A 57,671-nucleotide genomic window follows, 5' to 3' on the forward strand; every position below is an offset into this window, starting at 1 on the left:
CTTAGTATTGTAGCATAAATGGAATGTGTTAGCACTATTCAAATAAACTTTAGTGTGATAAAAAGTTCTTTATGGTAGTATTTGGGATTAATTTGCTTGGCTAAACATTAAAGATAACTTAAGGTTTATGAGACTTATGTTAAAAATGGTGATTTCAAAGAGGGAAGGGGAATAATGAATTTTAGACCAAAATTGCATAAAAAATTACGATTTAAAACGCATTTTCAAATCTTATCGGGCTTGAGTTTGGCGGTATTTTTTGCCTTTGTTATGGGATTTTTAAGTTTTTATTATTTTCAGTCCTCCTTTGAGGTAGCGGCTTTTATTGGAATCTTGTCTTTGCTGATTATCTTATGGATTAATGAAGCCTTGCCTTTAGGGATTGTTTCATTATTACCCATTATTTTGTTCCCTGCTTTTGGGATACTAGATGTCAAAAGTGCAACTAGTAATTATGCAAATCCTATTATATTTCTCTTTTTGGGTGGTTTTATGCTAGCAATTGGTGTAGAAAAAACAGGACTGCATAAGATTATCGCTAAGAAATTCTTAGGTTATTTCCCCGCTACTCCAAAGGGGGTAATCACAGCACTTGGGGTTGCAAGTGTAGCCTTAGGGAGTGTGCTTTCTAATTCTACGGTTGCGCTTTTGTTGATTCCTATTGCTTGTTCTATCACGCAAGATCCCCTACTTAAAACGCGTTTTTTATTAGCAGTAGCCTTTGGGGCTAGTATTAGTGGGATTACTACACCCATAGGAACGCCCCCTAATTTGATCTTTTTAGGGTTTTTAGAAACGATGAAGTTTGAAAGCATTAGCTTTGCGACTTGGATTTTTATGATGTTGCCCCTAACGCTTAGTATGCTTTATGTAATGATTAAAATACTCTCTTATAAGATCACAGAAGTAGATCTTAAAATTGATGCTTTTGATAACATTCAAGTAACTTTCGATCATAAAAAGCTTATGATACTTGTAGGGATTTTGCTTCTTTTGTTGTTACTTAATTCTCCTATAAAGCCTATTTATAATGGGCTTGGCTTTAATGAGAATATTTTATTATTGAGCTTTGGGTTATTAATGTTTGTGCCTAAGATTGGTTGTTTGCGTTGGGAAGATTCTAAGGCTATTCCTACCGAAGTTATGTTTTTGTTTGGAGCAGGGTTTTGTATCGCTATGGCAATAGCTAGAATGCAATTAGGGGATGCTTTTAAACCTATTTTTGAATATTTTGGGACTTTGCCTATTTTAATCTTTTTGCTTTGTGTTTGTTTGCTGGTTTTATGCTTAACGATGTTTATTAGTTCCACAGCTTTGATTGCTATTTTGCTTTCTGCTATTTTTGCTTCTACCAAAGACTTTTTGGACATTCCTATGCAAAGCTTAGTAATGCTTATTGCAACGATTTGTGTAGGGTTTTCGTTTATGTTCCCAATCTCTACTCCTCCTAATGCGATAGTTTTTAGCAAAGGTGGGGTGAAAATTTGGGATATGTTTCGGTTTGGATTCTTATTAAGTATGGCAGGAATTGTTTTAATCATTATCTTTGGTATGTTGTATTGGCGTTGGTTTTTTGTTGATTTTTAACATCAATGCTAACTTGGCTCGTGGAAGATGTTATTAAAGTAAGCCCGATAAAGGCTTAGGATTTATAATTAACCTTGAAATACTTGCAAGGAGGTATTTAAAAGCCTCCTTAAAACTTCTAAAACCTAAGTGGTAATTTTACCCTAACCAAAACAAATCGCTAAATTCGTTAAAATTCATTGATTCTAAGTTTTGTTGGTTAGTGCAAATCTCTTCGATAATCGCTGCTTTTTTGGGGTCAAACTTAATGGCTAGATTTTCTCTAAATTTGCTTAAGAGTAGGGGGATTCCCTCATTTCTTCGTCTTTTGTGTCCTACTGGGTATTCTACCTCTATCTTTTGGGTTTTAGAACCATCTTTAAAAAAGACTTGCACTGCGTTTGCGATACTTCTTTTGTCTGCCTCTAAGTATTCTTTGGTGTATCGCTCATCTACTTCGACAACCATTTTTTCTCTTAGTGCATCTATTCTCGCATCTTTTGCCACATTATCTTCATAATCATCAGCCACTAAACGCCCAAAGATTAAAGGCACTGCAACCATATATTGTATGCAATGATCCCTATCGGCTGGATTAGCAAGTTCTCCTACTTTATTTATAATGCGATGTCCTGATTCTTGGGTTGTAATGATGATTTTTTCTATTGTCTCAAGGCGGTCTTTCACTTCATTGTGCAGTTTTAAGGCTGCTTCTACAGCAGTTTGTGCGTGAAATTCAGCTGGGAAGGAGATTTTAAATAAGATATTTTCCATTACATAAGAGCCAAACTCTTGAGGAATGGTAAGTTTTGCGCCTCTCATTTTCACATCTTCATAACCCCAAAAACTAGCACTTAGGGCAGAGGGGTAGCCCATTTCACCGCTTTTTGCCTTTAGGGCTAAATCTACACCTCTACTTGAGGCATCTCCTGCAGCCCAACTTTTTCTGCTTCCTGTGTTTGGAGCGTGGCGATAAGTTCGTAAAGCTCCTCCATCAATAAAAGCGTGAGAAACTGCGTTTCTGATTTCTTCAAAATTGCAGCCCAAGAGTTTCGCACTCACTGCACTTGAAGCGATACGAACTAGTAAAACATGGTCCATTCCTACTTTATTAAAGCAGTTTTCAAGTGCTAAAATGCCTTGAATCTCGTGAGCTTTTATCATTGCTTTTAAAACACAGGCTACTTTTAGAGGTTCTTTACCCTCGCTAATGTTTTTACGACTTATATAATCCGCAACTGCCCAAATAGCCCCTAGATTATCGCTTGGATGTCCCCATTCTGCGGCTAACCAAGTATCGTTAAAATCTAGCCATCTAACCATAGCACCTACATTAAAAGCCCCTCTTATGGGTTCAAGCTGATAAGAAGTTCCGGGGATTTTGCTCCCTAAGGGTCTAAACTCTGCACCTTCAACGCTTGGTCCTAAAAGCTTCGTGCAAGCAGGGTATTTTAGAGCTAAAAGCCCACAACCTAAAGTGTCCATCAAACAATATCTAGCAGTCTCTAAGGCTAACTCACTAGTGATTTCATATTCCATTACATATTTAGCTATTTTGGTTAGCAACTCATCAAATTCTGGTCTTTTTGCTTCTAAGATTCCCATATTACTCATTGGTTGTCCTTTATCTCTTTTTAATATTTATAAATTCTCTAGGTTCTACGCCTATGTATTCACTACTTGGGCGGATAATTTTGTTGTTTGCTCTTTGTTCTTTAATATGTGCGCTCCATCCACTTACTCTACTCATAATAAAAATAGGGGTGAAATACTCTGTTTTTATCCCCATAAAGTGATAGGCTGATGCGCTATAAAAATCCGCATTGGGAGGGAGATTTGGCTTTTTTTCTTTCATTAGGCTTTCGATAGCTTCACTGACTTTAAAGAGTAGGGTATCGCCCCCTAAATGTTTGCTCCATTCTTTAATCAAAGCATTTCTAGGGTCTCCTCCGGCTCCGTAGATTCTATGCCCAAACCCCATTAGAAGCTCTTTATTGGCAAGTTTTTCATTGACACCTTTAAGGGCTTCTTCTACACTGCTAAAACTTTGTATTAAATACATCGCTGCTTCGTTTGCCCCTCCGTGTAAAGGTCCTCTTAAAGCACCAATGGCTGCGGATATAGCAGAGAATATGTCGCTTTTGGTAGAGGCACAAACTCTAGCGGTAAAAGTAGAGGCGTTAAATTCGTGTTCTGCATAAAGTATTAGGGAGCAGTGCATAGCTTTGATGAAATTCTCTTTGGGTTCTTTTTCTAAAAGTTTTTCTAAAAAATAGCCTCCTATACTATCTTGCTTAGAATCAAAGTCAATCTCTTTACCAAAATTTGCGTAATGATGCCAAAATACAAGGATTGAAGGTAGGATTCCTAAAAGTCTAATGATTTTTTCATCTTGATTGCTGAAATCTTCTTTTTCTCCCTCTAGCGCACCTAAGGCTGCTACTGCTGTTTGCATAAGATTCATAGGATGAGCATTTTTAGGGATTGCCCTTAAAACTGCCTTTAATTCATCGCTTAGGGGTCTTTTGGAGATAATTTTTTGTTTATATTCTTTTAGCTGTGATAGGGTAGGTAGCTCTCCAAATTGCAAGAGGTAGGCAACTTCTTCAAACTCCGCATTTCTTGCTAAGTCTTCAATCGCATAACCATAATAGTTTAGTCCATTACCTAATCCACAAGTGCAAATCGCACTTTCTCCGGCTATAATTCCCGCTAAGCCGCCTTGTTTTTTCTTGGCTTCACTTAAGCTCATTTTTTTCTCCTTTAAAAAGTTTATCAAGTTTGTTTTCATAAGCGTAATAATCTAGCATTTCATAGAGTTCTTCTCTTGTTTGCATAAGCTCTAACACTTCTTTTTGGTGTCCGTTTTTAAGTATGCTCTCATAGACTAAGAGGGCAGCTTTATTCATCGCTCTATTGGCAGATAGTGGATAAAGCACCATAGAGATTCCTACTTCTTTAAGCTCTTTGGCACTGAAGTAGGGGGTTTTGCCAAATTCTGTAATATTTGCTAAAACAGGCACTTTAATGGTGCTAGTGAATTCTTTGTATTCTTCTAAAGTATGAATGGCTTCGGCAAAAATCATTTCCGCACCAGCTTCTACATAGGCTAAAGCTCTTTGAATCGCTCTTTGTTGCCCTTCTATGGCGTGTGCGTCTGTTCTTGCCATTACTACAAAATCATTATCGGTTTTTGCATCCATTGCTGCTTTAATCCTATCACACATTTCTTCGGTGCTAACAAGCTCTTTATTGGGTCTATGCCCACATCGTTTTTGTGCGACTTGGTCTTCTATATGGGCTGCTGCTGCACCTGCTTTTATTAGCTCTTTAATAGTTCTTGCGATATTAAAAGCACCTCCAAAGCCTGTATCTGCATCAACAAGCAAAGGAGTATCTACGCTTGATGTAATGCGTCTAACATCAATGCATACATCTTCTAGCCCTACTATGCCTAAGTCGGGCAATCCATAACTCGCACTTGCAACACCGCTTCCTGAAAGATACAAAGCTTTATGTCCTAGTTTGGTAGCTTGTAATGCACTATAAGCATTGATAGTTCCGACTATAAGTAGTGGTGAATTTTCTTTGAGGGATTCTTTAAATCTTTTTCCTGCACTCATTTTTTTCTCTGCACTCATTTGCTTTCCTTTGGTGGGTTTCATAAGCTAAATTTAGTAATGTCTTTATATAATTCGTTTAGAAGTATTATAAAATCAATTTTTATAAAAATAAATGCTAGTTCTTTTGGCAAAATGAAATATAAATAAACTTTTTTGAAAGAATTTATAGAGTTTTTATGCAAAATGTAGGTTTTTTATACAATTTTTTTGGGCGTTAGGTCGCTAAAAATAATAGAATCCATTACTAAAGGTAACACGACTAAATAGGGGAGCTAGGATATGTTGAGTTCAATGGAGAGGCTCGTAGAGATTTTTAAAAAATCAAGACTAAGCGTTAATAAGTTTGCAGAGATTCTTCATAAAGATAGGAGAACGCTTGTAAGCTGGATTAACCTTAAAACAAAAAAAGAGCTTAATGAGGAGATTAAAAAGAAAATTTGTGAGCTTTTTTATTATCCTAAAGAAATTTGGTCTTGCGAAGATGCAGATTTTTTTAATTTATTGCATAAAATCCCTACAAAAGAAATCAAAATTATTGATGATGGGTATTATGGAGGATTAAAATATATTTTCGAAAACGAAAATGAAGGATCTTTAATTATTCATCCGACTTTCCCAAATCCTGCTTATCGTGATTTTATTTGTCCTGCTGTTTATAAAGAGAGTAAAAATGAGGATATAGAGTTTTATAGGGCTAAAAGAGGGGAGAAGATGAGGAATTATTCTTTTGCTGTTAGTGAATGGTATTCGGTTAAATCTTTACTAGAGTTTTGCTTTGCTAATATAGGGAATTTCTATACGCGTTTCCAAAAAATAGCGATTCTTCAGTTGATTATTGAAACCTTCAAAGATAATCTCAATAAAAATCTCTATTTTTTTGATTCTTATGATAAAAAAATTTATGGATTAGATCTTATTTATACCTCTATTAACATCAAAGAGGAGAAAATGTTTTTTAAAGCACCTATGGAATCTCTGATTATCGAAATTTGCAATGGAGAATTTGTTAAAAAGCTTCATAGGCATTATACCAACGCTAAAGAATGTCCTGCACATATTACCTCTAATGTAGCCATTGAGGCACTTTATCTTTTATTGGATTGTATTGAGCGGAATTTGAGCTTTGAGCAAAGCTGTAAATCTCTGATAGAAAAAAGTTTGTTTAAAGAATTATTCCTTAAACATTTGAGCTTGGATTATAGAATAGGGTAGGCTGAACACAAGGAACAAGAAAAAATCAGGAAGTAGGGCAGGTAGATAAAAAAACGAGGAATCCACACAATCCATACAAACATCTCTTGCAATAGGAGAATTAGGAAGAGGAATTACATTAATGCTACCTTATGGGACAAACTGCTTCAAAGTTATATGACAAGCTTTAAAAAGAGTGGTAGTGGCATAAGTAATGGAAAAACAAGTGCTATTTCTGATTTTTTTAAATAAACCACCGCTAAAGTGGCAAGTTTTAGCAGGATTCCTCCCCATACCCAACTTAATAGCCTAAAGACACTTTAAGCGGGAGTGGTTTTAGTATAGATTTGAACTTACCTTTACCTCATTTAAGAATAGGGAGATAGAGAAATTAACAAAAAAGTTTGAAAATTATAGTTTTCAATACAAAATAATATTATTTTGCTATAATTGCGCCTATGAATACTTAAATACTTAAGTTCGCTTAAGATTTGAAAAAACCTTTAAAAGGATTCAGTTATGCGTTATCCCATAGATTTTAAAGATGATTTTGCAGAGAATTTGTTGTTTTGGATTGAGAGGTTTATTTATAGCAAACTCAATAGCCTCTCTAATCATCAAGTCAATAACAAAAAAGAAATTATTGCAAGTCTTCATACATTGCGTAAAGGTGTTAAAAATATCGAAGCTTTACAAGAGATTTGCAAACAATGTAGAAATGCTGGATTGATTGGGATTAATACCTATGTAAATCCGCTTTTAAAACTCTATGAATATCTAACTTATTTGGGACTTGCTTCCTTAAAAGAAGTTGATGAAGAAATGTTAAAGGAGTTTTTAACTATCCACACAAGCGCATTATCAGATGCTACTAAAAAGAATTATCGAATCGCATTGATTAATTTTTTTGGCTTTATGGATAAGCAAAATGAGGAGGAAGACAGCTCTTCTTATATTTTTCGCATTGAATTAAAAAATTGGGGAGGATTGCGCGGCAAAAGCGGACAAAAACTCCCCTCTTATATGAATGAAGATGAAGTTAAAAGATTTTTAGATGGGGTTGATACTTTTCCTTTTAAGCATATTGATTTGGGTGCTAGAAACAGGCTTTTATTAAAAATTATTATCTACACAGGGATACGCGTTGGAGAAGCTTTAAGCCTCAAAATTAAGGATATTATGCTTGATAAAGAGCTTTATATTATACAAGTTCGCGGTAAAGGTAATAAACCGCGCATTGTTATGATTAAGGCAAAAAATATAGCTTCAGATTTTTCAATTTGGGTAGAATCTCGACCGCTTGAAATCGAAGATGATTTGCTTTTTTGCAACCAAAAAGGTAGGAAACTTACCCAAGCTTATGTCAGTAGAATCGTAGAACAAGTCTTAATAACTAATGGGATTCGCAAAGAAAAAAATGGCGCACATATGTTAAGGCATTCCTTTGCTACCCTACTCTATCAAAAGTCTCAAGATTTAGTGCTGGTGCAAGAAGCTTTGGGACACGCTAGTTTGGATACTTCAAGGATTTATACGCATTTTGATAAACAAAAATTAAAAGCCACAACAGAGATTATGGAGTAAGCTAGTCAATTTCTATTAAATCAAATTCCTTGAAAATCGTTGGTTTTTTGACAAGTGGAGCTGCGAATTCATTGGCTCTTTGGTAGATTGGCAAAGAAAAATTTTCTTTCTTGACTTCTTGATTGGACTTTTCTTTAAGAGCATAGAAAGGTTGGCTATTCTTCTTGGAGTTTTTATAAAAATTTAAAGTAATGCCCTGCATTTGCGGTGTTTGGAAATAGCCTTGAAGTTGCTTAACTTTATTGGCAACATCCTTATAATAAAATTCTGCTTGTGTATTTGACTGGGAATTTTTTTGCCAACTATAACCTTTATTGTAAGATTTGATAATATTTTTCCAATCTCCTTTGTGTTCTTTATACCAAAATTTTAGTTCTATAATCGCAATTTTCGCAGCAAAGTCATCATCATCAACTAACATTGCTCCAACCATATTTTGAGTAAATCCATTTTGTTTAAGCTCGGGATAACGTTTAATCACTCCTGGAATATAAGCGTGAAAATTCCCTGCACTTGGGTCTTGAAAATTCATTTTATAGACTCCAGCACAGGATTCTTTCCAAGCTATGGCTGCTAAAGTATAACCAAATCCTTCTGCCTCTCCTGCTAAGTAGGCGTGAAGTAGGACCTCCTTTTGGGAAGAAGAGAATTGTTCTAAAGGCACACAAGAATTCTTAAAATCTACCTTTGGGAGTGCGTAAGAAAAAACACTATATAACGCAATGAGCAATCCTTGCAGGGCTAATTTAGGCATAAAATTTCCTTATTTTATAAATATGAAAGAAAATTAGCAATTATTGTTCCACTTTGGAATCTTTAATTCAAAAGTAGCAATCGCACCTTTTTTATCTACACGATTTTGCAAAGAAATAAATCCACCAAGATTTGTAGCGGCACTTTTGGCTAAAAATAATCCTAGCCCTGCCCCGCTTTTGTTGCCTGCTCTTTTAAAGGGTGCGTAAATGTCCTCTAGTTCTGAATCTACACCACAACCCTCATCAATGACAACAACTTTTAAAATCTCATTATTGAGAATTGATCCTTGAAGAAATATATTTTTGCCCTCTGGAGTGAATTTAAAAGCATTTTGTAAAAAATTTTGTATAACTTGCGTTAAAAGTGTTGGCTTAATCATCAAAAAAAGCCCTTGAGTTTCGAGTTTGTAGCTAAAATTCTTATTTTCTTTTTGGCTTAAAATTTTAAAATTTTCTGCGATGTTTCTTAGGGCTTTTGTTATATCAAGGTGGATAGATTTTTCAAATTGCGCACTTTCTTGACGACCTAATTCCAAAAAAGTTTTGACGATGGCATTAATTTCATTAATGCTTTGGATATTTTCTTTTAAGGCATTAATATAAACTTCTTTTTCACGTTCTTTAATAAGTGTTACTTCGCATTTGGTTTTAATGACAGCTAGAGGTGTTTTTAGCTCGTGGGCTATACCAATAAATAGCTGCTTTTGCGTATCAAAGTAGTTTTTGATTCTCTGTAAAAGATTGTTGATAGAAGATACAAGAGGCTTAAACTCTAAGGGCAATACTTTATCATCTAGTAGCTCTAAATCATATTCTTTTAGCTTACTTAAGATTGTCGATAGTTTTTGGATAGGCTTATAGAGGATATTAGAAAAGGCTAGAGCAAAAAGCTGGATTAGGATTAAAGCAAAGAAAAATACAATAATAATCCCCTCTAATAGAGTGTTTAAAAATATAGATTCTTTAGTGATGTTTTGAGTAATTTTCAAGGTTTTATTTTGCAGGTAAGGAGTAGAGATAGAGTAATAATAGTTTTGGTGAATCTGCACATTTTGATAAAGTTTTTTTGAGATTCCCTCATCTAAGATTTCTATTTTTAGTTTCTCATTAGTTAGTGGGTTTAAATCTTGAATGTAAAAAACCCGCCCTGTTTCATAATCAATATTATTTTGTAAAATATGATCTAGGGTTTTGTAGATATTATGTCTGATACTTGTATAGGTTGTATAATAAAGATAAGAATAAAGTAATAAAGAAAATATCGCTAAAAAAGCAGCAAAAGAGATTATAATTTGCTTAGTATAGTCTCCTCTTATACTCCTTTTGGATAACAAAATCTATAACCCCTACGTCTTACAGTTTCTATGGTAGAAATATCTAAAGGTTTATCCATTTTTTGGCGAATCTGATTGATAGCAACTTCTATAACATTAGGAGTTACAAGCTCTGGTTCTTCCCAAATAGCGTCTAATAATTGTTCTTTGGAAACAATCTGTTCTCTATGCCTTGCAAGATGTGTTAAAACCTCAAAAGGCTTTCCTTTAAGCTCTATTTCTTGACCTCTATAAGTGATTTTTTCTTCATCTGGATTAATGATTAAATCTTCAATTTCGATTAAATTTGTTCCTCCAAAGCGCAATCTTGCTTCAATCCTTGCAACTAAGACTCCAAAATCAAAAGGCTTTGCCAAGAAATCATCTGCCCCACCCTTTAAGGCTTCTATTTCACTCTCTGCATCATCTCGTGCGGAAATTATTATAACAGGGGTTCTAGGGGATTTACTTTTAATTTGCTGAATAATTTCTAACCCACTTCCATCTGGCAACATCCAATCAACCAACACTAAATCATAATTGCGAATACTGATATAATACTCACCATCTTTGAGATTTTCTGCTACATCTGTTTGATAATTAAATTCATTTAGTCCTTCAGTAATTGTTTTATTAAGACTAATTTCATCTTCAATAATTAAGATACGCATTAAATATCCTTGCTCTACAAATTTAATACTGTTGCGATTATAGCATAAATTTAGCTATTTTTAAAAAAGTTTTATAAAAATTTAAATTTAAGACAAAATACATCTAAAAATTAGTTTTTTAAAGCTTTATTTTGAAATTTTTATTATTTTTTATATTCGGCGATTTTTTAAAATATCGGCAATTAAAAAAGATAATTCAACAGCTTGATTAGCATTCAATCGAGGATCACATTGTGTGTTGTAGTTACAACCTAAATTTTCTTCTGTAATGGCTTGCATACCACCTACACATTCTGTTACATCTTCTCCAGTCATTTCTAAATGCACACCACCTGCATAAGTTCCAATGCTTTTATGAATTTCAAAAAAGCTCTTAACTTCTTCTAAAATGCTGTCAAAATTACGTGTTTTATACCCACTCCCTGCTTTAATAGTGTTTCCGTGCATAGGATCAATACTCCAAAGTATCTCCCTACCCTCATTTTTAATAGATTCTAAAAGTTTAGGTAGTTTTTCTTTGATAGTTGTGGATCCCATACGAATAATAAAGTTTAATCTTCCTGCTTCATTATTAGGATTTAAAATCTCACAAATTCCTAAAATATCATCTTTTGTAGCATTAGGTCCTATTTTTACCCCTAAGGGATTATCTACACCTCGTAAAAATTCTAAATGAGCACCCTCTAAATTACGGGTTCGCTCACCAATCCAAAGCATATGAGCAGAACAATCATACCATTTCTCTGTAAGATGATCCTGCCTTGTAAGGGATTCTTCATAATTTAACAATAAAGCCTCGTGCGAAGTATAAAATTCTGTTTCGTGCAAAGTTGGTGTATTATTGATATTAATACCACAGGCTTCCATAAAAGCCAAAGCTTGATTGATTTTATCTGTCATTTCTAAATATCTATCAGTAGAAGCTCCGTGAGCAAAATTAAGATTCCATTTTTGAACTTTGTTTAAATCTGCTAATCCACCTTGTGCGAATGCGCGAATGAGATTTAAAGTAGCTGCGCATTGATGATAGGCTTGTAATATTCTTTTGGGGTCAGCCTCTCTAGCTTTAGCCTCAAAGGCAATCCCATTAATAATATCTCCACGATAGCTAGGCAATGTGATGCCATCAATGGTTTCTGTATCACTACTCCTTGGTTTAGCGAATTGTCCTGCAAGTCGTCCAACTTTTACAACAGGGCAAGCACCAGCATAAGTTAAAACTACTGCCATTTGCAAAATAACCTTAAATAAATCACGAATCTTGATAGTGTTAAAATTTGTAAAGCTTTCTGCGCAATCTCCACCTTGTAATAAAAAGGCTTCACCTCTAGAGACTTTAGCTAAATGCTCTTTTAAAGCTCTTGCTTCACCTGCAAATACCAAAGGAGGGAATTTGCTTAATTCTTCTTCAACCTCTTGTAATAGTTTTATATCATTATAAGTTGGTTGCTGTAAAGCGACTTTGTCTCTCCAACTTTTTGGATTCCACTCTTGCATAAAAATTCCTGTATTTTAATTGTAAATGTAATTGTAGTTAAAAAAGATTAAAAAGCACTAAGTTAGGAGGTTTTCTAACTTAGTTTATTAAAAGATAATTATTTGCCTAAATAAACCTGTCTTGGGCGAGTAATTCTGATATTTGGTGTTTTAATATGTTCCATAACCTGCGCACACCAGCCAGGCATCCTCCCAATAACAAAAATAGGGGTAAAGAGCGATACAGGGATTCTTAGAGCTGTTAGAATAATTCCGCTATAAAAATCCACATTGGGATAAAGATTTCTTTCTTTAAAATAATCATCATTTAAGGCTACTTCTTCAAGTTTTTCTGCAATTTCACTTAAGCGAATATTCATTGTAATGCCTTTTTTGGCTAATTCATCTTTTAAGCCTTTAATGGCTTTAGCTCTAGGATCATAACTTTTATAAACACGATGTCCAAATCCCATTAGTCTGAAAGGATCGCTTTTATCTTTCACTCTTGCGATGAACTTATCAACATTTTTAACATCCCCTATTTCTCTTAATTGATCCAATACCTTTTCGTTAGCACCTCCGTGTGATGGTCCCCATAAAGCACTAATTCCTGCTGAAATAGCCGCATAAGGATGCACTCCTGTTGAAGCCACATTTCTAACCGTTGTCGTAGAAGCATTTTGTCCGTGATCTGCGTGCAATGTAAAAATTTTATCCAATGCTTCTACCTCAAGAGGTAAAATTTCCTCCTCTCCAGCTAAAGAATGTTTTAGCCTTCCATTAGGATATGCCCTTAGCATATAAAGGAAGTTTTCTACATAGCTACGACTAACATCTGGATAGACAAAAGGAATGCCGACAGAATTGCGATAAGAAGAAGCAACCAAAGTAGTGATTTTAGCAATGATTCTTCTTGCCATAGTCTGATAGTCATCTTCATCGTCCATATCTTTATGGTTAAAGTAAAAAGTAGATAATGCGGCTACTGCTGAACTAAGATTTGCCATAGGATGCCCACCATCTGGAAAAGCACTAAAAATATTGATTAATCCCTCGTGTAAAAAAGAACGATGCCTAAGCTCTAAATCAAACTCCTGGGATTGAATATCATCTTTTGGTAACTCTCCTGTGATTAATAATTTAGCAACATCAGTAAATTTGTATTTTTCGACTAATTCCTCAATGGGTAATCCCCTATAAAGTAATTTACCATTCTTGCCATCTATATAGCTAATAGTTGATTCACAACCTGCAGTAGAGCTATAACCCGGATCATAAGAAAAAATATTAGTTTTTTCAAATAATTTACTGAAATTCACAGCTTTAGGTCCTCTTGTGCATTCAATAAGCTCAAAGTCAAATTTTTCACCGGTTTCGTTGTTAATTAGTGTTATTGTTCCCATAGTAATTCCTTAAAGTTATTTGTATTTGACTAAGTTTAGGGCTTATAGGCTAATTTTAGTCTTTCTTTCTCCTAAATCCTAATCTATGTATGCTCAAGATTTTACGGAATTTTAAAAAAAAAGTCAAATAAAATTTATCTTTACTTTAATACAGCAAAAGAAGAATTTGTCATTTCTACACATTAATGATAAAGAATATCTACCTCGCTACTAGGATTAAAATCAAAGATATTTTCATTTTTTAAAGCATTGAGTTTTATATTTTTAAAAACAATATGAATCTTATTTTCTAAAGCATCAATAAAAGTAACTTCCATAGGGATTCCCTCTTGGGTTAAAATTGTATAAACTACCCCTGCAATCTTTGCTTCATAAGTATTTTTGTCGATTTTTTTTGCTTTTTGTAGGAGAGATAGAATATTAAGATTTTCTTGAATATTAGTGATAATAGCTTGTTGGAGTTTTGGTTCATAAATAATACTTGTAGTATCTTGGATATAAACATCTTTAGGGATTGGTTTAGTGTATTTCCATAAGACATTATTTGGAGTTTGAATATAAATTTCTCCTTCATAAAGGATCTGTTCATTTTGGGAAGTCAATGTTTGAGTAAATTGTGCTTCAAAGCTTTGAATCTCATTAAGTGTTATTCCAAATGATAAAGCTTTTAAGAAGCATAGGAATAAAAAAAACTTTTTCATAGAATTGTCCTTGATTTGGATTATTTTTAGCATTTTAGCTAACTAATATGGCAATTATGATAAAATCCCCCCTTTATTATTCTGTAATTTTTAAAGAAGAAAGAAGGTTATTCATAATGATAGTAAATCTTGCAAAGAAAATTTTTAGTAGCAGAAATGAACGTCTTATTAGGCATTATCAAAAACAAGTTAAAAAGATTAATGAATTAGAATCTCACTATGAATCCTTAAGTGATAGGGAATTGCAAGAAGCCTTTAAAGCATTAAAAAATCAAGTTAAGCAATCAACAAACCCTCAAGAAGAATTACAGAAAATACTTTTTCAATCTTTTGCTATCACAAGAGAAGCAAGTAAGAGGATTCTTAATATGCGCCATTTTGATGTGCAGCTTATTGGAGGTATGGTATTGCACGAGGGTAAAATTGCAGAAATGAAAACAGGGGAAGGAAAAACACTTGTAGCAACCTTGCCAGTGTGCCTTAATGCAATGACAGGAAAAAGTGTGCATATTGTTACGGTTAATGATTATTTGGCTAAAAGAGACGCAGAGACTATGCGCCCATTATATGAGTTTTTAGGGTTTAATGTCGGGGTTATTGTTAGTGGATATTATGATGATGAAGATAGATTAAAACAATATGCTTGTAATATTGTTTATGGCACTAATAATGAATTTGGATTTGATTATTTACGGGATAATATGAAATATGATTTTCAACAAAAAGTGCAAAAATACCATTATTTCGCCATTATTGATGAAGTGGATTCAATCCTTATTGATGAAGCAAGAACCCCCCTTATTATCTCTGGTCCTGCAAATAGGACTTTAGATAATTATAAAATCGCTAATGAAGTTGCTTTACGATTAAAAGAAGAAGAGCATTATAGCGTTGATGAAAAAAATCGTGTTATTTTATTAACAGAATCTGGGATTAGCGAAGCAGAAAGGCTCTTTAAGATTGACAACCTTTATAGCATAGAAAATGCTATTTTAGCTCATCATTTAGATCAAGCTCTAAAAGCTAATAATCTTTTTAAAAAAGATAAAGATTATGTATTACGCAATGGAGAAGTCGTGATTGTTGATGAATTTACAGGACGATTAAGTGAGGGAAGAAGATTTAGTGAAGGATTGCATCAAGCCCTAGAAGCCAAAGAAAATGTAAAAATAAAAGAAGAATCCCAAACCCTTGCGGATATTACCTACCAAAATTACTTTAGACTTTATGAGAAACTATCAGGTATGACAGGGACAGCACAGACAGAAGCAAGTGAGTTTTTGCAAATTTATAACCTTGAAGTGATTTCTATCCCGACTAATATCCCTATAAAAAGAAAAGATTTAAACGATTTGATTTACAAAACAGAAAAAGAGAAATTCAAAGCCCTTACACAAAAGATTATAGAACTTCACAAAAAAGGGCAACCCATATTGGTGGGGACTGCTTCGATTGAAAAAAGTGAGAAAATCCACGAGCTTTTAAAGGCACGAAGAATTCCGCATTCTGTTTTGAATGCCAAACAACACGTGCAAGAAGCAGAGATTATCAAAGATGCTGGAAAAAAGGGGGCTGTAACTATTGCTACAAATATGGCAGGAAGAGGAGTGGATATAAAGATTGATGATGAAGTAAGAGAGCTTGGAGGACTTTATATACTAGGCACAGAGCGGCACGAATCTAGAAGAATTGATAACCAATTACGCGGTAGGAGTGGAAGACAAGGAGACCCCGGAACAAGCCAATTTTATTTAAGTTTAGAAGATTCTTTATTAAGGATTTTTGGTAGTGATAGGATTAAAAATATTATGGATAAATTGGGGCTTGATGAGGGAGAGCATATAGAATCTAAGCTCGTAACGCGCTCTGTTGAGAGTGCGCAAAAAAAGGTCGAAAGTATGCATTTTGAAGCAAGAAAACATCTTTTAGAATATGATGATGTAGCCAATGAGCAAAGAAAGGCTATTTATCGTTTAAGAAATGAACTCTTAGATCCTAACCAAAATATCACGGAACGTATTATTGAAAACAGGCAGGAATGTATCACTTTACTTTTGCAAAAAGCTGAAGTTTTTAGTAATGAAGATGATTTAAATGCCCTTTGCGGATTGGCTTTAGAAGATTTTAATATTACTTTAGAAGTAGAGGCATTAAAAAACTATTATCAAGCACATAATAATTTTGAAACTTACTTGGATAAGGTTTTAACACAAGCCTATGAAGAAAAAATGTCTTCTTTAGATGAAAAAATGCGTAACGAAATAGAAAAGCTTATTTATTTACAAACATTAGATAATCTATGGAGAGAGCATCTTTATACAATGGATAACCTAAAAACAGGAATTGGTTTAAGGGGATATAACCAAAAAGATCCTTTAGTAGAATACAAAAAAGAGAGTTTTAATCTTTTTTTAGAGCTTGTTCATCAGATTAAATACACAAGTATCAAAATGCTTCATAAAGTTCAATTAAAGCCTTTTGGTGAAGATATGCAAGAAGAGGCAAAGCATACGAAATTAAAGCTTGAACAAAATAACACCCATTTGCAAACTAATATTCACTCATCTATACCCAAAAAACCTATTAGAAATGAACCTTGCCCTTGTGGAAGTGGAAAAAAATATAAAAATTGTTGTGGAAAAAGTGGTCCAAAAAAAGGGATTTTGGCTCAATGAATTCCCCAATAATCCCTTTTTTAATAAAAGGTTATTTGCGTTTTAACAAACAGCAACCTTTTATTTCTGTATCCGCCATTCTCGCTTTTTTAGGGGTTTGTGTAGGGGTTATGGTTTTAATTGTTGCAATGGCATTAATGAATGGCTTTGATAAAGAGTTTGAACGCAAACTTTTTGTGATGAATTATCCCCTTACAATGTTTCCTAGTTATTTAGAAAAAATAGATAAACAAACTTTAGAATCTTTAGAGATAAATTTTCCTGATTTGAAGTTTAGCCCTTTTATCCAAACTCAAGCATTTTCTAAAATGGGGCAAAGGTTAGAGGGTGCTATTGTTTTTGGCGTAGATTTTCAAAAAGAGGCTTTGATTAATTCGGTATTTGCTAAAGCCTATGAAGATGCACAGATTTCTTATCAACAAATCCAACAAATGCCTTATATTCCAAACACTTTTGATGTCATTGTTGGTGAGGGATTAAAAGAATATTATGGATTACAATACCAATCAAATTTACTCTTAATTTTTACTAATGCGATACCTAATGCAATGAGTATTGCTCCAACCATCAAACGTTTTAATGTTAATGGATTTTTTGATTCTGGATTAATAGCTTATGATAGAGGTTATATTTACACTACTTTGGAATCTTTAGCAATTATTAAAAATATGGATAAAGATACCTATGATGGGATTCATATCTACTCTAGTAATCCTCAAAAAGATATTTTATTGCTTCAAGAGCAATACCCACAAATGAAAATTATTGGTTGGTGGGAACAAAATGGGAATTTTTTTGCAGCCCTAGCTTTAGAAAAAAGAGCGCTTTTTATTGTTTTAATGCTTATTATATTGGTGGCATCTTTAAATATTATCACTTCTTTATTAATGACTATAATGAATAGGAGAAAAGAAATCGCCCTTTTGCTGACTATGGGGGCAAGTATTCAAGAGATTAAAAAAACTTTTCTTTACTTAGGGAATCTTATTGGAATTAGTGGAATGCTTTGTGGTTGCATATTTGCGGCTATCATTCTTTTTGTTTTATCGAATTTTTCTGTAATTTCCCTTCCTGCTGATGTTTATGGAAGTTCAAAACTTCCTTTAGAACTTTCTTTAATAGACTTAGTCTCTATCATAGGTGGCTCCCTTATTATTATTTTCCTCTCTTCTTATTATCCTGCTAAAAAAGCTGTGCAAATGGATCCTTTGCAAGTTTTGCGCAATGAATGAAAAATTTGAAAAAATCTTTATAGAAATTACAAACTTCTGTGGGCTTGATTGTTCCTTTTGCACACCTAAAAAACAAGCAAAAGAAATAATGTCCCTTGAAAATTTCGACAAAATTATCCAAAAAATCTCTCCTTATACATCGCTTTGTGCTTTGCATATTTTAGGTGATCCTCTTAGTATAAAAAACCTATCGCCATATCTAAAAATCGCACAATCTCATAATCTAAAACTAGAAATAACAAGTAGTGGGTTTTATCTTGAAGATAAAATTGACTTGCTTTTAAATTCTCCTTGCATTCATCAAATCAATATCTCTTTAATGAGTGCCTTATATCAGAGTAAAACCATTAATCTTGAAGAATACTTTCAACCCATCTTAAAACTCTGTAACACTCACCAACAGCTAAAAAGCGAAAAATTTATTAATTTAAGACTTTGGAATTTAGATACAAACTTCAACCCCCCTGCCCTTAATACAAAAATTTATAATCTTTTAAAACAGAATTTTTTATTTCAAGAAATCTCTCCTTTGAAGATTCGCCTCAATTATAAAATCTTTCTTCATCAAGCAAGAATGTTTGAATGGGCAAATGTAGATTCTCAAAACTTACATAAAAAAGGATTTTGTTATGGGGGTATAAAACAGCTTGGAATCCTTTGTAATGGGATAGTTGTTCCTTGTTGCTTTGATGCTAAGGGTGCTATTAATTTAGGCAATATTTTAGAAGAATCTTTAAAAGAGATTTTATTAAAGCAAAGAGCAAAGGCTTTAGTGCAAGGATTTAAAAACAATAATCTTGTGGAATTACTTTGTCAGTCTTGTAATTATCCTCAATATTTGGCTTCTAAGCCCTCTTGTAAAAATTGATGTAGTTTATTATATTCCCCTCTTGTTAAAAATCTGACTTTTCCACTAGGGAGATTGTTTAAGGAAACAAATCCATAAGCAAGTCGTTTTAAATCTAATATTTCTAATCCAAAATGGCTAAAAAATCTCCTTAATTCCCTATTCTTACCCTCATTTATAATAACTTTAAGTTTAGAGAAATTTTTTGTATTTTTAATCACCTCATATCCTAAAAAAGGTGAAAACTCCATAGATTGGATAGAGCTTTTTAAATGCCCACCTTTAGTAGCATCTTCTAAGCTTAACCCACTCTCCATAGCATCAAAAACCCTCTCTTTGATAAAACCAGAAAATTTCAATAAATAAACTCTCTCTAATCTGCTCTCCATAAGTTTAGTAGCAACACTTATATTATCACTCAATAAAAGTAAGCCTTCACTAGAAAAATCAAGTCTGCCAATGGTAGTAAAATGCATAAATCTCTTAGGCAAAGAATCAAAAATGGTTTTTCGCCCCCTGTCATCTTTTTTGCTTACTAACTCACCCTTTGGTTTGTTATAAACAATAACAGTGTATTCTTCCTTTTCTTTTAATAATCTATCATTAACATAGACTTTTTGGTTTTTGACCTGATAAGAAAAATCTTGAATGATTCTTTTATTAATAGAGACTTTGCCTTCTTGGATGAGCTTATCCGCTTCTCTTCTTGAATATTTTGAATGATGGGCAATATATTGATTAAGACGCATTATTTTTTAAAACAAAAAGATTCTTTTTTTAAAAGTTTTTTAAGAATCTCTAAATGTTCCCCTTGAAATTCCAATAAATAACCTTTTTCATCTACTTTTAAACTTCCTCCACACGCAAGAATTTTCTTGATTTTTTTAAGAATCTCTTGCAGAGTAGATTTTTCTTCATAGAATACTCCGCAAAGGGTAATGTCCTTCCCTTTACACTTTTGAGTGTTTATCCATAAAGTGTAAGAATCCCTGCTTTTGATAGTCAAAGGAGGATTGCAAACGCAATGGCTTTGAAGTTTTTTACATCGCTTACAAATTGTATCAATTTCATCACAAAAATTTGCTTCTAACTTTAAACTTGTTAAGTTTAACCCACCCATTGCAACTCTTTTAATACTTCTTTAATCTGGCTATGCACATAAAAAGAACTTACCATTTCTAATTCTTGTGTTTTAGTGTGATAGCGAATCCTAAGTTCCCTCTTACCTTTGTGCTTAAGAGCGGCTTCTCGCAAAAGAAAAATAGTATTCTCATTACTTTGCGTATCTAAAAGAAGAATTAATGGGTCGCTAATGTCGGTTTTTTGCATAGCAAATTCAACCTTTTCCTTATGCGCATCCTCTAAATGCAAGATTTTGTCAGCTTTAAGCTTTTTGGTTTCTTCTTGCTCTTGAACCGTGCATTTAACAACAACAGGTTCTTCTCTATCCCACCCCTCAAGTTTGCTTAAAGTTTGTTCAAAAATGGTAAGTTCCACACTTCCATAAAGATCTTGGAGTTTTAAGATTCCATAACGTTTACCACTTTTTGAAAATTTACTAATAATATCTTCAATCTTGCCAACCAATAAAATACTGCTATTATCTGCAATATCTTGGATTTGGTTAGTAAAGGCGCAGTTTAGATTCTTAATGGCTTCTTTGTATTCATCAAGAGGATGTCCTGAAGCATAAAACCCTAAACTTTCTTTTTCAAGTTCTAAAATTTCCTTAAGGGGATATTCCTCTTTAGCCACTAAATTAATATTAACTGCCACCAACTCTTCACTATCTCCAAAAAGAGAATTTTCAGCAGCTTTTTTAGCTATTTGTGCAGATTTTGAAGCTTCTGTTATAGTCTCTATTTGCTCTAAGAGTGTTTTCCTTGTGTATCCAAAACAATCCATAGCTCCACTTTTAATAAAAGATTCTAAAGCTTTTTTATTGACTTTTTGGGAATCAATCCTGCCTAAAAAATCTTTTAAATCTTTAAACCCTCCATTCTTTTTTCTTTCCTCTAAGATGATATTAATAGCAACCTCACCTGCTCCTTTAATAGCACCTAAACCAAATAAAATATTACTTTCACCATTAATATCTGCAACACTAAATTCTAATTCGGATTTTTGTAAATTTGGTGCAAGCACTTTAATATTCATTTTTTTGGCTTCTTCAATATATTCTACGACTTTATCTGTATCATTCTTTTCTGAAGTTAGTAAAGCCGCCATAAACTCTTTGGGATAATAAGTTTTTAAATAAGCCGTTTGAAAGGTAATCATTGCATAAGCTGCAGAATGCGATTTGTTAAATCCATAACCGGCAAATTTAACAATTAACTCCCAAAGTTCTTCTGCCTTTACTCTATCAAATCCCTGTTTTTGTGCTCCCTCTGCAAATTTAGTTTTATTATCTTCCATAATTTGAGCGTCTTTTTTCCCCATTGCTCTTCGTATCAAATCCGCCTCACCTAAACTAAAGCCACCAATTTTTTGCACAATTTGCATTACCTGCTCTTGATAGACAATAGTCCCATAGGTAGGTTTTAAAATGGGTTCTAGTTCGCTAAACATATAGGTGATAGGCTCTCTTCCGTGCTTCCTATCGATAAAATCATCCACCATTCCAGATTCCATAGGACCGGGACGCCCTAAAGCGATAATGGCTATAATGTCTTCAAAAGTATTAGGCTTTAATCGCTTATTAATACCTTGAAACATACTGGATTCTATTTGAAAAACCCCTAGAGTATTACCACTTTGTAAAGTCTCATAAACGCTTTGATCATCGACATTTACTCTTAAAAAATCAATTTCTTTTTGGAATCTATTTTTAATCAACTTTAAAGCATCATCAATAAGTGTTAGAGTTTTTAAACCCAAGAAGTCAAACTTGATTAAATCTACATCTTCTAAGTATTTCATAGAATATTGCGTTGCAATAATTCCATCTCGAGTAGAACAATACAAAGGGGCTTTATGCCAAAGTTCTTGTTCAGAATCTATGACAACAGCAGCAGCGTGAGTTCCGGGATTGCGTTTAGTATTTTCTAAGATTAAAGCAAACTCCCATACTTTTTTTGCTAAAGGATTCTTTTGGATTAATTCGTCAATTTTTGGCTCTTTTTCGTAAGCTTTTTGTAAAGTAATGTCTAATTCTTTAGGGATAAGTTTTGCCATAGAATCCGCTTCACCATAGGGCATACCCATAACCCTTGCTACATCTCTAATAACTGCCTTTGCTTTCATCATACCAAAAGTAATAACTTGAGCTACATTATGCCGTCCGTATTTTTCTGTTACATAATCTAAAATTTCTCCGCGTCTATTTTGACAAAAATCCATATCAATATCAGGCATACTTACACGTTCTGGATTTAGAAATCTCTCAAAAAGTAAATCATATTTTAAAGGATCAATGTTTGTAATCTCTAAGCAAAAGGCGACTAAACTTCCTGCTGCACTCCCCCTACCCGGTCCCACAGGGATTCCCCTTTCTTTAGCGGCTCGCACAAAATCCCAGACAATTAACATATATCCGGGAAACTTCATAGCATTAATAACATTAATTTCGTGCTCTAAACGTTCTTCATAGATTGGGTGTTTTTCTTTAGGAATCGTTTCTAATCTTTTCTTTAAACCCTCCTTGCATTTATGAGTAAAATATTCACTATCTTCTACATAATCTAATCCCTCTTGCTTAGAATATTCTTTAGTGAATTTAAAAGTAGGCGGAGTTGGATTCCCTAAATTTAGTTCCAAATTACATTTATCAGCAATTTCTTGAGTATTTTTAAGGGCTTCTGGCACATCTGCATAAAGGGCTGCCATTTGCGCTGGGCTTTTAACATAAAATTCTTGCACCGTATGCCGCATACGATTAGGATCGTTAAAATCTTTGCCAAAGCCAATACAAAAAGCAACTTCCTGGGCAGTGGAATCACTTTGTTTGGTATAGTGTGTATCATTTGTAGCGATAATTTTAATTCCTGTTTCTTGAGAAATACGAATAATTTGCGCATCAATGAGTTGTTGTTCTTCAATACCGTGTCTCATAAGTTCTAAATAAAAATCTTCCCCAAAAATATCTTGATACTCTAAGGCTACCTCTTTAGCTCTTTCATAGCCCTTTCTTCCTTTGTTATCATCTTTTTTGAGATTTAAATGCCATTGCACTTCTCCATTTAAACAAGCAGAGGAGCAGATTAAACCCTTGCTATACTCTCTTAGCATTTTTTTACTAATGCGTGGCTTCATATGAAAACCATACAAACAAGCTTGAGAACTTAAATACATAAGATTCTTATAACCCTCTAAATCTTTTGCATAAAGGCATAAATGAAAACGTTGATTGCTTTTATCGCCTATCTCTTCTGCATTATGCAAATAAGCTTCTATTCCCAAAATGGGTTTAATACCCTCGCTTTTCATTGTTTTATAAAATTCAATAGCACCAAACATATTGCCGTGGTCCGTAACAGCAACACTATCCATTCCTAATTCTTTGATACGTTTTGCTAAAACTTTAATTTTATTTAACCCATCTAATAGAGAATATTCTGTATGTAAATGTAGATGAGTAAAGCCTTCTAAAGTTGTGATATTAGAATTTTGTATTTCTGTTTTGCTCATTAATACTCCTTTAGAGACTTTAGGAATAGCCTCAAAAATTCTTTTTAATCCTCAATATAATTTTTAAGCTTTCTTCCTACTTTTGGGTGCTTAAGTTTTTTTATGGCGCTAGATTCTATTTGTCTTACCCTCTCCCTTGTTACATTGAGTTCTTTCCCAATTTCTTCTAAGGTTCTATCAGACTCATCTTCTAAAAGTCCAAATCGCATACGAATAACAGCCTTTTCTCTCTCATTAAGTTGGTCTAAGACATCATCAATCTGAGACTTTAAATCTTCTTTTAAAATCTGCTCCATAGGTCCTGCTAAAGTCTTATCCTCAACAAAATCTCCAAATTTTCCATCTTCTCCATTACCAATAGGGGATTCAAGACTAATGGGTTCTTTAGTGATTTTAATAACATTTTTAACCTTATCCACAGGAAGCCCAACTTCTTCTGCTATTTTTTCAATATCTGGCTCTTTGCCCTCTTCTTGTAAGAATTTACGCATAATTTTATTGATGCGATTAATGGTTTCAATCATATGGATAGGTATCCTGATAGTTCGAGCTTGATCGGCGATTGCTCTTGAGATAGCTTGTCTAATCCACCAAGTGGCATAGGTAGAAAATTTATAACCCTTTTTATATTCAAACTTATCAACAGCTTTCATAAGTCCTATGTTCCCCTCTTGAATCAAATCCAAAAAAGGTAATCCACGATTGGTGTAACGTTTAGCAATACTTACCACTAATCGCAAATTAGACTTTGCCATTTTCGTTTTTGCTTTATCGGCAATATCTTTTCCTCGTTTAATCTGTTCTAAAATCTGCTTAAGTTTTTCTGGCTCTAAATCAAAACTCCCCTCACTTGCTACTTTAGTTTGAAAGAGTTTTTTTATCTCCATATAAGTAGAAACCATTGTGGTTTCAGGCACAGATGCTGTAATTTCTGCTTTACTCATTTGTATAATATTATCTAAGATTTTTTTATGATTATTGAGTAATAAGTCATTAAAAAGTGGCAGACGATATTCTAAACGTTTCAACTCTCTCTCAAACCCTTCATCGCTTTTGATAGTATTTTCCATTGCTTTTACAAGCTCATTGATTAATTTACTAGTAGGTCCTAAATCTAATAATTTTTCTTTTAAAAATTGTTTTTTATGGGCTAAAATCAGAAGAAAAAGCATATCATTATTGCTGGTTTCTTCATTGCTTTGTTCCCAAGTTTTTAACCAATCTTTTTTGGCTTTTTCTAAAGCTTTAAAACTCACTAGAACATTTTCAATTCTTTTTTGATCTTTTTTGCTAATAGGCTTTTTTATCTCTCCCCCTTCCTCATCTTCTTCTATTTCTTCCTCCTCTTCATCACCCTCTTCTGATTCCTCATCATCAAAGCTTTTAAAAAGCTCTTTAACTCTTCTTTCTCGATTGATTAGGGCTTCTTTATAATCTAAAATAAAATCAATTAAATAAGGCACGGAACAAATCGCATCTAAAATAATATTTTCGCCTAATTCTATGTTTTTACTAAGCTCCACTTCATCTTCTCGTGTTAAAAGCTGAATCTGCCCCATTTCCCTTAAATACATCCTTACAGGGCTATCACTGCGACTCCACTCTAATAGCTCTCGCTCTTTCATAAAATCAAATTCTTCTTCTAATTCTTCATCTAAAAGTCGTTTTTTTTCTTCTTTGATCTTTTTTGCTTCATCTTGATTAAGGAGTTTTGCAACCTCTGAAGCAGACATTAATTGCTTATTGTATTTTTTAGCTAATTCCACTACCCTTTTGGCTTGAGCAGCTGTTGGTAATTTACCTAAAACTTGTGCAACTTTTTCATAAGAAATATATTTTGTTGCATTTTTAAATAACTCATCAAGTTGTTGATTAACATTTTTTGCAGACATAGCAAACTCCAAAAGCAGTATATATGATTTCTGAAAAGTGCTGGATTATACATAAATTTATTTAAAACTTTATTAAGAATATTTTTCCCAATTTTTAACGAAATTGCCAACATTCTTTAATTTGTTTCAAATATTTTTTATCCAAACTAACGATTAATAATTCCTCTCTATCTCCTAAGCAATCTATAACCTCGCCATTAGGATTTACCAATAAAGAATCCCCATAAAAATTCCATAGAGTTTGTGTTATTTCATCTTGATATTGTCCTATACGATTAGCTCTTAAAATATAACAATTATTTAAAAAAGCACGCATTTTAATAATACTCCTCCAACGCAAAGAGGAATCAAAAGTAGAAGCACTAGGAAGTAAAACACAATCGACTTGATGAATCTTAAATTGCAACCAAAATTCATCAAAATGCAACTCATAACCAAATAAAATAGAAAATTTTAATCCACCCATACTAAAGACGGGAGGAATTTTGATATTTTTAGGAAGAGTATTGGCAAAAAATTTTGCTTCATTCCAATGTTCATAGGGCATCAATCTCTGCGCCCTATAAAAGAGTGTCTTTCCTTTATTGATAATGGCTATAGATTTATAGATTTTATTTCCCACCACTTCAAACATTGGCGTTACTATGGTAAGGGCATAAAAGTTAGAAATTTTTATCAATTGCTCATTATTTGATTGTATAGTATCAATAAGTAAGCTTTTCTTTGCATTTTCAAATTTTTTAAAAAATGGGCTTAATAAATATTCCCCCAATAAAATCACTTTTGCTTTTTGTTCTAAAGCAGTCTGCAGATAAGATTTTATTTCACTTTCACCTTTAAAGGTTGAGAGTTGAAGTGCAGCAACTTTCATTATTATTCCTTTTTATCAATTTGCTTATCAAATTGCGCTTTTAACTCTTGACATTGTATCTTTGCATCTTCAAGCATTTTTTGTGCTTTTTTTAAAGTTTGCATTCCTTCTTTATAAAACTCCATACTCTGATGCAAGGTTATATCTTCATCACTTAGCTTTTCAATATATTGTTGAACAATCGTCAAATAATTTTCAAAGCTATCTTTTTTAATATCGTCATTTTTTATTTTTTTATTCATTTTGTTTCTCTGCTGTTTCATTTTCTAAAAGCTTTTTTGCATCAATGCAAAGATTCTTCCAAGGGGATTGAATATCAATAGATTCACATTCTCCATAAGCTTGTATGGCTTCTGGAATCTTATTTAATTTGTGATTTAAATAACCTTGCAAATAATGGATTTGTATTTTTTCTTGTGGCTTTGAAGTATATTTTAAAGCCGATACAAGCAACTGCAAAGATTCTTCAAACTTCTCTTCCCGATTAAGTGCTTCTGCTAAACTTAATTCAACCCAAGGCGAATATTCATAATGTTGGTATTTATTTTGTAAATCAATGATTTTTTGAGCATAGATTTTAATAGCTGTATCATCTTTTCTTTCAAGTGCATCAAGTAAAACAATACGATAGACTTCAATCATTTTATTACTATCTTTTAATTTTTCTTCTAAAATTGGCAAGAGATTAAAAGCCTCCTCTTTGCGTTTTTCTTGATTTAAAGCCATAAATAACACCCATACAATATCATTATATTCTTCTTGAGTTAGGAGATTAAGAGCATCTCTTGAAGCAAGGGCTGCTTTGGGATAGTTTTGTAGCTGATACTCCACCCATCCTAAATAATAAAGCCATTTTTCTTTATCTTCTGTTTTAGTAATTTTTTGCAATTCTTCTTGTGCAATTCTTCGAGCAGGGATATATTGTTGATTTTGATAAAGGCATTGCAATAAATTAAATTTCTCACCTTCTTGAAGTGGAATCTTTTCTGCATACAAATTACCATAATAAGCAGCACTTTTACAATCACTATGGGATAAAGCATCCTGAGTTAAAGCACCAACAGCCGCTAATAACAATGGATTATTTTCTTCTAAGTCATTGCGCAGGGCAAAAATTTCTTCATACCTCTTTTCGCCTAATAAAGTTTCTATCTTTTTTTCTAATGCCCTCGTAGCTTCTTCCTTACCTTGATAGTTTTGAAGGACATATTCATAATGTTCTAAACGTTTTTGTGCATCATCTTCATCATATTTTAAAAGTAAAATATCATCTAATTTCTGAATTTCTTTCTCTTCACTGGGGTCTTTGAGAGTTTGTAATAAAAGTTGATAATAGTGATGCGCTTTAGGAAAATTCTCTGATTTATCATACCACATAGCCACATCTTTAAGCATTTCTTGATATTCTGGAGAATCTTCATCAAGTGTTAGGAGCATTGTTTCTGTTACTTCTGCCGTAGTCTTATAAATACCATTCTCTGCCCATTGCTTCATCATATTGTAATAGGTTGGAATATCCTTTTGGAAAAAGGTTGGATTAGCTTGTAAAACATTTTGAAGATATTTTTGGGCTTCTTCTTTATCCATATCCCTATAATATTCTCCTAAAGCAATAGAAGCTAAAGAGGCAATATCTAAATTTTGCGTTTGATTAAGCACTGATTGATAAAGTTCTAATACTAGCTTCCTCTCCCCCCTTAGATAAAGATTCTTTCCATAATCCAATCGTCCTAAAAGCTCAAATTGATCGCCTTTGTATTCATCAAATAATCGTTTATAGTAATAACTAGCCTCCTCAAAAAAATTCATCTTCGCATAAGTCTTAGCGATAATATATAAAATCTCTGAAATATGAATATCTGTTGGGTAAGCATTCTGCCAAGCCTTAGCAAGTGTAATAATATCTTCATAATTTTCTTCACTTGCTAAGCCATCTAAGGCTAAAATCTTTAAATACGAAATATCGCGTTTAAAGATTGTATTGGGAAATAAAGAGGACATTTCATCAATAACTACCAAAGCTTCCTTATAGGATTTATTAGCCACTAAAGAGCGGATTTTTAAAAAGGAATCTCTATCAGCACCCCTTACATTATCATTCATAGGAGACATTCTAATATCTAAAACACCGATACTTGGATAGCCGATAATATCATTAAAAGTAATAGGAAAATTTAAGCCTTCACTTGGTTTATCATCCAAAAACGGCAAAGTATCTTCATAGCCAATAATCTGCCATCTCTTAGACTTTACATTATCCTCTAAAGGAATAGGATAAGGCGCATTAATACTAAAAGCTGTGTTAAAAAGCTTGATTTTTCTTACAGGAGTGATGCGTAGATAAAAAGTTTTTTCTTGCACTTCAGGTTCGATTTTAAAAAATAAAGTATTGCTATTTGAAACCCTTGATATTAATTTTTCATCAATTTCACATACAATGCTTTCTATTTCAGATTTTCTATTTAAAGTCTCTTGACATAAAAAAGGCTTATCATTCACAATATTTAAAACCGCAAAATTTTTGTTATTTTCTCTGCCACTATTGATATAAATTTCTAATCCAAATGCTAATTTTAAACCACAAAAATACAAAAAAATAAGGATAATTTTTCGCTTCATATACTTCCAAATTTTTTAAATTCTAAACATTATACTTTTTTTGCTCTAAAATTCTTATCAAACTTCCCTAAGCTGTTAAAAATTTAAAATAAGTAATTTCAGCCCTTGCTAAGATTCTCATAGGAGGACCCCAAAAGCCTGTTCCACGATTTACATAGATTTGTGTTCTTGTATTATGTTGATAAAGTCCAGCTAAATAAGGTTGGTCTAAAGTTACTAAAAAGGCAAAGGGGAAAATTTGACCGCCGTGTGTATGTCCGCTTAAAACTAAATCTACTTGATTTTTCTCTTCTATTTCAAGGATAAACTTAGGTTGATGCGCCAGGAGAATAGTTGGCAAAGATTCTTCTCTATCTTTTAGGGCATCTTCTAAATTAGGCTCTAAAACCCCTACTCTTCTACCAAATAAATCATAGACACCTGCGAGATTAATCAAGTTTTCTCCATTTTTTTCTAAAAGAATATTTTCGTTTTCTAAAATTTTTATCCCCATTGAACGAATAGCACCTAATAACTCCCCAATATTATGAAAATATTCGTGATTACCAGGGACAAAATAAATACCAAGTGGAGCTTGTAAATTGGATAATTCTTGAAGTGCTTCTGAAACCCTAGAAATTTCAGCATCTATAATATCTCCTGTAAGGAATATAACATCTGGCTTCAATGTATTAGTTTGTTGAACAATCTCCCTTACAGCATTTTTTTCTATCAATCCTCCAATGTGTAAATCACTAATTTGCACAGCACTAAAAGGTGCAGGCAACTTCAATAATGGAAGTTCTATAACTTCCACCTTAGGCTTTAACCCTCCCTCAATAATACCCCAGCTTAAATATCCACCCGCAAAGATTCCACTTCCTGCATTGATAATATTTTTAAAAAATCCTCTTCGCTTCTTATTAAAATAAGGAATTAGAGATAAGGGTTGATAAATAAGGGTAACAACAAATAAAACAAAGGCTACACCAATAGATAAAGAAGCTAGAAAATAGAGAGTTAGAGGCATATTGAAATAATAACGACCCCAAAAATAACACAAAATTCCTAAAAAATTGAAAATTAAAAAATATTTTAAAAGCAAGAGGGGGAATCTTGTCTTTATCATTCTTTTAAAGAACAAAAAATAAATGCTAAGGTGCATTATTAAAAAAACTATTAAGGCTAAGAAAGGGAATAGATTTTTCATAAATTTTTATCCTTTATTTGGCGATAAACAACTCTAATTTGCTAAATGAGTTTAAAAATTCCAAGATACTACCCAATCTATAAGGAATGCTTTGCTTCTCTTGTAAGGCTATTGCATAGTCTTGATAAGTTTTTAAAGTAGGAAGGCTTAAGTGCTTGTGGGCTTTTACTTTGGCTTTATATTCTCTTAAGGCTTGTTTGTGTTGTTTAATGATATTGACTACCACAAAAATAAATTTCAAATACCCTTGGAGGTTTTTAGAACACTCTATCATCGCATAACCTAATTTATATTCTAAATGAAGCCTAATCCTCTCATAACCATAAGTTGTTTTAGTTGTAATTCCTCCTTGGTATTTACCACCTCCATTATCTAGCCATATTCGGTAATATTCATTCCATTCTTTCCAAATCCTATTACACAGTTCATTATTCCAAAAACGATTATTTTTGCCATAAGCGTGAATCATAGAGGGATTATCATTTTTAATCCAACACACACTTCCTGTATATTTATTTTTTAAATCAAAAACTAATAACTTTTCTTTAAAACACAACAAAGAAAAAACACCTTGATCATTGATATTCAAGGGATTTTCTGTGCTAAAAGAATAAATAAAATGATAATATTTCAAAGGATTTTTCAAGGTATCATTAAAGACAATAATAGGTGTTTGATACACGCATTCTTGTGCAAATTCTCCTTTATAAGCCTTTAAGGTATGCTTTATACTTGTTTTTCCTTTTCTAGCTGCTAGCACATAGCCTTTATTCCTTAAGTTTGCGAATTCCTCAAAAGGCTTCAAAACTAAAATATCAAAATCCAAATAAACAATGCACTCGCATTCCTCTAAATATTTAAACGCTTCAAAACAAGCATAAGCCATATAAGTCCAACGATTCAAAAAGGAATTATTAGAGTGTAATTTTATCGGTGTTTGGCTAGAGTTCTTAAGATTATTTATAAAATCTTCATAAGTAAATTTTAAAAAGACTACTGCACTATTCCCTGCTACTTTGCAAATACTTTGTTTGTATTCTAAAGAAAGCTCATTAGAAATCACATAAAACACTTCAATATAATCTTGCATTTTGTCTTTTAAATTAACAATCATTGTGCCTAAAGTAAAATGAGAATCACTCGTTGCAGCAAGCAAGATTCCAAACTTATATTTTTTCATTAATAAGCCTCTTAAAATTTAAATTTATGCTTTCATAAACTAAGCCAAAAATACTTCTAAATTATAACACAACCCATTCTTCTCAATAATTTTGTTATAATTTGCGAAACTTTAATATCTAAGAGATTGAGAAATATGTTCTTTAAAAGCTTCTTGCAAACACTACCTGTTTTAATAGCTTATTTACCTCTTGGTATTGCCTTTGGCATTCTTTTTTCTACACTAGAAATAAAATGGTATTTTGGAATCTTAATTGCTATTTTTGTTTTTACAGGCGCAGGACAATTTTTACTAACTTCACTCCTTTCTATTAATGCTGGATTGTTAGAGATTGGAATAGCTTCTTTTTTGTTAAATATTCGCCATATGTTTTACTCCCTTGCCATTACTCAAGAAATTAAGAATTTTGGTTTAGGTAAGTATTACATTCTCTTTGGGCTAACCGATGAGACTTTTGCTCTCTTAAAAACTCACCAACAAGAACAAAACTTCTCCCTTAGAGAATTGCAAAAAAATTACATATATATCACTTTTTTAAACCATATTTATTGGGTTATAGGTTGTGGGTTAGGAATATTTATAGGTAAGCAATTAGAATTTACCCCAAAGGGCATAGAATTCTCTCTTACAGCACTCTTTAGCGTATTAACATTATCACTTTTACAAAATTCTCCTAACAAAATACCTTTCATTATTGCCTTAGTTATTGGGATAATAGGCTTATTTGTATTTCCAAGTGAGCAGTTTTTACTTTTTAGTTTGCTCTGCGGTATCTTTTGCTTACTTTTTGGTAAAAAATGGATTGATCGTGGATAATCAGACACTTTATATTCTTGGAGCTATCTTTTTTGCTTCTTTAGGAACAGCCATAACAAGATTTTTACCCTTTTTTCTCTTAAAAGATAAAGTCAATAGTCCGCTTTTGAAATATTTACAAGATACTATGCCTTTATTAATTATGACACTTTTGGTCTTTTTTACCCTTAAAGATATTGCGTGGGAGCAAACTTATGGAATCTATGAAATTAGTGGAATTTTGTGCGCAATTTTTTGTTTTTTATTGTTTAAAAATTCTGTTTTGAGTATATTTTCAGGAATTATTTTTTACCTTTTGATAATAAGGATTTTCTAATGGTTAAAATTTATGGAATTAAAAATTGTGGCAGTGTTAAAAAAGCAATAGATTTCTTTATTCAGCATAAAATAGATTATGAATTTATTGACTTTAAAAAGACACCACCAAACTTAAAGCAAATACGAGAATGGGCAGAAAAAAATTCCCTAGAATCACTCTTAAACAAAAGGGGAATGACTTACAAAAAATTAAAGCTAAAAGATGAAATTTTAACCCTACAATCTATTGAAAACTATCTCTTAAAAGAGCCTATGCTTATTAAAAGACCCATAGTAGAAACAAAAAATAAAATACTCATAGGTTTTGATAGCCAACAATACAAGGAGACACAATGGTAAAAACCATACAACTTAGCAGTTTTATTTTTCTTTTATTTATCTTGCTAGGTTGTGCGCAAATAACTCCTACTCCAGCAGAAATAGATTTATCGCTTCCTAAACAAGATTTAACACTTTATGCAAAAGATACTCGAGTTTTTAAAGATAGCGCAAAACTTAAAAAGCATTATTTAAAAAATTTTTTCCTACCTTTTAATCAAGAGCCACAACTCAATGTTTTAGATATACAATGGGGTTTAACAGCTGCTTATGCTAATAGGGGATTTGGCGAAAATCTCCTTCCTTATACCACGGATTTTCTTGATAATATCAAACAAGAGATGAATCTAGAAAACTTTCCTAACGCAAAAAAACCTGCAATTATCACGCGTTCTACAAATTTAAGGGTTATCCCAACACATAAACCACGTTTTTTAGACCCCAAATTACCCGGAGAAGGATTCCCTTTTGATACTTGGCAGAATTCCTCCATTTATGCAGGAACACCTATTCTAATCACGCATTATTCACAATCAAAAGAATGGGCTTTTGTAGAGAGCGGATTTGTGAGTGGCTGGGTGAGTATTTTGGATATTGCTTTATTAAAGCCCGACCAAATACGGCTTTTAGAAAGCACTAAAGATTTTCTTGTAACCAAAAAAGATTATGCCCCCATAAGAAGTTCTAATAATGTTTTCTTAGAATCTGCTAGAATTGGAATGCTTTTGCCCCTTATTGGAAGCACAAAAAAAACTTATGAAAGTCTCTTTTTTATCCGCACCTCCAGTGGTTACGCAAAAGCTGTTAAAACTCACCTACCTGTAAAAAATTTTACAAAATTCCCTATGCCCTTTTCTTCAGTCAATTATGCGTATCTTACACAAGATATTGTTGGTGAAAAATATGGTTGGGGAGGAATGTTTGGCAATCGGGATTGTTCGATGTTTTTGCACGATACTTTAGGAAACTTTGGCTTTTATTTATCAAGAAACTCTCAAGCACAAATTAAACAAAAAGACTTTCAAGATCGCTACTTATATGTAGATTTATCACAAAAAACACCTCAAGAGAAAGTAGATTTTTTAAAAGAGAATGGCATTCCCTTTGCGACCTTGCTTGGTATGAAAGGACATATTATGCTTTATCTTGGAGTTTTTAATGATGAAATTTTAGCAATTCACGATATTTGGGGATTAAGAACATTACAAAATGAGAAAGAAGGGAGAAAAATATTAGGAAAAATTATTATCACTCCCCTTGATATTGGTAAGGGTGTAGAAACTATTTCACAAAATTCCTTACTCATAAATCGTATCAGTGGAATGCGAAACCTTTTTGATGAAAATGAATTAAAAAATGCAAAATAGTAACTCCAAAAAAATAATTGAATGTAAAAATGTTAAATTTTATTTTACCAAAGAACGAATTTTGTATAATGTGGATTGGGTAATTAAAGAAGGTGATTTTTGGGCTATCATTGGACCAAATGGTGGTGGAAAAAGCACTTTAGCGCGTCTTTTGGTGGGATTATTGAATCCAACAGAAGGTAGTATCGTTAAAGATTCTAGCTTAAAAATTGGTTATGTCCCACAAAATACTTTCTTCAATCGCCACTTTCCAATCACTGCTTTAGAGGTTGTGATGATGGGATTTTTAAAATCTAATTTTTTTGGAGGATTCTTGCCTAAAAATGCTAAAGAGACAGCCTTAAATCTTTTGGAGCAGTTTCACTTGCAATCTTATGCTAATAAAAAAATTGGAGAACTCTCTGGTGGGCAAAGGCAACGGATTCTTATTGCAAGAGCATTATGTGGAAATCCTAATCTTTTAATTTTAGATGAACCAACAGCAAGTATTGATCCAAAAAATCAAAAAGAGATTTATGATTTATTGCAAAAAATTAATCAAGAAAAGACTGTAATCATAATTAGTCACGATGTTTCTGTTTTGTTAGGTTATGCTAGAGAAGTTTTATATGTTAATCAAAGTATCAAATCTCACGATATTAACCATTTAAAACAAATTCATCAAAATGAACATTTTTGTGAAGTAGAAATGTTAATGGAATTACAACATTCAAAAAATTTAGGAGGTAATTAATGAATAATTCATATGATGTAGCAATCATAGGAGCTGGAATTTCTGGAAGTGCATTATTTTATGCTTTAACACATTACACAAATATCAAAAGAGTTATATTATTAGAAAAATATTCAGAACCTGCAACACTTAGCTCAAGCGGTAACAATAACTCCCAAACTATCCACGCAGGAGATATTGAAACAAATTATCCTTTTGAAAAGGCTAAAAAAGTAGCGCGAGATGCAGACCTTTTAGTTTCTTATGCGCTTTTTCATAATTTACAAAATAAAAGCATTTTTGAATACCAAAAAATGGCAATTGGTGTGGGAGATGAAGAGGTAGAATTTATGAAAAAACGGCACGAAGAATTCAAAGATATTTTTCCAGATTTAGAATTTTTTACTAAAGATACCTTAAGAGAAATAGAGCCTAATGTTGTTAAAATGCTTGATGGGAGTGATAGACCCGAAGATATTGTAGGTTCTGGATCGAGAAAAGCCTTTTGCGCAATGAATTTTCACGCTGTATCAAATCATATGATAGAACAAAGCCTTTTTGGAGAACATAAATTAATTTGCAATTTTAAAGTTACAGATATTATTGAGCAAGGAGATGGGGCTTACACGCTTAAAGCCCCCGGACAATCTCCCATTACAGCGTCTTTTGTTTTAGTAAATGCAGGCGCACATTCATTATTTTTAGCCCAAAATATGGGATATGGATTAGATTTAGGTTGCTTACCCATCTCTGGTAGCTTTTATTTTATACCCGGTAACAAACTGCAAGGAAAAGTTTATACCGTTCAAAACCCTAAACTTCCTTTTGCCGCAATTCATGGAGATCCAGATATTATTGCTACGGGTAAAACAAGATTAGGTCCTACTGCGCTTTCTTTACCTAAACTTGAACGTTTCAAAAGTGGTACTTTTTTAGAATTTCTTAAAGTATCAGGGTTTGGAGAATTCTCTACGGCAAAAATTATGTGGGATTTGTTTTCTGATAAGGAGATTAGAAATTATATTTTACGAAATTTTATTTATGAGATTCCAAGTATTGGACGAAAATATTTTTGGGAAGAAGCTAAAAAGATTATCCCCTCTATCCAACTTCACGAACTCTCTTATGCGAAGGGTTTTGGGGGTATTAGACCTCAAGTGCTTGATAAAACACAAAAAAAGCTTATTTTTGGCGAGAAAAAAATTAAAAGCAATAAAGGCGTTACCTTTAATATGACGCCAAGTCCGGGTGCTACAAGCTGTATTAAAAATGCCCTTGTGGATATGCTAGAGATTGTAGAATATCTTAATAAAGAAATTAAAATGGATAAAATTAAAGAAGAATTAAAGGAAGAGAGTTTGGAGTGGGTGCTTGATTGATATCTTGCAATATACTTTTACACAACATGCTCTTATTGGGGCATTTTGGATAAGCATTATTTGTGGCGTTATTGGGACTTTGGTGGTTACTAATCGTATGGTATTTCTTGCAGGAGGCATTGCTCATAGTCTCTATGGAGGAGTTGGAATTGCGATTTTTTTAGGGTTTCCAATTATTATTGGGACAGCTTTTTTTAGTATTCTTTGCGCTATTTTCCTTGGAGTTATGTTACTTTATACTAAAGATAGATTTGATGCGTTAGTTGGCTCACTTTGGGCTTTTGGAATGGCAGTAGGAATTATTTTAGTCGAATCATCTCCGGGATACAATAAAGATTTTATGGGGTATCTCTTTGGGAGTATTTTAAGTATCACAGATAATGATATTTATTCTATGATAATTTTTAGTAGTTTTTTGTTTTGTTTTGTTTTGTTAAATTATAGAATTATCCTTGGCATTTCTTATGATAGTGAATTTACCCAATTACAAGGAATCAATACAAAAATTTTTAATATCATTTTAATGATTATCATTGCTTTAGGTATTGTTATTTCTATGCGTTCTGTTGGGCTTATTCTTATTATTGCACTTTTAAGCATTCCTGCTTATTGTAGTGAAATTTTTACCAACTCTTTGGCTAAGATGATGATTGCCTCTAGCATTATTTCTTTTATCGCAATGATTGGTGGTATCTTAATTGCCTATTTTTATGATTTTGCTGCGGGTGCTAGTATCGTTGTTATACTCTGTATTTTATCTTTTATTTTATTTTTAGGAAACTACTTATATCGCAAACGATTTTTAAAACATTAAAGGTAACACAATGGATAATTTACAAAAAGAAATAAATCAATACCAAAAAACTGCCTCAAAATCTGTAAAAATTGCTCTTATATCCTGCGCTATCACCCTTATTTTTGCCTTTCTTAGCCTTTGGATTCTTCTTAATCAAATCACAGCAACTGCAAATCTCACAAAAGACATTAGAATCTTAGAGCAAAAAATACTAGAAATATCTAATAATTCCAAAATGGAATAAAAAATGCTTTTATCCCTTTTAAAAATTAAAAGGAGTTTCAATGTTTTCATCGGTGAATCCCTATGGATTAGGAAATATACAAACTAGACATACTGCACCTACTGCCACAAAACAAGATCAAATCACAGAAAAACCACAATCACAAGAAAGACAAGAATTACCCGCAATCTCTAATCAAGTGCTAGAAATTCGCAAATTTAGTGATGGTATTAAAGGGGCTAATGAAATTATTGGTGCTATGCAAATTGCAGATATAACCTTAAATGCTCTAGGTTCTCAAGTAAAAACACTTGGGGAGATTGATTCTAAAAATATCAACCTCTTAGACACAACAGCAAAAAATGCGCAGTTTAAAGGGGAAACACTTTTTGGTAAAGAGCTTACATTGAATCTTGCTGGAGAGAATGTTTCCCTTTCTCTACCTCTACCTAGTCAGTTATTGAATGAAAATTCCTCATTTATACAAGCATTATCCAATAAACACGATGAGATTTCACAAAAACTAGGACAAGTCAGTAATCTCATAGAAAAAGCAAGCTTACCCTTTAATAATAAAACAACCAAAAATTTCGATTTTGAAAATTTTGATGCTGATACCTTTAAAGGTTTATTCTCCTAAACCTTTAAAAGAACTTATAAGCTTATATTCCTTATAAATTTTTAGAAAAATCCACAATTTCTTCTTTAGAAAAACGAATTTTTTGAGGTATTACATTGGTTGCCTTATGCCCTATTACTAGCATAATAGAAGTTTTTTCTTTAGTAACATCAAGCTTTAAATAATTATCTAAAGCCTCATTATCAAAACCTCCGATAATGCAAGAACCAAGATTAAGTGCAGTTGCTGCATTAGCTAAATTCCCTAAGGCTAAAAAAGTCTGCTCTCTTGCATAATGAAGTTTTTGTGTAGCATTCATATTTTCGATAAAAGGTTTATAAAGATTAATACGTTTTTGTAATTCTTCTTGTGACATATTTCTTGATTGCAATTTTTTTATAAAATATTCCCCAAAATCCAATCGTGCTGTAATAATAATGATAGCTCCACACTCTGCAACATGTCTTTGAGAATTTGCAATTTTTGCAATTTCTTTTTTATGTTTGCTATCTTCTATAACAATAAATTTCCAAGGTTCAAGCCCCAAAGAACTAGGAGGTACTCTTCCAGCCTCTAAAATATAATCTAATTCTTCTTTGCTTAAAGGTTTTTCTTGGAACTCTCTGCACGAAAAACGTTCTTGCAATATTTTTTTAAAAATTTCTTTTTGCATATTTTCTCCTTAATAAATGTCCTAGTATTCTATTTGCCACTTTAAAGAAAATCTCTCTAAAATCTCCTTTTTTAGATAAATGGTATAAATTTATTATCCCTCATTTTTTTAGTTAAAAAGAATGCAAGCTTTCGTTAATAATTAAATCACCTTTTTTCAAATTTTCTAAGTATTGTTGGTATTTTCGTAATAAAAATGATTTCTCCCTTAAAGAGAGTGTTGAATCTTTAATAAGTATTTTTCTTTGCTCATCATAATGTTTGTATAAAACCATAATCATTTGCCGCTTTAGATTTTCTTTATTTTGTGCTTTAATGCGCTCATCAAGTAAGATTCCAATTAATTGTGAATCTTCTAAATCTTTTTTTAAGAGTTTCTCATAAGCCTCCCTTTGAGAAAAAAACATAGAAGTCTCTAAATAATTCATCACATATTCTAAGAGTTCCATATCTTCTAAAACGCTTTTAATAATAATCTTTTCAACCAAAGTATAAAAATCCTCATTATTTTGGAGGATTTCAGAAGTTGGTTTTATATTATTTTTATGAGTTTTTACTGGGATTAAATGGAGGGGTAAATGCAATTTTTGTCCCAACCATACTCTGTATTCCTCTTGCAGGACTGAAGATAATTGGTGTAAAAACTCTAAAGATTCTTTTAAACAAGAATCTTTTTGCATAGGATTATTTAAATCATATTGGGCAATAATCTCCCCAAAAACAAAATCAATCAAAGAAGTAGGATTATACAATAAGTCCTTTAACTGCTCTATTTCTCCATTATTTACCATATCAGCTGGATCTAAGCCTTTATCAAAAATAACTACCCCTCCTTCTTTTTGGGCTAGGCTTAAAAGCATAGCCGCTTTAAAAGCTGCTTTAATCCCTGCACTATCACCATCATAGGCAATAATAACCTTTGGATTACCTTTGGCAATTAGAGGTAAATGTTCTTTTGTTAAAGCTGTCCCTAAAGTAGCTACTGCATTATTAAAACCTGCTTGGTGCAACATAATTACATCTAAATATCCCTCTGTAACGATAATTTCCCCTTTTTTATAAATGTTTTCTTTAGCTTGAGGGTAACCATAGAGGAGTTGTGATTTATTAAAAAGCTTTGTTTGGGGAGAATTAATGTATTTTGCTCGATGATTCCCCAATGTCCTTCCCCCAAAGCCTACAATTTTATTTTGAGGTGAGCGAATAGGGAATATTAGCCGTTGTGTTAATCGTGCATAATAATGTTTAACCCCATTTTCGTTATCTACTCCTAACACTCCCAAATTTAAAGCTTCTGATAAAGAAATAAAATGCTTTTGTAAATACCCCATAATCTCATAATTATTAGGCGCATAACCTATTTCAAAAAGCTTCCTAATACTTTCTGTGATTCCACGCTTTTTTATATAATTATTCGCCTCTTCATTAAGCCGTGATTGGTAATATTCATTCATAAAATCTAAGATTTTATTATCTTCTTTTGGCTTATGGGTTTGGGTATAGACTAAGGGAATATTATAAATTTGCGCAAGTCTTTCAAGGGTTTCCTTATAGGAGAGTTTTTCATATTCCATAACAAATCGGATACTATCTCCACTCACACCACAACCAAAACAATGATAATATCCCTTATTAGCATTAATAACAAAGCTTGGCGTTTTTTCTTGATGAAAAGGGCAACAAGCTTTATAGGTCGCTCCCATTTTTTTTACTTCTATATAATGAGAAATAACCTCTACAATATCTAGCCGATTTTTAAGATTTTCTACACTCTCTTGCGTAATCAATGCCAATAAGTCCCATAATTTTAGATAAGGTTATTATAGAATATTTGTTATAATTAAAAGATTAATCACTTATTTAAGGTTTATATTTGGAGTTTTTAGAAAGTATTGAATATAGAGATCCACTTTTTGGAATTGTAATCCTTATCTTCTGCATAGGATTAATCAGTATTTTTGCCTATTATTGGAATTATATAATTAGCAAAAGACAACACCAAAACCTATTAAAATTTATGAAAAATTTTGATTATATTGGCTTTGATAAAGAAATTAAAGAATTCTTAGCTCTAAACCCAAACCCAACCTCTTCGCTTATCTTTATGGCAAAAACCTATCAAAAAAGTGCAGAATATGAAAAAGCCATTCGTCTTTATAACACCCTTTTGAATTCCATTAAAAACCCCATTGATAAAATCCCAATCTTAGAAGACTTAGGGGATGTTTATTATAAAGCTGGTTTTCCTCTACGTTCTAAAGAAATTTATTTAGAGATTCTCTACCACTATCCACGTTCCCCTAAAATTTTAAAATCCCTTATTAAAATTTATGAAGAGCTTACATTATACCAAGATGCGCTTAATGCTTTAGATTGTTTAGAAGAAATAGAAGGTAAGACAAAAAGGCATCATCTTTATCTGCAAGCAAAAATTATCATCTCTAACCAAAACTCCATAGAAATAAAACCAGACAAACTTGAAAAACTCATTGAAGAAGAGCCTAAGTTGTTGCGTTTAGTTTTAAGCTTCTTTAAAGACTTCTACCCCTCTTATTTTTGGAGAATTATTCAAAATAAATCCCAAAAGGAGATTTTTCAAGTTTTAGATATTTTATGGAATCTTGAACGCAATGAACTTCCTAATACCGCTTTTAAAAATCCTATCTTAAATGATATATTTCAAGCAAAAGGATATTATCCCTTACAAAAAGGAGCTAAAATCTCCTTTGAATTAGAATCCTTATGTCTCTTACGCAAATACAGGAACTATCAAGGAGATTTACAATTTAATTATGCTTGTAGCTCTTGCAAAGCAATTAGCCCATTTTCCTTTGAGAGTTGTCCGCATTGTGGTGAGTTGCTAACTGCGCAAATTTTAGTTTTTATCAAAGAAAAATATGATGAAGAAAGTTACTCTTTTTTGTGATGGTTCTTCTTTAGGAAACCCTGGAGATGGCGGATGGTGCGCTATTTTACATTATAAGCATCATCAAAAGATTCTAAGCGGTGGTGCAAAAAATGTAACCAATAACCAAATGGAACTCTCTGCACTTATTTTTGGACTTCAATCCCTTAAAGAATCTTGTGAGGTTTTGGTAGTTAGTGATTCAAAATATGTTTTAGATGGTATCTCTAAATGGCTACCAAATTGGATTAAAAAAGATTTTAAAAATGTCAAAAATCCAGAACTTTGGAAACATTATTTAGAAGTTTCAAAACATCATAGTCTTCAAACACAATGGATAAAGGGGCATAGCGGACATAAAGAAAATGAGCTTTGTGATAAAATTGCTAAAGAAGAAGCATTAAAAATCAAACAAAAGGGATGAAAATGAATTTAAAAAATTTTCAGCAAAATTTAGGATATTACTTTAAAGACATACAATTATTAAAAGAAGCCCTAACACATAAAAGCACAAAAAAGAAAACACATAATGAACGACTAGAGTTTTTAGGAGATGCAGTTTTAGATTTAATTATTGGGGAGTTTTTATACAAAAAATTCCCACATTTACCAGAAGGAGAATTATCTAAAATGCGTGCTTCTATGGTCAATGAAAAAGCTTTTACCACTTTGGCAGAACATTTAAAGATTGGAGAATATCTTTATATTTCTAGTGCCGAAGAACAAAACAATGGAAGACAAAAATCCTCTATCCTCTCTAATGCTTTTGAGGCAATTATGGGAGCTATTTATCTGGAAGATGGCTTAGAATCTGTGCAGAAATTAATGCTTAATTTGCTTGATGAAGTTTATACAGGCTCGGATTTTAAAAATCTCTTTTATGACCATAAAACCAATCTACAAGAGCTTACACAAGCTATTTTTGGGGTAACACCCGAATATATTGTTTTAGATTCCAAAGGACCTGATCATAATAAAGAATTTCTGGTAGGAGTTTTTATACAAAAGAAAGAATATGCAAAAGCTAGTGGAAAAAGCAAAAAAGAAGCACAACAAAATTGTGCGAAAATTGCCTTAGAATCTTTAAAGAAGCAACAATGAATACTTTTGGACAACATTTAAAATTAACAACTTTTGGAGAAAGTCACGGAAAGGGAATTGGAGGGGTTTTAGATGGACTTCCATCGGGTTTAAGTATTGATGAAACATTTATTGCTTCAGAAATGTATAGAAGACAAGGAGGAAGGAATCATTACTCCACCCAAAGGAAAGAACCTGATAAAGTAGAAATTTTAAGCGGAATCTTTGAGGGCAAAACCACAGGAACACCTTTGGGGTTTTTTATCCATAATACTTCTACTAAAAGCAGTGATTATAATGCCTTAAAAGATATTTTTCGTCCCGGACACGCAGATTTTACCTATTTTTACAAATATGGCATAAGGGATTATAGAGGGGGAGGACGAAGCAGTGCTAGAGAAAGCAGTGCTAGAGTAGCAGCAGGGGCTATTGCAAAACTTCTTTTAAAAGAGTTTCAAATCACTCTAAGAAGTGGAATCTTTAGTATAGGAAATATTGCAGCACAAGACATAGATTTTGATTTTGCCATCCAAAGTGAAATTTATGCTTTAGATAAACAAGTAGAAGAGAGGCAAAAAGAAGCTATTACAAAAGCAAGGAATACTCACAATAGTATCGGTGGAGTAGCAATTATTAGTGCTTTAAATGTCCCTATTGGCTTAGGAGAGCCTCTTTATTATAAATTAGATTCTGCAATTGGTAGTTTAATGTTGGGATTAAATGGAGTAAAAGCTGTTGAGATTGGGAGTGGCATAGAATGTTCTAAAATGAAAGGCTCCCAGCACAATGATGCAATTTACAAGAAAGGATTTCAAACTAATCATAGCGGAGGAATCTTGGGAGGAATTAGTAATGGTGATGAGATTTTGATTAAAATACACTTTAAACCAACCCCTAGTATTTTTATCCCACAAAACTCCCTTAATACTTCAGGAGAAGAATGTTCTTGCATTATCAAAGGAAGGCACGATCCTTGTATTGCTATTCGCGGGAGTGTTGTGTGTGAATCAATGCTTGCCCTTATATTAGCGGATATGTTACTTCTTAATAGTGCCTCAAAACTAGAAAATCTCAAAAAACTTTATGCCAAAAGCTAATAAAAAAGCCTTTCTTTTTGCTGATAAAAAATTAGGTGTTGGCTTAGGGCATATAAGTCGCACTAAGGCATTAGCACATTTATTAGAGCAAAACCATTACCAAAGCAGAGTCTTTGATTCTGCATTTTTACAATCCTTCAATGAAGTTTGTGATTTAATGGTTATTGATTCTTATGTTTTACCTATAAACTCTTATCATCAGGCTATCTCTTTAGCGAAGGTTTGCATATTTTTTGATGATACATTAAGACTCCCCTACCCCAAAGGAATATTGTTAAACCCTTCCTTGGGGGCAAACTTGCAAGCCTATAAAGATAAATACCCAAATCATCTATTATGGGTAGGAGAAGGATATACACTTTTGCAAAAACCTTTTTTGCAACTCCTTAACACCTCTCAAAAAACGCTTCATAAAACCATAAAAAATATTATCATTACCTTAGGGGGTGAAGATATTTTAGATTTAACAAAATGGCTTTATGAAGAACTTCATACCTTTAATCCAAATTTTCAAATCCATTATATCCACAAAGATAAACATCTCCTTAAAGAAGCAAAAGGATATAATAATCTAAATGCCACAGAAATGGCAAATTTACTCTCCCAAATGGATCTTTGTATTTGTGCTTGTGGGCAAACACTTAGTGAATCCATTGCCTGTAAAGTCCCAACTTTAGGATTGGAGGTCGCTATTAACCAAAGAGCAAATCTAATAGGCTATCGAGATTGCACAGAAAGTATTAAAGAAGTTTGGAAGCTTGATAGAGGGGAATTAAGGGCAAATCTCCTACAAAGCATTACTAGATTACAAGACTTCTCTTATAGAGAAATGCTAACAAAGAGAGGACATCTCCTCCTTTGTCAAAACAATAAATGGAAAGAGGGTTTTGAAAAACTAAAAACCTTTTTAAGATAAAAGTTTGGAATAAACAAAAGAATGCGAACTTTTAAAAATACTCTTTTGTTGTTCAACTTCTAATGAATGAAAAATCAATGTATTAAGCCTAGAATAATAGCTATCATCAAATTTTTTCAATAATTGTTCTAAAACACTCTCTTCTTTTTGTGTATTAGATTCCAAACTAATAAAGTTTGCCTCTAATTGTTTCCACATTTTTGAAATCTCTTCACTCACGCCATCAGTAGCATTACTAAGTGCTTGTAATGAAAGAGAGCTATTTTGTGAGAAACTTACACTAGTTTGTTTTTCACTTTGTGTATTAGAGAGCATAAAATGAAAGCTAATATTTTGAGCATAAGCTCTATTAGCAGAGATTTGCAAAGCTTCAAAATTTGATTTATTAGGAGAAGTTTGGGATTTTTTAGAATCTTCTTCATTGTCTTTAGCAATCAAATCAATATGATGAATCTGTCCTACCCTACCATCGTTGTATAAAAAATCTGCAGTTTTTTGTTTGATACCTAATAAATCCCCTTCTTCTCCTCTCATCATCTCTTGAGATTCTTTTGGATTAAGATAAATTACACCAATACCTTTTTCTCCTAAGCCAACCAACTCTCCCTCACCTTTTTGATTAGGAATCCAAATCCTTAATTTATCATAAATAGGGTCTTCTTTATCAATTCTTCCATCTCTATTAGCATCATATTTTGCTAAATCCTTAAAGCCATCTCCACTTTGTGTGCCAAAAAGCTCATTACCATTATTAATAATTCCATCATTGTTTTTATCTAGTGCTAAAAACCCTGAACCCTTTCTTAAGGTAGAAATTTGATCTTTTTTACCATCGCTATCTAAATCAAAACTCATCTTAACATCACTAAGCTCTGTCCCATTCCCCTCATAATCAATAACTAAAGGATCAATAGGCTCATTATACTTAGTAGGTTGTTGAACTTTATCGCTTGTAGAATTGATTTGGAGATTTTGCATAAAGCTTTGTGAAATATTAATATTAATATTTAAATCTTTTTTTACTCCATCTTTGCCTACAATACTTCCCTGTATAGAAATCTCTAAAGACTGATAAAATCCTTGCTTGATACTTAACCCACTTCCCAAATTGAAAGTAGGACGACTAAAATTCTTCTTTAACAAAGATTCTATATCTTCCAAAGAGGACATAGTGGAATTAATACTCTTATTAGAGAATAACTCTTCCCAAATCTTTGTCATTTCGTTTTTTATTTCTGAAACTTTTCCCAATGCTTGGTTAATAATTGTTTTTTGAAAATCCTCTAGCTTTTGATTCGATAAATCTATTGAAGAAGAAATGTTGGTTGTTTTTTGCCCATTTTCTTTTTCATTAGTGATTTGTGGAACACTATTTGCTTCTTTTTTTACGATCTCTTCTCCTAAAGCACTCTGACTGGTCGTAATATATGAGGCTTGTAGAGAAGAGAAACGAATACTTGTCTGCATTGTTTCTCCTTGTTTTAATAAAATAACATTGGATATATCGACATTTTTATTTAAAAGCTAAATTTTTTATTAGAATTTAATAATAAGATTTTCTTTAATAAAACTTAAATTAATAATTCTTAGATTTTAAAAGCACTGCACTTTCTAAGTGTTGCGTATGCGGGAATTGATCAAAAAATGCTAAAGCAATAATGTGGTGTGTCTGCCTTAAAATTTCTAAATCTTTTAGGAGTGTGAAGGGATTGCAAGAAATATAAAATATCTGTTCAAACCTCTGTAAAAATTGGCATATTTTCTCCCCTACTCCAGAACGGGGTGGGTCTATTAAAACAGCTTTAAAAGCATATTCTTCTAAATTAATACATTCTAATCGCCTAAACTTTCTTTGATGAGTTAATGCTTCTATACATTCCTCCCCACTTAAACGGATAAACTCTATGTTAGAAATTTTGTTTTTAGAAGCTGCAAGTTTCGCTGCTTGGATGGAAGTTTTAGAAGTTTCTGTGGCAAGTATTTTTCTAAATTTTTGCGCTAAAGGTAGGGTAAAATTCCCACAGCCACAATACATTTCTAATAAATCCAAAGAATCTTCTTGTATTTTCCCCAAAACCCATTCAATCATTTTTACATTAATACTAGGGTTTGGCTGTGTAAAACCCCCCTCATTATAACGATAAAAATAAGATCTGTTTGCAATCTCTAATCTTTCTATAACATAATCTCTATCCACGACTTGCTTAATACCTCTAGAACGACCAACTAATGCTATTTGCATTGAAAGTTTTTCTTCTAATATTTGCTTCAATTTTGTCGCCAAAACCAACCAAGATTCTTCAAGCTTTTTATGATAAATAAAAGTTACTAATATTTCATTTTGCCGTGTGGATAATACCTCCAAAGCAAAAAGTCTAGCAATAAAACTCGTAAAATTTTGTTGGTGAAGAATCGGGTATAAAACTTTCAAAAATTCTTGGATATTAAAAACCAAATTTGGACAATTTTTTATACAAACAAACTCCCTACCCTTACGCATAGTATAAAAAAACCCATTATCTTTGTGATAGATTCCTAGCTCACAACGAGATCTAAAAGCATCTTTTGGAGATGAAAAAACCTCATAGGATTCAAAACCAATAGATTTTGCCACCAAAGCTATTTTATCCTCTAAAGTATTTTCTACACAACCTCCACAAACCCCTAAATACTCACAAATCATAAAAATATCAATGAAAGCTTTGGACAAGGTTTATCGTTAAAAGATTAAACCCATCTACTAAAATAAAAATCAAAATTTTAAAAGGCAGGGAAATCATTGTTGGTGGCAACATCATCATACCCATAGCCATTAAAATAGAGCTAATAACCATATCAATCACCAAAAAAGGCAAATACAATAAAAATCCAATCTGAAAAGCGGTTTTCATTTCACTAACAATAAAAGCAGGTAATACTATACTTAAAGGGACATCAGTGATATTTTGGGGATTTTCCATTCCTCGAATCCGATAAAAAACAGCCAAATCTTTAGGTCTAGTATTCCTAATCATAAAATCTTTAAAAGGAGCTGCTGCAAGAATAAATGCTTCCTCATAAGGTATTTCTTTTGCCACATACGGCTTAACGCCCTTTTCATAAGCTTCTTTTGCGATAGGTTCCATAATAAAAATCGTTAAAATCAATGCAAAAGAAACTAAAAGTTGTGTAGGCGGGGATTGTTGTGTTCCCATAGCTGTGCGTAAAAAAGAAAATACGATAAGGATTCTAGCAAAACTTGTAGCCATTAAAACAAATGAAGGTGCTAAAGCCAATAGTGTAAGAATAACGACGATATTTAAAGTGGTTACTAAATCTCCGGGTTCTGTTGGCACCCCTAAAGTCAAATTTACTGTTGGAATTGTAGGGCTTTGTGGGATTTCAGGTGTAGCAGCTAGTAAAAAAGATGAAAAAATTTTAATCCATAATACAATAAAAAAAAGCTTCATAAAACCTCATTTGGGTCGTTAGTTGGAATATTGTTTTCCTGCTGTTGTATGGTTTTTTCCAAAATATTTTGCTTTTTATGTAAATTTCTATCATCAGGATAAAATCTAAACTCCACACGACGATTAATTGCGCGATTCTCTTCATTAGTGTTGGGCAAGACAAAATTATTCGCTCCACCACCCAATGAAGTTATTTTTTGGGGTTTTACATTATTTTGAATAAGAATCCGACTAACACTTGCAGCCCTTAATGCACTTAATCCTAAATTATCTTGGTATTGTGCGGTGGGCTTAACTACTCTATCATCGGTATATCCAATAATGTCCATATGGGTATTTGGAGGAATTTTTTGCAAAATTAAAGCAAGTCTTTTTAGGAATAAAATCTCATCGACATTGGTAATACTATAATCATCAGGTTCAAAAAGTAATTTTCCGTGAAATCTCAAAATAAATCCTTCTGTCCCATCATCAATAATGCTAGAGGGACCTAAAGAAACTTTTACATTTTCTCTAAAATCTAAAATCTCACTTTCTATCTTTTTGACTTCTTCTGCCGTCTCTGGTTCTTCTGTCATATCTGCTTGTTGTTGAATCCTTGTGTTATCTATCTCTATCTTAATACCACCGCTTAAAAGACTTAATGCCCCATCAAAACTACCTTCAGCCTCTGCAAGCTTCTTAGCGTCAAAAGTAACCATTGAAAGCAATAAAATAAAAAAGGTAAGAATTAAGGTAACCATATCCCCATAAGTTCCAAGCCATAGGGGCAAAACATTAGGGCAATCACAAGGAGGACAACGTTTTGCCATATTATATCCTACTCAAATGAACTTACGCGTTGATTAGGAGGTAAAAAAGTTAATAGTTTTGTTTCTAAAGAACGTGGATTATCTCCGGCTTGAATCGACATAACACCCTCAATCACAAGAAGCTGCACAAGTGCTTCATCATTAGCTCTAACAACTAAAATATTAGCAATAGGTGCTCCTAAGATATTTCCAATAAATGATCCATAAAATGTCGTTAAAAGGGCAACAGCCATAGCAGGTCCAATGGAAGCGGGGTCAGACATATTTAAAAGCATAGCTACTAGTCCAATTAGTGTTCCAAGCATTCCATAAGCCCCAGCATAAGAACCCCAAGTATCAAATAAACCCGCATTAGTCTTATGGCGATCTAAAGTCCTATCCATTTCAATCTCTAGTAAATCCCGAATACTATCAGGTTCTGCCCCATCAATTGCCATACCAAGCCCTTTGCGTAAAAAGGAATTTTCTTCTTGAACGACTTGTTGTTCTAAGGATAATATCCCATCTCTCCTTGCTTGTGTGGAATAATCAACCAATCTTTTAATTAATCCTGGAACATCAAAAGTTTGTGGCTTAAAGGCAATCATAAAAAAACTAACACTCTTTTTCATTGTTTCCATTTTATAAGCAATAAACAAACTTGTAATTGAACCTCCAACTGTAATTAAAATAGAAGGGGGGTCTAAATAAGGTCCAATTCCCACTCCAAGCATCATCGCTGTTCCAAGTAAGATAAGTGATAATGACATACCAATAACCGTTGCTATATCCATCGCTAAAATCCCTTATAAAAAATCTTCTAAAATATTTAAACGAGTATAAAGATTTATTTTAAAACTTATTGTGTTAAAATCTTATTAAATTTTCCAAAAAGATATGGACTTTAACGCAATGAAAAATCTTTCTTTATCGATTATTATTTTAGCCGCTGGAAAAGGCACAAGAATGCAATCACAAACTCCAAAAGTCTTGCATAAAATCTGTGGGAGAGAAATGCTCTATTATAGCATAAAGGAATCCTTAAAACTAAGTGATGATGTGAGTATTGTCGTAGGTTTTGAAGCCCAAAAGATTGAATCAAAAATGAAAGAATATTTTGGCAATACTATTACATTTTTAGAGCAGGATTTAAAAAATTATCCGGGTACTGGCGGAGCGTTAAAGAATTACCATCCAAAATACCAAAAAATTCTAGTATTAAATGGAGATATGCCCCTAATCCAAGCTGAAGAGTTAGAAAAATTACTTGATACACAATCAGATATTGCTATGAGTGTTTTAGAATCCCCTAATACTTATGGATATGGTAGGGTTATTATCAAAAATGGAGAAGTTTTAGAAATTATTGAAGAAAAAGATGCAAATGCAGAAATTTTAAACCTAAGCACTCTTAATGGTGGTATTTACTGCTTTAATAAAAGTATCTTAGAAAATTATCTTCCCAAACTTCGTAACAATAATGCACAAAAAGAATATTATCTAACAGATATTATATTCCTTGCTAAAAAAGATTCTAAAAAAATTACTCCCGTTTATGGACAAATAAACAATTTTAAAGGCATAAATGATAAGTTAGATTTGGCTAAAGCAGAAGAAATACTTGCTAATAGAATCAAAGAATATTGGCTCAAAAAAGGAGTTAGAATGAGACTGATAGATACAATCTATATTGAGGATTCTGTAACTTTTGAAGGAGAATGTATCTTAGAAAATGGAGTAAGTATTTATGGAGATAGCAAGATTATTAACTCCCATATCAAAGCCCATAGCATTATTGAATCAAGTATCATTGAAAATAGTGATATAGGACCCCTAGCACATTTAAGACCACAAAGCATACTAAGAAAAACTCATATTGGCAATTTTGTTGAAGTTAAAAAATCTACCCTCAATGGAGTTAAGGCAGGACATTTAAGTTATATTGGAGATAGTGAGATTGATGAGGGGACAAATGTTGGGGCAGGATTTATCACTTGCAATTATGACGGTAAAAACAAACACTCAACAAAAATTGGAAAAAATGTATTTATTGGGAGTGATACCCAAGTAGTATCTCCAATTTGCATCGAAGATGATTGCATAATTGGAGCAGGAAGTACCGTTAGACAAGACATAAAAAAGGGAGAGCTGTTCTTAACAAAAGGTAAGGAGATAGTAAAAAAAGGGTTTTTTTATGAATTTTTTAAGAAAAAAAGCATAGAATAAACCACATAAAAATCGTTAATAAATACAGAAACAAGGAATTTTCTATGCAAGTTAAGCTAAATGGACAAGACATTTCAACACAAACAACAACTCTACTCCATCTCTTACAAGAATATAAAATTGACACTAAGAGCATTGCTGTTGCTATTAATTTAGAAGTCATTAAAGAAGATAAATGGCATACTCACCCGCTTAAAGATGGAGATACTATTGAATGTTTAACATTTTTAGGAGGGGGTTGATAGAGTAGATTATTTTACAAACTTAAAATTCTTTAAGGAAAAATAATGAAAATTTCTGCTTCTATCATCGGAGCTGGGGGTTATACAGCATTAGAACTCATAAAGTTACTGGTTAATCATCCTGTTTTTGAACTCACCTCTATATATGGCACAGAGTATCAAGAGGAATTAAGTACTCTTTATCCTAGTCTAAAAAAGATTCTTCAAATACCAATTTTACAAACCAATATCGAAGATATTATTCAAAATTCTAAGGTTGTTTTTCTAGCATTGCCCCACCAAAAAGCTATGGAATACATCAAAATACTCTCAAAATATGAAATTAAGATTATTGATTTATCAGCAGATTATAGACTATCTTTGAAACAATATGAAGCTTTTTATACACAGCATCTTGATGCAGAAAATCTTAAAAATGCTATTTATGGACTGCCAGAATATAATCGCTCTTTAATTGCCAAAAGTAGCTTGGTGGCAAATCCAGGTTGTTACCCAACAGCCTCACTTTTAGCCATACTACCTTTCATTCCTTATCTGGATAATGCACAAACGCTCTACATTGATGCAAAAAGTGGAGTAAGCGGAGCAGGTAAAAAACTTGCTCATACCTCACATTTTGTGAATATTAATGAAAATCTCTTTGCGTATTCTCCCATCACTCATCGCCATTCACCCGAAATTGACGAACAAATCACAAAAATTGCCAAAACTTCTATTAAAACACTGTTTGTGCCTCATCTTATCCCCCTTACTAGAGGAATGCTCGTCTCTGTTTATGCTAAACTTAAAGAAATTATTAATCCTTTAGAAATACTCCAGCAACATTATAAAGAAGAATCATTTATTCGAATCTGTAATCATTGTGTTCAAATTAAAAATGTTGTAGGAACACATTTTTGTGATATTTATGCCAAAAATGATGAAAAAGACTTATTTATCACCTCAAGTATCGATAATCTTTTGCGCGGTGCTAGCTCCCAAGCAATAGCCAATGCAAATTTAATGTGTGGCTTAGAAGAAACTTTAGGTTTGCCACAAATTGCCTATGTCCCTTAATTCTATAACTATTAAAGAAAATGCCATTTTTATCGCAGATTCTCATCATCATAGCCTGTATCGCAATACACTAGATGACTTTTTTCAATCCCTCCTACCCCTCTCTAAAAGACAAATCTTTTTAATGGGGGATATTTTTGATTTTTTGGTGGGTGATATTGCGCAATGCTTAAAAGACAATCAAAAAACACTCAATATTTTAGAGCAACTCTCTTTGAAACACGAAATTTATTATTTAGAGGGGAATCACGATTTTCTCTTACACAAAATCCCTCTTTTAAAAAATATTCATTGTTTTTCTATCCAATCCCAACCCATTTGTTGTATTTTAAATCAAAAAAAAGCTTATTTAGCTCACGGCGATATTCTCTTATCGTGGCATTATAAACTTTATACAGCATTAATGCGTCAAAGAATAACTATTGCATTTTTAAATCTTTTTAAGAATTTTCTTTATCCTGCTTTGATTACTCATTTAAAGGCAAAAACATTAAAAGAATCCCCTAAAGATTCTTCACATTTTATTACTCAAAGAATCTTAGATTATATTAAACAATACGATATCCAACAACATTCTTATATCATTGAAGGACATTTTCATCTCAATAAACATATAAAATTTCATACTATAAACTATATTGGACTTCCTCTTTTTGCTTGTAAAAAAAAATATTTTGTTGTAGAATATGAGAATAATTACCTATCCTTAAAGATGAAGGAGTTTTAATTGCCAAGTTTTGAAAAACAAGATACCTTAAAAGCAAGTAGCAATGAAATAGAGCTTGTTGATTTTCGAATTTATAAATTAGAAAAAGGTAGAATTTATGAAGGAATTTATGGGATTAATGTTGCTAAAGTTAATGAAATTATCCGTCTTCCACATCTAACTGAATTGCCCGGTGCACCTGAATACATTGAAGGAATTTTCGATTTGCGTGGGATTGTGATTCCTGTCATTAACCTTGCAAAATGGATGCACGTAGAAGTCCCAAAAAGCAAAAAGATTAAACCTCGTGTTATTATAGCTGAACTTAATGATATTGTAATTGGCTTTATTGTCCATGAAGCAAAACGTATTCGAAGGATTAATTGGAAAAATATAGAACCTGCTAATTTTAGTTCCTCAGCCGGACCTAATTCAAAATTAGATAAGGGGAAAATTACAGGTATTACAAGGATTGATGGAGGTGAAGAGGTTTTACTCATTCTTGATTTAGAAAGCATTATTCAAGATTTAGGTCTTTATCGACCAGAAATTAATGCTGACCGCAGTTATAGACAATTTGAAGGTTTGGCATTGATTTTGGATGATAGTGCAATTGCACGAAAGATTACTAAAGACTTTTTAGAAAAAATGGGCTTTGATGTTGCAGAGGCTAATGATGGAGAAGCAGGTTTAGAAAAACTTGAAAAACTTTATGAAAATTATGGTGAAAAACTTTCGCGGTATTTAAAAGTTATCATTTCTGACATTGAAATGCCAAAAATGGATGGATTCCATTTTGCTAAAAAGATAAAAGAAGATTCAAGATTTGCTAAATTTCCTATTATCTTTAGTTCTTCTATTAGCGATAAATTTAGCAAAGAAAAAGGCGAAAAAGCGGGGGGAGAATCTTATCTTGTGAAGTTTGATGGAAATAAACTTCATGATGAGATTTCAAAAATTGTTAGTAAATACGATGAAGAATTAGAAAAGCTTTAATTTACATTTTAAAAGAAAGGGTTTTATATGGATGAAATGCAAGAAATAATGGAAGACTTTTTAATCGAAGCATTTGAAATGATTGAACAGCTTGACCAAGATTTGGTTGAGCTAGAAACTAGACCAGAAGATTTAGACTTACTTAATAGAATCTTTAGGGTTGCCCACACTATTAAGGGTTCAGGTTCATTTCTAAACTTCTCAGTCCTTACTCATCTTACACATCATATGGAAGATGTTTTAAATAAAGCAAGGCACGGAGAATTAACAATTACTCCTGATATTATGGATATTGTTTTAGCTTCTATAGATTTTATGAAAAAACTTCTTAATGCAATCCGTGATACAGGAACAGATGCAAATACAGGCTTAGATTCAGATATCGCCGTAATCGTAGAAAAACTTGATGCTATATCAAAAGGAGAAGCGGTTTCAACTCAAGCACCCGAAGCACCCGCAGAAGCACCCGCAGAAGCACCTGAAGAAACGCTTGCAGAAGAAGCTCCAGCCACTGATACTACCCCAATAGAAGAAGAACCCGAGCTTGATTATGCCAATATGTCTCCAGAAGAAATTGAAAAGGAAATTGAAAGACTTCTTAACAAGCGTCAAGAAGAAGATAAAAGAAAAAGACAACAAAAGAAAGCAGAAGGCAAGAGTGAAGAGATTCAAGCTCCAACAGAAATTAAAGAAAATGTTGCACCTGCTCCCAAACCAGCCCCTGCAACTGCTGCTACCCCTAAACCGGCAACCCCTGCAGCAACTACTACAAAATCTCCTCCTAAAGCAGCTGGATCACAAGATGCTAAAACTCCTGCTACTGCTGTTGAACAAACCATTCGTGTTGATGTTAAAAGACTAGATAGTTTAATGAATCTTATTGGTGAGCTTGTATTAGGAAAAAACCGACTCATTAAAATCTACAATGATGTAGAAGAACGTTATGAGGGAGAAAAATTCTTAGAAGAACTCAATCAAGTTGTGGCAAGTGTTTCAATGGTAACAACTGATATTCAATTAGCAGTTATGAAAACAAGAATGCTACCTATTGGAAGAGTTTTCAATAAATTCCCAAGAATGGTTAGAGATCTCTCAAGAGAGGTTGGTAAGAATATTGAGCTTATCATTAGTGGAGAGGAAACAGAGCTAGATAAATCTATTGTTGAAGAAATAGGTGATCCACTTGTGCATTTGATTAGAAATGCTTGCGATCACGGAATAGAGTCTAAAGAAGAAAGAGTTGCTGCTGGAAAAGGTGAGCAAGGAACCGTAGAATTAAAAGCTTATAATGAAGGGAATCATATCGTTGTCGAAATTAAAGATGATGGAAAAGGAATGGATCCTGAAGCCCTAAAAGCTAAAGCGATTGAAAAAGGACTTATTAGCGAAAAAGAAGCAGACACTATGAGTGATAAGGAAGCTTATTCTTTGATTTTTAAAGCTGGATTCTCCACAGCAAAAGTCGTTACAAATATTAGCGGACGTGGCGTTGGTATGGATGTTGTAAAAACTAATATTGAAAAACTCAATGGTATTATTGATGTGGAGAGTGCCTTTGGAGAAGGAACCACTTTAAAACTCAAAATTCCGCTTACACTTGCTATTATTCAGTCTTTATTAGTTGGTGTGCAAGAAGAATATTACGCTATCCCACTTGCCTCTGTCATTGAAACCGTTAGAATCTCTCAAGATGAGATTTACACTGTGGAAAATAAAAGTGTTTTAAGGCTTAGAAATGAGGTTCTCCCTCTTGTGAGATTAGCAGATATTTTTGGAGTTAATGCAGTTCTTGACAATTCAGAACAAGCTTATGTTGTCGTAATTGGTCTTGCAGAAAATAAAATAGGTGTAATTGTTGATTTTCTCATTGGTCAAGAAGAAGTTGTTATTAAATCACTTGGCTCTTACCTTAAAGGCACTGAAGGAATTGCTGGTGCAACCATCAGAGGTGATGGTAGAGTAACACTCATTGTGGATATTGCAGCAATGATGCAAATGGCAAAACAAGTTAAAGTTAGCATTAGTAACCTCATTCAAGAAAATGAATCCAAAAAAGGTAAAAGTGCTCCTAGCGACTATCAGGTGTTAATTGTTGATGATTCAATGACAGATAGAGCCATTATGAAAAAATCCCTCAAACCTTTAGGAATTACCTTAACAGAAGCCACAAATGGGGTAGAAGCATTAGAAATAGTCAAAAACGGAGATAAAACTTTTGATGCTATTTTAATTGATATTGAAATGCCCAAAATGGATGGATATACACTAGCTGGTGAAATTAGAAAATATGCTAAATTTAAAAATCTACCGCTTATTGCTGTTACAAGTAGAACTAGTAAAACCGATAGAATGCGTGGGGTTGAATCAGGAATGACAGAATATATTACCAAGCCTTATTCTCCAGAATATTTAATGAATGTCGTAAAAAGAAATATCAAATTTACTATGGAGGTAACTGAATAATGAGCAATCAATTACAAGATGTTCTACAAAAACAACAAGATCAAAAAAAGCCCGTTACAGAAAATGAAGATATTATTCAGCTTGTAGCTTTTGTTGTGGGTTCTGAAGAGTTTGCTTTACCTATTTTAACTATTCAAGAAATTATTAAACCTTTTGAATATACAAGAGTTCCGGGAGTTCCAAATTATGTTCTGGGTGTATTTAATATGCGTGGTTGGGTTATTCCTTTAATTAATTTGCGCTTAAAGTTTGGATTGCCCTTTGAAAAACCAACAGAAGATACGCGTTATATTGTTATTAAGATTCAAGAAGAACGTGCAGGATTTGTTATCGATAGATTAACAGAAGCTGTCAGAATCAAAGAATCCGATGTAGATCCAACTCCTGAAACTATCAATCAAGACGAGAGTTTAATTTATGGAGTGGGCAAAAAAGATGATAGATTAATCACTATCTTGCGACCTGAAGAGCTTTTAAAACGTACCTTTTAAGCTCTTTATTCTTTTAAAACTAAGAATTATTTGGGCTTGTGATTCCGCATTAAAATATTATACCTTTGTTGTAAAATTGGATTATTAGAGAGATCAAAATTATCAATAATCTTTTTTACATCCCTCTCATCTAATGAATCTAAGGATTCTTTTAATAGCATACTAAATGCCAATTCATCTTCACTGTTAACGATTTCAGCAAATTTTTTAGTATAATGTTTGATAAGTGTTTTTTCTTCGTTTTCTCTATCTCTATCCCTCAATAAAACCGCTTCTATATTTCTCAAGACAACAATCTTTTTATTTTTAAGAACAGATTTTCTATAAGCATTTGTCAAAGACATAATACGTTCTATAATCTCATTCTTTTTATCTTCATCTTCATAATATTCTTCATAATTTTCATATAAGGAATCAGGAAAATAATCGTGGATGATTTCAAATTTTAATTGGGATATTTTAGTTAATCTAGTTTGATTATTATTTTTTTTAATTGTTTGAATGGTATCTCTTAAAAAACTAATATCTTCGCGTTTTTTGCTATAAATTTTCATTTGTTCGTATTGTTCTTCAGGTGGATACTCCCTACATAACTCCTCTATTTCCTCCAATAAAC

Annotated in this window: 53 protein-coding genes (1 of these 53 running past the window's edge); 27 read left to right on the top strand and 26 right to left on the bottom strand. The window is 32.6% G+C overall.

Annotation, left to right across the window (positions count from 1 at the left end; genetic code table 11):
• Positions 1–174: 174 nt before the first annotated feature.
• On the top strand, positions 175–1,587 hold the full coding sequence (locus tag C6H18_RS04595) for an SLC13 family permease (RefSeq protein WP_104721936.1): 1,413 nt from the start codon (positions 175–177) through the stop codon (positions 1,585–1,587).
• Positions 1,588–1,725: 138 nt separating this feature from the next.
• Here C6H18_RS04595 and prpD read toward each other — a convergent pair whose 3' ends face one another.
• From prpD to prpB, 3 genes are read right to left on the bottom strand one after another with little or no spacing between them, the layout of a single operon-like run.
• Complete coding sequence (prpD, locus tag C6H18_RS04600; RefSeq protein WP_104721937.1) at positions 1,726–3,180, bottom strand: 2-methylcitrate dehydratase; 1,455 nt, start codon at positions 3,178–3,180, stop codon at positions 1,726–1,728.
• A gap of 10 nt (positions 3,181–3,190) precedes the next feature.
• Entirely contained in the window at positions 3,191–4,318 is a 1,128-nt protein-coding gene (locus C6H18_RS04605) for a citrate/2-methylcitrate synthase (protein WP_104721938.1), read from the bottom strand.
• A complete protein-coding gene (gene prpB, locus C6H18_RS04610; protein ID WP_104722000.1) occupies positions 4,305–5,189 on the bottom strand; it encodes a methylisocitrate lyase in 885 nt (294 codons plus the stop codon). The genes C6H18_RS04605 and prpB overlap by 14 nt, the downstream gene beginning before the upstream one ends.
• 279 nt (positions 5,190–5,468) lie before the next feature.
• On the opposite strand from prpB, the gene C6H18_RS04615 reads away from it, so the two are divergent.
• Both C6H18_RS04615 and C6H18_RS04620 read left to right on the top strand, forming a co-directional pair.
• Positions 5,469–6,401, top strand: a complete 933-nt coding sequence (locus C6H18_RS04615; protein ID WP_104721939.1) for a hypothetical protein — start codon at positions 5,469–5,471, stop codon at positions 6,399–6,401.
• 498 nt (positions 6,402–6,899) lie between these two features.
• On the top strand, positions 6,900–7,964 hold the full coding sequence (locus C6H18_RS04620) for a tyrosine-type recombinase/integrase (RefSeq protein ID WP_104721940.1): 1,065 nt from the start codon (positions 6,900–6,902) through the stop codon (positions 7,962–7,964).
• 1 nt (position 7,965) lies between these two features.
• Here C6H18_RS04620 and C6H18_RS04625 read toward each other — a convergent pair whose 3' ends face one another.
• The 6 genes from C6H18_RS04625 to lolA all read right to left on the bottom strand — a co-directional run bounded on the left by C6H18_RS04625 (position 7,966) and on the right by lolA (position 14,283).
• Positions 7,966–8,718, bottom strand: coding sequence for a hypothetical protein (locus C6H18_RS04625; protein ID WP_233704059.1), 753 nt, complete (start codon positions 8,716–8,718; stop codon positions 7,966–7,968).
• A 33-nt stretch (positions 8,719–8,751) separates the two neighbouring features.
• On the bottom strand, positions 8,752–10,053 hold the full coding sequence (locus tag C6H18_RS04630) for a sensor histidine kinase (protein ID WP_104721941.1): 1,302 nt from the start codon (positions 10,051–10,053) through the stop codon (positions 8,752–8,754).
• On the bottom strand, positions 10,032–10,703 hold the full coding sequence (hsrA, locus tag C6H18_RS04635; protein WP_104721942.1) for a homeostatic response regulator transcription factor HsrA: 672 nt from the start codon (positions 10,701–10,703) through the stop codon (positions 10,032–10,034). Before hsrA ends, C6H18_RS04630 begins: the two co-directional genes overlap by 22 nt.
• A 150-nt stretch (positions 10,704–10,853) precedes the next feature.
• Positions 10,854–12,200 carry a class II 3-deoxy-7-phosphoheptulonate synthase gene (locus C6H18_RS04640; RefSeq protein WP_199770132.1) on the bottom strand — a complete coding sequence of 449 codons (1,347 nt, stop codon included), beginning with the start codon at positions 12,198–12,200 and terminating at the stop codon, positions 10,854–10,856.
• 98 nt (positions 12,201–12,298) lie between these two features.
• On the bottom strand, positions 12,299–13,582 hold the full coding sequence (locus C6H18_RS04645; RefSeq protein ID WP_104721944.1) for a citrate synthase: 1,284 nt from the start codon (positions 13,580–13,582) through the stop codon (positions 12,299–12,301).
• A 182-nt stretch (positions 13,583–13,764) separates the two neighbouring features.
• The gene (lolA, locus tag C6H18_RS04650) at positions 13,765–14,283 is read right to left on the bottom strand and encodes a LolA-like outer membrane lipoprotein chaperone (protein WP_158654870.1); all 519 of its coding nucleotides are present in this window, start codon (positions 14,281–14,283) and stop codon (positions 13,765–13,767) included.
• A gap of 116 nt (positions 14,284–14,399) precedes the next feature.
• Here lolA and secA point away from each other — a divergent pair, with 116 nt between their 5' ends.
• The 3 genes from secA to C6H18_RS04665 are packed head-to-tail and all read left to right on the top strand — an operon-like array spanning position 14,400 to position 19,058.
• Positions 14,400–16,958 (top strand): preprotein translocase subunit SecA, encoded by a 2,559-nt coding sequence (gene secA / locus C6H18_RS04655; protein WP_233704060.1) that lies wholly within the window; start codon positions 14,400–14,402, stop codon positions 16,956–16,958.
• Positions 16,955–18,190 carry an ABC transporter permease gene (locus tag C6H18_RS04660; protein WP_104721946.1) on the top strand — a complete coding sequence of 412 codons (1,236 nt, stop codon included), beginning with the start codon at positions 16,955–16,957 and terminating at the stop codon, positions 18,188–18,190. The genes secA and C6H18_RS04660 overlap by 4 nt, the downstream gene beginning before the upstream one ends.
• On the top strand, positions 18,183–19,058 hold the full coding sequence (locus tag C6H18_RS04665) for a radical SAM/SPASM domain-containing protein (protein ID WP_104721947.1): 876 nt from the start codon (positions 18,183–18,185) through the stop codon (positions 19,056–19,058). Before C6H18_RS04660 ends, C6H18_RS04665 begins: the two co-directional genes overlap by 8 nt.
• Here the strand turns inward: C6H18_RS04665 and C6H18_RS04670 are convergent.
• The 9 genes from C6H18_RS04670 to C6H18_RS04710 all read right to left on the bottom strand — a co-directional run bounded on the left by C6H18_RS04670 (position 19,022) and on the right by C6H18_RS04710 (position 31,417).
• The gene (locus tag C6H18_RS04670; protein WP_104721948.1) at positions 19,022–19,786 is read right to left on the bottom strand and encodes a pseudouridine synthase; all 765 of its coding nucleotides are present in this window, start codon (positions 19,784–19,786) and stop codon (positions 19,022–19,024) included. The genes C6H18_RS04665 and C6H18_RS04670 overlap by 37 nt on opposite strands.
• Positions 19,786–20,157, bottom strand: a complete 372-nt coding sequence (locus tag C6H18_RS04675; RefSeq protein ID WP_104721949.1) for an SUI1 family translation initiation factor — start codon at positions 20,155–20,157, stop codon at positions 19,786–19,788. Before C6H18_RS04675 ends, C6H18_RS04670 begins: the two co-directional genes overlap by 1 nt.
• Entirely contained in the window at positions 20,145–23,666 is a 3,522-nt protein-coding gene (gene dnaE, locus C6H18_RS04680; protein ID WP_104721950.1) for a DNA polymerase III subunit alpha, read from the bottom strand. The genes C6H18_RS04675 and dnaE overlap by 13 nt, the downstream gene beginning before the upstream one ends.
• Before the next feature lie 44 nt (positions 23,667–23,710).
• Complete coding sequence (gene rpoD / locus C6H18_RS04685; protein WP_104721951.1) at positions 23,711–25,558, bottom strand: RNA polymerase sigma factor RpoD; 1,848 nt, start codon at positions 25,556–25,558, stop codon at positions 23,711–23,713.
• A 94-nt stretch (positions 25,559–25,652) separates the two neighbouring features.
• A complete protein-coding gene (locus C6H18_RS04690; protein WP_104721952.1) occupies positions 25,653–26,429 on the bottom strand; it encodes a carbon-nitrogen hydrolase family protein in 777 nt (258 codons plus the stop codon).
• Between the two features lie 2 nt (positions 26,430–26,431).
• Complete coding sequence (gene xseB / locus C6H18_RS04695; RefSeq protein ID WP_233704061.1) at positions 26,432–26,671, bottom strand: exodeoxyribonuclease VII small subunit; 240 nt, start codon at positions 26,669–26,671, stop codon at positions 26,432–26,434.
• Positions 26,664–29,048 (bottom strand): DUF7494 domain-containing protein, encoded by a 2,385-nt coding sequence (locus tag C6H18_RS04700; RefSeq protein WP_104721954.1) that lies wholly within the window; start codon positions 29,046–29,048, stop codon positions 26,664–26,666. Before C6H18_RS04700 ends, xseB begins: the two co-directional genes overlap by 8 nt.
• A gap of 67 nt (positions 29,049–29,115) precedes the next feature.
• Positions 29,116–30,090 carry a metallophosphoesterase gene (locus C6H18_RS04705; RefSeq protein ID WP_233704062.1) on the bottom strand — a complete coding sequence of 325 codons (975 nt, stop codon included), beginning with the start codon at positions 30,088–30,090 and terminating at the stop codon, positions 29,116–29,118.
• A 160-nt stretch (positions 30,091–30,250) separates the two neighbouring features.
• A complete protein-coding gene (locus tag C6H18_RS04710) occupies positions 30,251–31,417 on the bottom strand; it encodes a glycosyltransferase (RefSeq protein ID WP_104721956.1) in 1,167 nt (388 codons plus the stop codon).
• A gap of 135 nt (positions 31,418–31,552) precedes the next feature.
• Here C6H18_RS04710 and C6H18_RS04715 point away from each other — a divergent pair, with 135 nt between their 5' ends.
• From C6H18_RS04715 to C6H18_RS04755, 9 genes are read left to right on the top strand one after another with little or no spacing between them, the layout of a single operon-like run.
• A complete protein-coding gene (locus C6H18_RS04715; protein ID WP_104721957.1) occupies positions 31,553–32,233 on the top strand; it encodes an AzlC family ABC transporter permease in 681 nt (226 codons plus the stop codon).
• Positions 32,226–32,549, top strand: a complete 324-nt coding sequence (locus tag C6H18_RS04720; RefSeq protein ID WP_233704063.1) for a branched-chain amino acid transporter permease — start codon at positions 32,226–32,228, stop codon at positions 32,547–32,549. The genes C6H18_RS04715 and C6H18_RS04720 overlap by 8 nt, the downstream gene beginning before the upstream one ends.
• Positions 32,549–32,890, top strand: a complete 342-nt coding sequence (locus C6H18_RS04725) for an arsenate reductase family protein (RefSeq protein WP_104721958.1) — start codon at positions 32,549–32,551, stop codon at positions 32,888–32,890. The genes C6H18_RS04720 and C6H18_RS04725 overlap by 1 nt, the downstream gene beginning before the upstream one ends.
• On the top strand, positions 32,884–34,236 hold the full coding sequence (locus C6H18_RS04730) for an SH3 domain-containing C40 family peptidase (protein WP_104721959.1): 1,353 nt from the start codon (positions 32,884–32,886) through the stop codon (positions 34,234–34,236). The genes C6H18_RS04725 and C6H18_RS04730 overlap by 7 nt, the downstream gene beginning before the upstream one ends.
• Positions 34,226–34,969, top strand: a complete 744-nt coding sequence (locus C6H18_RS04735; RefSeq protein ID WP_104721960.1) for a metal ABC transporter ATP-binding protein — start codon at positions 34,226–34,228, stop codon at positions 34,967–34,969. Before C6H18_RS04730 ends, C6H18_RS04735 begins: the two co-directional genes overlap by 11 nt.
• Positions 34,969–36,327, top strand: coding sequence for an FAD-dependent oxidoreductase (locus C6H18_RS04740; protein ID WP_104721961.1), 1,359 nt, complete (start codon positions 34,969–34,971; stop codon positions 36,325–36,327). The genes C6H18_RS04735 and C6H18_RS04740 overlap by 1 nt, the downstream gene beginning before the upstream one ends.
• Complete coding sequence (locus C6H18_RS04745; protein WP_104721962.1) at positions 36,320–37,141, top strand: metal ABC transporter permease; 822 nt, start codon at positions 36,320–36,322, stop codon at positions 37,139–37,141. Before C6H18_RS04740 ends, C6H18_RS04745 begins: the two co-directional genes overlap by 8 nt.
• Before the next feature lie 10 nt (positions 37,142–37,151).
• Entirely contained in the window at positions 37,152–37,367 is a 216-nt protein-coding gene (locus C6H18_RS04750; RefSeq protein WP_104721963.1) for a DUF5408 family protein, read from the top strand.
• Positions 37,368–37,407: 40 nt separating this feature from the next.
• Positions 37,408–37,986 (top strand): flagellar FLiS export co-chaperone, encoded by a 579-nt coding sequence (locus tag C6H18_RS04755; protein ID WP_104721964.1) that lies wholly within the window; start codon positions 37,408–37,410, stop codon positions 37,984–37,986.
• Between the two features lie 31 nt (positions 37,987–38,017).
• Here C6H18_RS04755 and C6H18_RS04760 read toward each other — a convergent pair whose 3' ends face one another.
• Together C6H18_RS04760 and dnaG are read right to left on the bottom strand one after the other, a co-directional pair.
• The gene (locus tag C6H18_RS04760) at positions 38,018–38,638 is read right to left on the bottom strand and encodes a nitroreductase family protein (protein ID WP_104721965.1); all 621 of its coding nucleotides are present in this window, start codon (positions 38,636–38,638) and stop codon (positions 38,018–38,020) included.
• A gap of 112 nt (positions 38,639–38,750) precedes the next feature.
• The gene (dnaG, locus tag C6H18_RS04765; RefSeq protein WP_233704064.1) at positions 38,751–40,430 is read right to left on the bottom strand and encodes a DNA primase; all 1,680 of its coding nucleotides are present in this window, start codon (positions 40,428–40,430) and stop codon (positions 38,751–38,753) included.
• An 80-nt stretch (positions 40,431–40,510) separates the two neighbouring features.
• Between dnaG and C6H18_RS04770 the strand changes: the two genes are divergently transcribed.
• From C6H18_RS04770 to C6H18_RS04790, 5 genes are read left to right on the top strand one after another with little or no spacing between them, the layout of a single operon-like run.
• Positions 40,511–41,563 carry a tetratricopeptide repeat protein gene (locus C6H18_RS04770; RefSeq protein ID WP_104721966.1) on the top strand — a complete coding sequence of 351 codons (1,053 nt, stop codon included), beginning with the start codon at positions 40,511–40,513 and terminating at the stop codon, positions 41,561–41,563.
• Positions 41,538–41,966 (top strand): ribonuclease HI, encoded by a 429-nt coding sequence (gene rnhA / locus C6H18_RS04775; RefSeq protein WP_104721967.1) that lies wholly within the window; start codon positions 41,538–41,540, stop codon positions 41,964–41,966. The genes C6H18_RS04770 and rnhA overlap by 26 nt, the downstream gene beginning before the upstream one ends.
• 2 nt (positions 41,967–41,968) lie before the next feature.
• Positions 41,969–42,643: a ribonuclease III gene (gene rnc / locus C6H18_RS04780; protein ID WP_104721968.1), complete on the top strand. Its 675-nt coding sequence runs from the start codon at positions 41,969–41,971 to the stop codon at positions 42,641–42,643.
• Positions 42,640–43,719 carry a chorismate synthase gene (aroC, locus tag C6H18_RS04785; RefSeq protein WP_104721969.1) on the top strand — a complete coding sequence of 360 codons (1,080 nt, stop codon included), beginning with the start codon at positions 42,640–42,642 and terminating at the stop codon, positions 43,717–43,719. The genes rnc and aroC overlap by 4 nt, the downstream gene beginning before the upstream one ends.
• Entirely contained in the window at positions 43,706–44,635 is a 930-nt protein-coding gene (locus C6H18_RS04790; RefSeq protein WP_104721970.1) for a hypothetical protein, read from the top strand. Before aroC ends, C6H18_RS04790 begins: the two co-directional genes overlap by 14 nt.
• Here the strand turns inward: C6H18_RS04790 and C6H18_RS04795 are convergent.
• The 5 genes from C6H18_RS04795 to C6H18_RS04815 all read right to left on the bottom strand — a co-directional run bounded on the left by C6H18_RS04795 (position 44,627) and on the right by C6H18_RS04815 (position 49,669).
• Positions 44,627–46,102 (bottom strand): hypothetical protein, encoded by a 1,476-nt coding sequence (locus C6H18_RS04795; protein ID WP_104721971.1) that lies wholly within the window; start codon positions 46,100–46,102, stop codon positions 44,627–44,629. The two genes, C6H18_RS04790 and C6H18_RS04795, sit on opposite strands and share 9 nt — an antisense overlap.
• A 109-nt stretch (positions 46,103–46,211) precedes the next feature.
• Positions 46,212–47,345 carry a tRNA (uridine(54)-C5)-methyltransferase TrmA gene (gene trmA, locus C6H18_RS04800; protein ID WP_233704065.1) on the bottom strand — a complete coding sequence of 378 codons (1,134 nt, stop codon included), beginning with the start codon at positions 47,343–47,345 and terminating at the stop codon, positions 46,212–46,214.
• A complete protein-coding gene (gene fliP / locus C6H18_RS04805) occupies positions 47,326–48,084 on the bottom strand; it encodes a flagellar type III secretion system pore protein FliP (RefSeq protein WP_104721972.1) in 759 nt (252 codons plus the stop codon). Before fliP ends, trmA begins: the two co-directional genes overlap by 20 nt.
• Positions 48,081–48,896, bottom strand: coding sequence for a flagellar motor protein MotB (locus C6H18_RS04810; RefSeq protein WP_104721973.1), 816 nt, complete (start codon positions 48,894–48,896; stop codon positions 48,081–48,083). The genes fliP and C6H18_RS04810 overlap by 4 nt, the downstream gene beginning before the upstream one ends.
• 8 nt (positions 48,897–48,904) lie before the next feature.
• Entirely contained in the window at positions 48,905–49,669 is a 765-nt protein-coding gene (locus tag C6H18_RS04815; protein ID WP_104721974.1) for a motility protein A, read from the bottom strand.
• A gap of 118 nt (positions 49,670–49,787) precedes the next feature.
• Between C6H18_RS04815 and glmU the strand changes: the two genes are divergently transcribed.
• Genes glmU through C6H18_RS04850 form a run of 7 tightly spaced genes read left to right on the top strand, consistent with a single transcriptional unit; the run spans position 49,788 to position 57,055 of the window.
• The gene (gene glmU / locus C6H18_RS04820) at positions 49,788–51,101 is read left to right on the top strand and encodes a bifunctional UDP-N-acetylglucosamine diphosphorylase/glucosamine-1-phosphate N-acetyltransferase GlmU (RefSeq protein ID WP_104721975.1); all 1,314 of its coding nucleotides are present in this window, start codon (positions 49,788–49,790) and stop codon (positions 51,099–51,101) included.
• Positions 51,102–51,145: 44 nt separating this feature from the next.
• Complete coding sequence (thiS, locus tag C6H18_RS04825; protein WP_104721976.1) at positions 51,146–51,343, top strand: sulfur carrier protein ThiS; 198 nt, start codon at positions 51,146–51,148, stop codon at positions 51,341–51,343.
• A 45-nt stretch (positions 51,344–51,388) separates the two neighbouring features.
• The gene (argC, locus tag C6H18_RS04830) at positions 51,389–52,399 is read left to right on the top strand and encodes an N-acetyl-gamma-glutamyl-phosphate reductase (RefSeq protein ID WP_104721977.1); all 1,011 of its coding nucleotides are present in this window, start codon (positions 51,389–51,391) and stop codon (positions 52,397–52,399) included.
• Complete coding sequence (locus C6H18_RS04835; protein WP_104721978.1) at positions 52,389–53,126, top strand: UDP-2,3-diacylglucosamine diphosphatase; 738 nt, start codon at positions 52,389–52,391, stop codon at positions 53,124–53,126. Before argC ends, C6H18_RS04835 begins: the two co-directional genes overlap by 11 nt.
• Entirely contained in the window at positions 53,127–54,101 is a 975-nt protein-coding gene (locus C6H18_RS04840; protein WP_104721979.1) for a chemotaxis protein, read from the top strand.
• 27 nt (positions 54,102–54,128) lie between these two features.
• Positions 54,129–56,564 carry a hybrid sensor histidine kinase/response regulator gene (locus tag C6H18_RS04845; RefSeq protein ID WP_104721980.1) on the top strand — a complete coding sequence of 812 codons (2,436 nt, stop codon included), beginning with the start codon at positions 54,129–54,131 and terminating at the stop codon, positions 56,562–56,564.
• The gene (locus C6H18_RS04850) at positions 56,564–57,055 is read left to right on the top strand and encodes a chemotaxis protein CheW (protein ID WP_104721981.1); all 492 of its coding nucleotides are present in this window, start codon (positions 56,564–56,566) and stop codon (positions 57,053–57,055) included. The genes C6H18_RS04845 and C6H18_RS04850 overlap by 1 nt, the downstream gene beginning before the upstream one ends.
• A gap of 26 nt (positions 57,056–57,081) precedes the next feature.
• Here C6H18_RS04850 and C6H18_RS04855 read toward each other — a convergent pair whose 3' ends face one another.
• Positions 57,082–57,671 carry the 3' portion of a hypothetical protein gene (locus C6H18_RS04855; RefSeq protein ID WP_104721982.1) on the bottom strand. 391 nt of this gene lie beyond the right edge of the window, so only the last 590 of its 981 coding nucleotides appear in the window; its start codon lies beyond the right edge, outside the window — the gene reads right to left on this strand; its stop codon occupies positions 57,082–57,084.

Source organism: Helicobacter mesocricetorum, assembly GCF_900198605.1.
GTDB lineage: Bacteria > Campylobacterota > Campylobacteria > Campylobacterales > Helicobacteraceae > Helicobacter_D > Helicobacter_D mesocricetorum.

Excerpts from the sequence above, each read along its gene's own strand:
- C6H18_RS04845 (WP_104721980.1), top strand. The coding sequence starts at position 54,129 with ATGGATGAAATGCAAGAAATAATGGAAGACTTTTTAATCGAAGCATTT.
- C6H18_RS04730 (WP_104721959.1), top strand. The coding sequence starts at position 32,884 with ATGGTAAAAACCATACAACTTAGCAGTTTTATTTTTCTTTTATTTATC.
- C6H18_RS04670 (WP_104721948.1), bottom strand. The coding sequence starts at position 19,786 with ATGCGTCTTAATCAATATATTGCCCATCATTCAAAATATTCAAGAAGA.
- C6H18_RS04665 (WP_104721947.1), top strand. The coding sequence starts at position 18,183 with ATGAATGAAAAATTTGAAAAAATCTTTATAGAAATTACAAACTTCTGT.
- glmU (WP_104721975.1), top strand. The coding sequence starts at position 49,788 with ATGAAAAATCTTTCTTTATCGATTATTATTTTAGCCGCTGGAAAAGGC.
- C6H18_RS04625 (WP_233704059.1), bottom strand. The coding sequence starts at position 8,718 with ATGCCTAAATTAGCCCTGCAAGGATTGCTCATTGCGTTATATAGTGTT.
- C6H18_RS04645 (WP_104721944.1), bottom strand. The coding sequence starts at position 13,582 with ATGGGAACAATAACACTAATTAACAACGAAACCGGTGAAAAATTTGAC.
- C6H18_RS04595 (WP_104721936.1), top strand. The coding sequence starts at position 175 with ATGAATTTTAGACCAAAATTGCATAAAAAATTACGATTTAAAACGCAT.
- prpD (WP_104721937.1), bottom strand. The coding sequence starts at position 3,180 with ATGAGTAATATGGGAATCTTAGAAGCAAAAAGACCAGAATTTGATGAG.
- dnaE (WP_104721950.1), bottom strand. The coding sequence starts at position 23,666 with ATGAGCAAAACAGAAATACAAAATTCTAATATCACAACTTTAGAAGGC.
- C6H18_RS04700 (WP_104721954.1), bottom strand. The coding sequence starts at position 29,048 with ATGAAGCGAAAAATTATCCTTATTTTTTTGTATTTTTGTGGTTTAAAA.
- C6H18_RS04835 (WP_104721978.1), top strand. The coding sequence starts at position 52,389 with ATGTCCCTTAATTCTATAACTATTAAAGAAAATGCCATTTTTATCGCA.
- C6H18_RS04715 (WP_104721957.1), top strand. The coding sequence starts at position 31,553 with ATGTTCTTTAAAAGCTTCTTGCAAACACTACCTGTTTTAATAGCTTAT.
- secA (WP_233704060.1), top strand. The coding sequence starts at position 14,400 with ATGATAGTAAATCTTGCAAAGAAAATTTTTAGTAGCAGAAATGAACGT.
- C6H18_RS04710 (WP_104721956.1), bottom strand. The coding sequence starts at position 31,417 with ATGAAAAAATATAAGTTTGGAATCTTGCTTGCTGCAACGAGTGATTCT.
- C6H18_RS04660 (WP_104721946.1), top strand. The coding sequence starts at position 16,955 with ATGAATTCCCCAATAATCCCTTTTTTAATAAAAGGTTATTTGCGTTTT.
- thiS (WP_104721976.1), top strand. The coding sequence starts at position 51,146 with ATGCAAGTTAAGCTAAATGGACAAGACATTTCAACACAAACAACAACT.
- C6H18_RS04750 (WP_104721963.1), top strand. The coding sequence starts at position 37,152 with ATGGATAATTTACAAAAAGAAATAAATCAATACCAAAAAACTGCCTCA.
- aroC (WP_104721969.1), top strand. The coding sequence starts at position 42,640 with ATGAATACTTTTGGACAACATTTAAAATTAACAACTTTTGGAGAAAGT.
- C6H18_RS04675 (WP_104721949.1), bottom strand. The coding sequence starts at position 20,157 with ATGGGTGGGTTAAACTTAACAAGTTTAAAGTTAGAAGCAAATTTTTGT.
- fliP (WP_104721972.1), bottom strand. The coding sequence starts at position 48,084 with ATGAAGCTTTTTTTTATTGTATTATGGATTAAAATTTTTTCATCTTTT.
- C6H18_RS04605 (WP_104721938.1), bottom strand. The coding sequence starts at position 4,318 with ATGAGCTTAAGTGAAGCCAAGAAAAAACAAGGCGGCTTAGCGGGAATT.
- C6H18_RS04755 (WP_104721964.1), top strand. The coding sequence starts at position 37,408 with ATGTTTTCATCGGTGAATCCCTATGGATTAGGAAATATACAAACTAGA.
- rnhA (WP_104721967.1), top strand. The coding sequence starts at position 41,538 with ATGAAGAAAGTTACTCTTTTTTGTGATGGTTCTTCTTTAGGAAACCCT.
- C6H18_RS04725 (WP_104721958.1), top strand. The coding sequence starts at position 32,549 with ATGGTTAAAATTTATGGAATTAAAAATTGTGGCAGTGTTAAAAAAGCA.
- C6H18_RS04740 (WP_104721961.1), top strand. The coding sequence starts at position 34,969 with ATGAATAATTCATATGATGTAGCAATCATAGGAGCTGGAATTTCTGGA.
- C6H18_RS04795 (WP_104721971.1), bottom strand. The coding sequence starts at position 46,102 with ATGCAGACAAGTATTCGTTTCTCTTCTCTACAAGCCTCATATATTACG.
- C6H18_RS04735 (WP_104721960.1), top strand. The coding sequence starts at position 34,226 with ATGCAAAATAGTAACTCCAAAAAAATAATTGAATGTAAAAATGTTAAA.
- C6H18_RS04640 (WP_199770132.1), bottom strand. The coding sequence starts at position 12,200 with ATGCAAGAGTGGAATCCAAAAAGTTGGAGAGACAAAGTCGCTTTACAG.
- rpoD (WP_104721951.1), bottom strand. The coding sequence starts at position 25,558 with ATGTCTGCAAAAAATGTTAATCAACAACTTGATGAGTTATTTAAAAAT.
- C6H18_RS04620 (WP_104721940.1), top strand. The coding sequence starts at position 6,900 with ATGCGTTATCCCATAGATTTTAAAGATGATTTTGCAGAGAATTTGTTG.
- C6H18_RS04815 (WP_104721974.1), bottom strand. The coding sequence starts at position 49,669 with ATGGATATAGCAACGGTTATTGGTATGTCATTATCACTTATCTTACTT.
- C6H18_RS04790 (WP_104721970.1), top strand. The coding sequence starts at position 43,706 with ATGCCAAAAGCTAATAAAAAAGCCTTTCTTTTTGCTGATAAAAAATTA.
- C6H18_RS04850 (WP_104721981.1), top strand. The coding sequence starts at position 56,564 with ATGAGCAATCAATTACAAGATGTTCTACAAAAACAACAAGATCAAAAA.
- prpB (WP_104722000.1), bottom strand. The coding sequence starts at position 5,189 with ATGAGTGCAGGAAAAAGATTTAAAGAATCCCTCAAAGAAAATTCACCA.
- C6H18_RS04690 (WP_104721952.1), bottom strand. The coding sequence starts at position 26,429 with ATGAAAGTTGCTGCACTTCAACTCTCAACCTTTAAAGGTGAAAGTGAA.
- C6H18_RS04615 (WP_104721939.1), top strand. The coding sequence starts at position 5,469 with ATGTTGAGTTCAATGGAGAGGCTCGTAGAGATTTTTAAAAAATCAAGA.
- C6H18_RS04810 (WP_104721973.1), bottom strand. The coding sequence starts at position 48,896 with ATGGCAAAACGTTGTCCTCCTTGTGATTGCCCTAATGTTTTGCCCCTA.
- rnc (WP_104721968.1), top strand. The coding sequence starts at position 41,969 with ATGAATTTAAAAAATTTTCAGCAAAATTTAGGATATTACTTTAAAGAC.
- C6H18_RS04760 (WP_104721965.1), bottom strand. The coding sequence starts at position 38,638 with ATGCAAAAAGAAATTTTTAAAAAAATATTGCAAGAACGTTTTTCGTGC.
- hsrA (WP_104721942.1), bottom strand. The coding sequence starts at position 10,703 with ATGCGTATCTTAATTATTGAAGATGAAATTAGTCTTAATAAAACAATT.
- argC (WP_104721977.1), top strand. The coding sequence starts at position 51,389 with ATGAAAATTTCTGCTTCTATCATCGGAGCTGGGGGTTATACAGCATTA.
- lolA (WP_158654870.1), bottom strand. The coding sequence starts at position 14,283 with ATGAAAAAGTTTTTTTTATTCCTATGCTTCTTAAAAGCTTTATCATTT.
- xseB (WP_233704061.1), bottom strand. The coding sequence starts at position 26,671 with ATGAATAAAAAAATAAAAAATGACGATATTAAAAAAGATAGCTTTGAA.